51 protein-coding genes and 1 pseudogene (1 of these 52 only partly in view) are annotated in these 57,671 nt (G+C 52.5%); 36 read left to right on the top strand and 16 right to left on the bottom strand.

What is annotated here, in order from left to right; all coding sequences use genetic code 11:
* The 6 genes from SK39_RS07260 to fhuB form a co-directional block, all read left to right on the top strand.
* Positions 1 to 2,291 carry the 3' portion of a fimbria/pilus outer membrane usher protein gene (locus tag SK39_RS07260; protein WP_048216826.1) on the top strand. 193 nt of this gene lie to the left of the window's left edge, so 2,291 of the gene's 2,484 nt are visible here — the last part of the coding sequence; its start codon lies beyond the left edge, outside the window; the stop codon is at positions 2,289 to 2,291.
* A gap of 35 nt (positions 2,292 to 2,326) precedes the next feature.
* Positions 2,327 to 3,328: a fimbrial protein gene (locus SK39_RS07255; RefSeq protein ID WP_224769938.1), complete on the top strand. Its 1,002-nt coding sequence runs from the start codon at positions 2,327 to 2,329 to the stop codon at positions 3,326 to 3,328.
* A gap of 210 nt (positions 3,329 to 3,538) precedes the next feature.
* The gene (gene fhuA, locus SK39_RS07250; protein ID WP_044714923.1) at positions 3,539 to 5,788 is read left to right on the top strand and encodes a ferrichrome porin FhuA; all 2,250 of its coding nucleotides are present in this window, start codon (positions 3,539 to 3,541) and stop codon (positions 5,786 to 5,788) included.
* 46 nt (positions 5,789 to 5,834) lie between these two features.
* Positions 5,835 to 6,632: a Fe3+-hydroxamate ABC transporter ATP-binding protein FhuC gene (fhuC, locus tag SK39_RS07245; RefSeq protein WP_003845793.1), complete on the top strand. Its 798-nt coding sequence runs from the start codon at positions 5,835 to 5,837 to the stop codon at positions 6,630 to 6,632.
* Positions 6,632 to 7,522 (top strand): Fe(3+)-hydroxamate ABC transporter substrate-binding protein FhuD, encoded by an 891-nt coding sequence (gene fhuD, locus SK39_RS07240; protein WP_003837517.1) that lies wholly within the window; start codon positions 6,632 to 6,634, stop codon positions 7,520 to 7,522. The genes fhuC and fhuD overlap by 1 nt, the downstream gene beginning before the upstream one ends.
* The gene (gene fhuB, locus SK39_RS07235) at positions 7,519 to 9,501 is read left to right on the top strand and encodes a Fe(3+)-hydroxamate ABC transporter permease FhuB (protein ID WP_003018589.1); all 1,983 of its coding nucleotides are present in this window, start codon (positions 7,519 to 7,521) and stop codon (positions 9,499 to 9,501) included. Before fhuD ends, fhuB begins: the two co-directional genes overlap by 4 nt.
* A gap of 114 nt (positions 9,502 to 9,615) precedes the next feature.
* On the opposite strand, the gene hemL is transcribed toward fhuB, so the two are convergent.
* Complete coding sequence (hemL, locus tag SK39_RS07230) at positions 9,616 to 10,896, bottom strand: glutamate-1-semialdehyde 2,1-aminomutase (protein ID WP_003837523.1); 1,281 nt, start codon at positions 10,894 to 10,896, stop codon at positions 9,616 to 9,618.
* Between the two features lie 168 nt (positions 10,897 to 11,064).
* Between hemL and clcA the strand changes: the two genes are divergently transcribed.
* The 3 genes and pseudogenes from clcA (at position 11,065) to erpA (ending at position 12,912) form a co-directional block, all read left to right on the top strand.
* Complete coding sequence (gene clcA / locus SK39_RS07225) at positions 11,065 to 12,486, top strand: H(+)/Cl(-) exchange transporter ClcA (protein WP_048216825.1); 1,422 nt, start codon at positions 11,065 to 11,067, stop codon at positions 12,484 to 12,486.
* Between the two features lie 23 nt (positions 12,487 to 12,509).
* A pseudogene (gene yadW, locus SK39_RS27380) lies at positions 12,510 to 12,575 on the top strand (small protein YadW).
* On the top strand, positions 12,568 to 12,912 hold the full coding sequence (gene erpA / locus SK39_RS07220) for an iron-sulfur cluster insertion protein ErpA (protein WP_003018581.1): 345 nt from the start codon (positions 12,568 to 12,570) through the stop codon (positions 12,910 to 12,912). The pseudogene yadW and the gene erpA overlap by 8 nt, the downstream one beginning before the upstream one ends.
* Positions 12,913 to 13,031: 119 nt before the next feature.
* Here erpA and SK39_RS07215 read toward each other — a convergent pair whose 3' ends face one another.
* From SK39_RS07215 to mtnN, 3 genes are read right to left on the bottom strand one after another with little or no spacing between them, the layout of a single operon-like run.
* Entirely contained in the window at positions 13,032 to 13,655 is a 624-nt protein-coding gene (locus tag SK39_RS07215; protein WP_003018578.1) for a TRIC cation channel family protein, read from the bottom strand.
* A gap of 37 nt (positions 13,656 to 13,692) precedes the next feature.
* Positions 13,693 to 14,493 (bottom strand): vitamin B12 ABC transporter substrate-binding protein BtuF, encoded by an 801-nt coding sequence (gene btuF / locus SK39_RS07210; RefSeq protein ID WP_003018575.1) that lies wholly within the window; start codon positions 14,491 to 14,493, stop codon positions 13,693 to 13,695.
* Complete coding sequence (gene mtnN / locus SK39_RS07205; protein WP_003018572.1) at positions 14,486 to 15,184, bottom strand: 5'-methylthioadenosine/S-adenosylhomocysteine nucleosidase; 699 nt, start codon at positions 15,182 to 15,184, stop codon at positions 14,486 to 14,488. The genes btuF and mtnN overlap by 8 nt, the downstream gene beginning before the upstream one ends.
* Positions 15,185 to 15,267: 83 nt before the next feature.
* Here mtnN and dgt point away from each other — a divergent pair, with 83 nt between their 5' ends.
* From dgt to cdaR, 3 genes are all read left to right on the top strand, one after another.
* Positions 15,268 to 16,785: a dGTPase gene (dgt, locus tag SK39_RS07200; RefSeq protein ID WP_003845805.1), complete on the top strand. Its 1,518-nt coding sequence runs from the start codon at positions 15,268 to 15,270 to the stop codon at positions 16,783 to 16,785.
* 129 nt (positions 16,786 to 16,914) lie between these two features.
* Positions 16,915 to 18,348, top strand: coding sequence for a serine endoprotease DegP (gene degP / locus SK39_RS07195; RefSeq protein ID WP_003018567.1), 1,434 nt, complete (start codon positions 16,915 to 16,917; stop codon positions 18,346 to 18,348).
* Positions 18,349 to 18,495: 147 nt separating this feature from the next.
* Complete coding sequence (gene cdaR, locus SK39_RS07190; RefSeq protein ID WP_003018564.1) at positions 18,496 to 19,653, top strand: DNA-binding transcriptional regulator CdaR; 1,158 nt, start codon at positions 18,496 to 18,498, stop codon at positions 19,651 to 19,653.
* Between the two features lie 87 nt (positions 19,654 to 19,740).
* Here cdaR and SK39_RS07185 read toward each other — a convergent pair whose 3' ends face one another.
* From SK39_RS07185 to map, 4 genes are all read right to left on the bottom strand, one after another.
* Positions 19,741 to 20,127 carry a DUF3461 family protein gene (locus tag SK39_RS07185; protein ID WP_003018562.1) on the bottom strand — a complete coding sequence of 129 codons (387 nt, stop codon included), beginning with the start codon at positions 20,125 to 20,127 and terminating at the stop codon, positions 19,741 to 19,743.
* A gap of 109 nt (positions 20,128 to 20,236) precedes the next feature.
* Positions 20,237 to 21,061: a 2,3,4,5-tetrahydropyridine-2,6-dicarboxylate N-succinyltransferase gene (gene dapD, locus SK39_RS07180; protein WP_003837532.1), complete on the bottom strand. Its 825-nt coding sequence runs from the start codon at positions 21,059 to 21,061 to the stop codon at positions 20,237 to 20,239.
* 31 nt (positions 21,062 to 21,092) lie between these two features.
* Positions 21,093 to 23,765, bottom strand: coding sequence for a bifunctional uridylyltransferase/uridylyl-removing protein GlnD (glnD, locus tag SK39_RS07175; RefSeq protein WP_032937589.1), 2,673 nt, complete (start codon positions 23,763 to 23,765; stop codon positions 21,093 to 21,095).
* A gap of 113 nt (positions 23,766 to 23,878) precedes the next feature.
* Complete coding sequence (gene map / locus SK39_RS07170; RefSeq protein WP_003018555.1) at positions 23,879 to 24,673, bottom strand: type I methionyl aminopeptidase; 795 nt, start codon at positions 24,671 to 24,673, stop codon at positions 23,879 to 23,881.
* Between the two features lie 324 nt (positions 24,674 to 24,997).
* Here map and rpsB point away from each other — a divergent pair, with 324 nt between their 5' ends.
* The 20 genes from rpsB (at position 24,998) to tilS (ending at position 48,475) form a co-directional block, all read left to right on the top strand.
* Positions 24,998 to 25,723 carry a 30S ribosomal protein S2 gene (rpsB, locus tag SK39_RS07165; protein WP_003018553.1) on the top strand — a complete coding sequence of 242 codons (726 nt, stop codon included), beginning with the start codon at positions 24,998 to 25,000 and terminating at the stop codon, positions 25,721 to 25,723.
* Between the two features lie 136 nt (positions 25,724 to 25,859).
* Positions 25,860 to 26,711: a translation elongation factor Ts gene (tsf, locus tag SK39_RS07160; protein ID WP_003018551.1), complete on the top strand. Its 852-nt coding sequence runs from the start codon at positions 25,860 to 25,862 to the stop codon at positions 26,709 to 26,711.
* Between the two features lie 145 nt (positions 26,712 to 26,856).
* Entirely contained in the window at positions 26,857 to 27,582 is a 726-nt protein-coding gene (pyrH, locus tag SK39_RS07155; protein ID WP_003018549.1) for a UMP kinase, read from the top strand.
* A 139-nt stretch (positions 27,583 to 27,721) separates the two neighbouring features.
* Positions 27,722 to 28,279: a ribosome recycling factor gene (gene frr / locus SK39_RS07150; protein ID WP_003018547.1), complete on the top strand. Its 558-nt coding sequence runs from the start codon at positions 27,722 to 27,724 to the stop codon at positions 28,277 to 28,279.
* A 110-nt stretch (positions 28,280 to 28,389) separates the two neighbouring features.
* Positions 28,390 to 29,586 carry a 1-deoxy-D-xylulose-5-phosphate reductoisomerase gene (ispC, locus tag SK39_RS07145; RefSeq protein ID WP_003845810.1) on the top strand — a complete coding sequence of 399 codons (1,197 nt, stop codon included), beginning with the start codon at positions 28,390 to 28,392 and terminating at the stop codon, positions 29,584 to 29,586.
* Positions 29,587 to 29,773: 187 nt separating this feature from the next.
* On the top strand, positions 29,774 to 30,532 hold the full coding sequence (ispU, locus tag SK39_RS07140) for a (2E,6E)-farnesyl-diphosphate-specific ditrans,polycis-undecaprenyl-diphosphate synthase (RefSeq protein ID WP_003018543.1): 759 nt from the start codon (positions 29,774 to 29,776) through the stop codon (positions 30,530 to 30,532).
* A 12-nt stretch (positions 30,533 to 30,544) separates the two neighbouring features.
* The gene (cdsA, locus tag SK39_RS07135; protein ID WP_003018541.1) at positions 30,545 to 31,402 is read left to right on the top strand and encodes a phosphatidate cytidylyltransferase; all 858 of its coding nucleotides are present in this window, start codon (positions 30,545 to 30,547) and stop codon (positions 31,400 to 31,402) included.
* Positions 31,403 to 31,413: 11 nt separating this feature from the next.
* On the top strand, positions 31,414 to 32,766 hold the full coding sequence (gene rseP, locus SK39_RS07130; RefSeq protein ID WP_003837540.1) for a sigma E protease regulator RseP: 1,353 nt from the start codon (positions 31,414 to 31,416) through the stop codon (positions 32,764 to 32,766).
* Between the two features lie 29 nt (positions 32,767 to 32,795).
* On the top strand, positions 32,796 to 35,219 hold the full coding sequence (bamA, locus tag SK39_RS07125; protein ID WP_016149580.1) for an outer membrane protein assembly factor BamA: 2,424 nt from the start codon (positions 32,796 to 32,798) through the stop codon (positions 35,217 to 35,219).
* Positions 35,220 to 35,341: 122 nt separating this feature from the next.
* On the top strand, positions 35,342 to 35,827 hold the full coding sequence (gene skp / locus SK39_RS07120; protein WP_003018533.1) for a molecular chaperone Skp: 486 nt from the start codon (positions 35,342 to 35,344) through the stop codon (positions 35,825 to 35,827).
* Between the two features lie 3 nt (positions 35,828 to 35,830).
* Positions 35,831 to 36,856, top strand: a complete 1,026-nt coding sequence (lpxD, locus tag SK39_RS07115) for a UDP-3-O-(3-hydroxymyristoyl)glucosamine N-acyltransferase (protein ID WP_003018531.1) — start codon at positions 35,831 to 35,833, stop codon at positions 36,854 to 36,856.
* 103 nt (positions 36,857 to 36,959) lie between these two features.
* The gene (gene fabZ, locus SK39_RS07110) at positions 36,960 to 37,415 is read left to right on the top strand and encodes a 3-hydroxyacyl-ACP dehydratase FabZ (protein WP_003018528.1); all 456 of its coding nucleotides are present in this window, start codon (positions 36,960 to 36,962) and stop codon (positions 37,413 to 37,415) included.
* A gap of 3 nt (positions 37,416 to 37,418) precedes the next feature.
* Positions 37,419 to 38,207, top strand: a complete 789-nt coding sequence (lpxA, locus tag SK39_RS07105; RefSeq protein ID WP_003018525.1) for an acyl-ACP--UDP-N-acetylglucosamine O-acyltransferase — start codon at positions 37,419 to 37,421, stop codon at positions 38,205 to 38,207.
* The gene (gene lpxB, locus SK39_RS07100) at positions 38,207 to 39,355 is read left to right on the top strand and encodes a lipid-A-disaccharide synthase (RefSeq protein ID WP_003018522.1); all 1,149 of its coding nucleotides are present in this window, start codon (positions 38,207 to 38,209) and stop codon (positions 39,353 to 39,355) included. Before lpxA ends, lpxB begins: the two co-directional genes overlap by 1 nt.
* Positions 39,352 to 39,948 (top strand): ribonuclease HII, encoded by a 597-nt coding sequence (gene rnhB, locus SK39_RS07095; RefSeq protein WP_003018518.1) that lies wholly within the window; start codon positions 39,352 to 39,354, stop codon positions 39,946 to 39,948. Before lpxB ends, rnhB begins: the two co-directional genes overlap by 4 nt.
* Before the next feature lie 24 nt (positions 39,949 to 39,972).
* On the top strand, positions 39,973 to 43,455 hold the full coding sequence (gene dnaE / locus SK39_RS07090; protein WP_003845818.1) for a DNA polymerase III subunit alpha: 3,483 nt from the start codon (positions 39,973 to 39,975) through the stop codon (positions 43,453 to 43,455).
* Positions 43,456 to 43,467: 12 nt separating this feature from the next.
* Positions 43,468 to 44,427 (top strand): acetyl-CoA carboxylase carboxyl transferase subunit alpha, encoded by a 960-nt coding sequence (accA, locus tag SK39_RS07085; protein WP_003018513.1) that lies wholly within the window; start codon positions 43,468 to 43,470, stop codon positions 44,425 to 44,427.
* 99 nt (positions 44,428 to 44,526) lie between these two features.
* On the top strand, positions 44,527 to 46,665 hold the full coding sequence (ldcC, locus tag SK39_RS07080) for a lysine decarboxylase LdcC (protein ID WP_044714943.1): 2,139 nt from the start codon (positions 44,527 to 44,529) through the stop codon (positions 46,663 to 46,665).
* Positions 46,666 to 46,731: 66 nt separating this feature from the next.
* Positions 46,732 to 47,121 (top strand): VOC family protein, encoded by a 390-nt coding sequence (locus SK39_RS07075; protein WP_003018507.1) that lies wholly within the window; start codon positions 46,732 to 46,734, stop codon positions 47,119 to 47,121.
* Between the two features lie 61 nt (positions 47,122 to 47,182).
* Positions 47,183 to 48,475 carry a tRNA lysidine(34) synthetase TilS gene (tilS, locus tag SK39_RS07070; RefSeq protein WP_048216824.1) on the top strand — a complete coding sequence of 431 codons (1,293 nt, stop codon included), beginning with the start codon at positions 47,183 to 47,185 and terminating at the stop codon, positions 48,473 to 48,475.
* Positions 48,476 to 48,537: 62 nt separating this feature from the next.
* On the opposite strand, the gene rof is transcribed toward tilS, so the two are convergent.
* Together rof and SK39_RS07060 are read right to left on the bottom strand one after the other, a co-directional pair.
* Positions 48,538 to 48,798 carry a Rho-binding antiterminator gene (rof, locus tag SK39_RS07065; RefSeq protein WP_003018503.1) on the bottom strand — a complete coding sequence of 87 codons (261 nt, stop codon included), beginning with the start codon at positions 48,796 to 48,798 and terminating at the stop codon, positions 48,538 to 48,540.
* The gene (locus SK39_RS07060) at positions 48,785 to 48,985 is read right to left on the bottom strand and encodes a YaeP family protein (protein WP_003018499.1); all 201 of its coding nucleotides are present in this window, start codon (positions 48,983 to 48,985) and stop codon (positions 48,785 to 48,787) included. The genes rof and SK39_RS07060 overlap by 14 nt, the downstream gene beginning before the upstream one ends.
* Positions 48,986 to 49,173: 188 nt before the next feature.
* Between SK39_RS07060 and SK39_RS07055 the strand changes: the two genes are divergently transcribed.
* Genes SK39_RS07055 through nlpE form a run of 3 tightly spaced genes read left to right on the top strand, consistent with a single transcriptional unit; the run spans position 49,174 to position 50,867 of the window.
* Entirely contained in the window at positions 49,174 to 49,719 is a 546-nt protein-coding gene (locus tag SK39_RS07055) for a YaeQ family protein (RefSeq protein WP_003018497.1), read from the top strand.
* On the top strand, positions 49,716 to 50,138 hold the full coding sequence (gene arfB, locus SK39_RS07050) for an alternative ribosome rescue aminoacyl-tRNA hydrolase ArfB (RefSeq protein ID WP_003018489.1): 423 nt from the start codon (positions 49,716 to 49,718) through the stop codon (positions 50,136 to 50,138). The genes SK39_RS07055 and arfB overlap by 4 nt, the downstream gene beginning before the upstream one ends.
* Positions 50,139 to 50,168: 30 nt before the next feature.
* Complete coding sequence (gene nlpE / locus SK39_RS07045) at positions 50,169 to 50,867, top strand: envelope stress response activation lipoprotein NlpE (RefSeq protein WP_085951559.1); 699 nt, start codon at positions 50,169 to 50,171, stop codon at positions 50,865 to 50,867.
* Between the two features lie 44 nt (positions 50,868 to 50,911).
* Here nlpE and proS read toward each other — a convergent pair whose 3' ends face one another.
* From proS to metN, 6 genes are all read right to left on the bottom strand, one after another.
* Complete coding sequence (gene proS / locus SK39_RS07040; RefSeq protein WP_016149584.1) at positions 50,912 to 52,630, bottom strand: proline--tRNA ligase; 1,719 nt, start codon at positions 52,628 to 52,630, stop codon at positions 50,912 to 50,914.
* Between the two features lie 113 nt (positions 52,631 to 52,743).
* Positions 52,744 to 53,451 carry a tRNA (N6-threonylcarbamoyladenosine(37)-N6)-methyltransferase TrmO gene (gene tsaA / locus SK39_RS07035; RefSeq protein ID WP_044714949.1) on the bottom strand — a complete coding sequence of 236 codons (708 nt, stop codon included), beginning with the start codon at positions 53,449 to 53,451 and terminating at the stop codon, positions 52,744 to 52,746.
* Positions 53,448 to 53,852: an Rcs stress response system protein RcsF gene (rcsF, locus tag SK39_RS07030; RefSeq protein ID WP_003018477.1), complete on the bottom strand. Its 405-nt coding sequence runs from the start codon at positions 53,850 to 53,852 to the stop codon at positions 53,448 to 53,450. The genes tsaA and rcsF overlap by 4 nt, the downstream gene beginning before the upstream one ends.
* A 116-nt stretch (positions 53,853 to 53,968) precedes the next feature.
* The gene (gene metQ / locus SK39_RS07025) at positions 53,969 to 54,784 is read right to left on the bottom strand and encodes a methionine ABC transporter substrate-binding lipoprotein MetQ (protein WP_003018474.1); all 816 of its coding nucleotides are present in this window, start codon (positions 54,782 to 54,784) and stop codon (positions 53,969 to 53,971) included.
* A gap of 44 nt (positions 54,785 to 54,828) precedes the next feature.
* Complete coding sequence (locus SK39_RS07020; protein WP_003018471.1) at positions 54,829 to 55,482, bottom strand: methionine ABC transporter permease MetI; 654 nt, start codon at positions 55,480 to 55,482, stop codon at positions 54,829 to 54,831.
* On the bottom strand, positions 55,475 to 56,506 hold the full coding sequence (metN, locus tag SK39_RS07015; protein WP_003018468.1) for a methionine ABC transporter ATP-binding protein MetN: 1,032 nt from the start codon (positions 56,504 to 56,506) through the stop codon (positions 55,475 to 55,477). Before metN ends, SK39_RS07020 begins: the two co-directional genes overlap by 8 nt.
* A 189-nt stretch (positions 56,507 to 56,695) precedes the next feature.
* On the opposite strand from metN, the gene gmhB reads away from it, so the two are divergent.
* On the top strand, positions 56,696 to 57,262 hold the full coding sequence (gene gmhB, locus SK39_RS07010) for a D-glycero-beta-D-manno-heptose 1,7-bisphosphate 7-phosphatase (RefSeq protein ID WP_003829138.1): 567 nt from the start codon (positions 56,696 to 56,698) through the stop codon (positions 57,260 to 57,262).
* Positions 57,263 to 57,671 lie beyond the last annotated feature (409 nt).

The raw sequence follows: 57,671 nt of genomic DNA, 5'->3' as shown, positions 1-57,671 counted from the left end.
CGTCGATTGTTTGGGATCAGGATCGCATTGATAAACGAAATTTAAATTACCTCCTTTCAAAAGATAACAGCAAACTGATTCCGCAATTTACCAAAGCGGAGCTGCGCGAACTGGGCGTTAAAGTTGATACGGTTCCGGCATTAAATAATGTTAACGAAGATACGTTGCTGGGTGATATTAGCGAATATATCGCGGATGGACGCTATGACTTCAATCCAGAAACACAGGTGCTGCAATTACGTATTCCGCAGATCTACCGCGACCGCAAAATTTCGGGCGAAAGCAATCCCACTTTCTGGGATGACGGCATTCCGGCTCTGTGGACCAGTTACTATATTTCGGGATCGCACCAACAATCCGGAGGTCAAAATAATGCTTCGAACTGGGCAAGTTTGAATTCAGGGATGAATATCGGCCCCTGGCGTTTGCGTAACACCAGCAATTGGGGGAGTGATAATGGTTGGCAATCTATTAATACGACGCTTGGACGCGATGTCAAAGCATTGCGTAGCCAGCTTCAGATAGGGCAAACCTACACTAACGGCGAACTGTTCGATAGCGTGCAGATGACGGGCGTTAAGCTGGAGACAGATACCAGTATGCAGCCCAGTGGATTACAGGGCTTTGCCCCGGTCGTTCGTGGGATTGCTAATAGCGATGCCAAAGTCACCATTAAGCAAAACGGTTACACCATCTACCAGACCAACGTCTCGCCTGGCCCGTTTGAAATTCGTGATTTAACGCAGGTGACGGCAGGAGCGGATCTGGAAGTCACCGTGACGGAGGCCGACGGTACAGAGCGCAGCTTTATTCAGGCCAGCTCCTCGGTGCCGATTATGCAACGTGAAGGCGCGCTGAAGTACAGCCTGGCAGCCGGGAAATATCGCGATGTTGATAACGGTGAGGAGCCGGAATTCAGCCAGGCTACGGCAATTTATGGCTTACCTTTCGGAATTACCGCTTACGGCGGTCTGCAGGGCGCGTCGATGTATCGCGCCGGACTGGTCGGCATCGGAGCTGATTTACGCGATTTTGGTTCGCTGTCGATGGATCTGACGGCGGCGAGAACCGCGTTTGACGACGAACGCGCGGATGCGAATGGCCAGTCGTGGCGCGCGCAGTACGCAAAAGATTTTCCGTTAACCAATACCACGGTCACGCTGGCCAGCTATCGTTATTCCACCTCCGGGTTTTATACCTTTCAGGAGGCTCTCGATCAGCGTAATAACAGCTACGACGATGACAGCATCTATAGCTATCGCGATAGCTATAACCGTCGCAGCCGCCTGCAACTTAATCTTTCTCAGTCGTTACAGAGCTGGGGATCTGTATACGCCAACGCTTATCAGCAAGATTACTGGGGAATGGAAGGTCATGAACGAAGCGTGAGTCTCGGTTACAGCAGCAGTTGGCAGGGCGTTAACTGGTCGCTGAATTACAGCATGACAAAAACGCCATCAACCACTAACGATCAGCAGTTTTCTATCTCAATGAATGTCCCTCTTTCGCGTTGGCTGGCGAATGCCTGGGGAACATATACTCTGACAAGTTCAAAAAATGGTAATAGTGCACATCAGGTTGGCGTCAGTGGAACGCTACTGGAAGATAACAATTTAAATTATAACCTTCAGCAAACCTACACCGATAACGATGTCGGTTATGGTGCCTATCTCTCTTCCCGGTATCGGACATCGGTTGGCGAGTTCAGCACCAATTACAGTTATCAAAAAGACAGTAAACAGTGGGGCTATGGCGCCCAGGGTTCCGTTGTTGCGCATTCGCAGGGAATAACGCTTGGACAATCCATTCAGGATGCTTTTGCCATTGTGCACATTACCGATGGCGATAATGTAAAAATACAAAATTCCCGGGGGGTTTACACCGATTATTGGGGCAATGCCATTGTGCCAACTTTAACCAATTATCGCCGTAATACTATTACTGTGAATACTCAGGGACGTGATGATATTGATATTCAGGATGCTTCTCTGGATGTGGTTCCGACAAAAGGGGCCGTCCTGAAGGCTGACTTCACGGCGCGTTCAGGTAAGCGTGCATTACTTACCTTAAAACATGGTCAGAGCGTGGTTCCTTTTGGTGCTCTGTTAAGTATGGACGGTACGACATCGATCGTGGGTGACGACGGTGAAGTGTATGTCACTGGGCTAAAAGGAACACAGCGCATTGAGGTGCAATGGGGAAATACCGCACAGACGAAATGTACGGGCAGCGTAAGCGTGCCTGAGAACATGGGGACGGGAATTCTCTCAGCTACGGTTAATTGCCAATAATGGAAGATGGCTTATGAATACGGAAATTGTCAGATATGAGTAAAAGGAACATAAACATTTTCAGGGCTATGTTGATCATATTGATTTTAGCTGGATCTGCGGCACCTGTTTATGCCGCCACATGTACCGGAAATTACCCGGAAAATGGCGCAATGACCTTTCAGCTACCGGCAAGCATCACTGTGGAGCCTGACGTATCAGTTGGTACGGTTATTTATGAGGGAAGCATTGAGAGCGGCCAAATCGATATGGATTGCCAGGATACTGGCAACAAATACAAAGGTTACGCAGTGTTAACGGATGCCGATGCCCGCAATGGAGTGCTGGAAGGCGTTTATCAGACTAGCGTTCCAGGTATAGGTATCCGCATGGCTGAAGCGGAAGAACGAACACCTACCTTTACCTCTGAGGATATCGTCACACCCATGCATTTTTATAGCTATGGAGCAAGCGGATGGAACAGTATTCATACAAAGTACCATGCGTCAATGCAGTTGGTTGTGACGGGCGACGTCGAGGATGGTTATCTTGATACCTCCCGGCTGACAGCGCAAGAGAAGTGGGGGAATGATGTGATAGCTCAGATATTGGTATCTCCCACCAGCATTCATATCCAGACTAATACCTGTAACCTGGAGGATAAAAATATCTACGTGCCGCTGAAGACGATTAATGTCGATAACTTTGACAGTCAATTTTCAGAAGTACTCACCGATAACAGTTTCAAAATCGAGATTTCTGATTGTCGGGCAGGTACCCAAATCGATTATAAGTTCAACAGTGCTGGTTCGACAGGCGTTACGGATGGCAATATTTTGGCTATCGCCAGTGGAGACAGCTCTGCCAGCGGTGTCGGTATCCAGATTCTGGACACGAACAATAATGTGCTGAGTTTTGATCAAACCTATACCGCTGTGAGCAGCACCAGCGCTAACGAAGTGGCAGAAATTCCGCTGAAGGCACGCTATGCCAAAACCGGCAATGTCAAAGCCGGGAAAGTGGACGCCGTCGCGACTTTTGAGGTCTTTTACCGCTAACGCCTTGCGACCCGCTGCGGCGGGTTGTCTGCGCTCTAACATTCCAGCCTAATTTATTAACCCTTTCTTTTCATCTGGTTATTTCTTAACCCCTCAGTTTTAGTAGGGGCGCGTATTGCTTGCTATCTCGCCAGAGTTTCGAATATTATGCTGCCGTTATAATAATAATTCTCGTTTACGTTATCATTCACTTTCATCAGAGAAATACCAATGGCGCGTCTTAAAACTGCTCAGCCAAGTTCATCACTGCGTAAAATCGCAGTAGTGGTAGCCACAGCGGTTAGCGGCATGTCTGTCTATGCACAGGCGGCGGTTGACCCGAAAGAAGAAACCATCACCGTAACTGCAGCTCCTGCTCCGCAGGAAAGCGCATGGGGGCCTGCGGCAACCATCGCCGCACGACAGTCTGCTACGGCGACCAAAACCGACACTCCGATTCAAAAAGTTCCTCAGTCTATTTCAGTGGTCACCGCCGAAGAGATGGCGTTGCATCAGCCAAAATCGGTCAAAGAGGCGCTTAGCTACACCCCGGGCGTTGCCGTGGGTACGCGTGGTGCGTCCAATACCTATGATTACCTGATCATCCGTGGCTTCGCTGCCGATGGCCAAAGTCAGAATAACTATCTGAATGGCCTGAAGATGCAGGGTAACTTCTACAATGATGCGGTGATCGACCCTTATATGCTGGAACGCGCCGAAGTGATGCGTGGTCCGGTTTCCGTTCTGTACGGAAAGAGCAACCCAGGTGGGTTGTTGAATATGGTCAGCAAACGCCCGACCACAGAACCGTTGAAAGAAATTCAGTTCAAGATGGGCACTGACAGCCTGTTCCAGACCGGTTTTGATTTCAGCGATGCGCTGGATGATGACGGTGTATACTCTTACCGCTTAACTGGCCTGGCGCGTTCCGCGAATGCGCAGCAGCAGGGCGCAGAAGAACAACGCTATGCCATTGCGCCATCTTTCTCATGGCGTCCGGACGATAAGACAAACTTCACCTTCCTCTCCTACTTCCAGAACGAGCCGGAAACCGGTTATTACGGCTGGTTGCCGAAAGAAGGGACGGTGACTGAGTTGCCGAATGGCAAGCGTCTGCCTACCGATTTCAACGAAGGGGCGAACAACAATACCTATTCTCGTAACGAGAAGATGGTGGGCTACAGCTTCGATCACGAATTTAACGACACCTTTACCGTGCGTCAGAACCTGCGTTACGCGCAAAATAAAGTCTCGCAGAACAGCGTGTATGGCTACGGTATGTGCTCCGATCCGCTCTATACCAAGGATCCGGCTAACAGCCCTTGTGCCAGCGTTCCTCAGGCCGACTGGGATCATACGCTGACGCGTCAGTATGTTATCGATAATGAGAAATTGCAGAACTTCTCCGTCGATACTCAGCTGCAAAGCAAGTTCGCGACAGCCGACGTAGATCACACGCTGCTGACTGGCGTTGACTTTATGCGTATGCGTAATGATATCAACTCCTGGTTTGGCTATGCGGGTTCTGTTGCGCCGTCCGATATCTATAACCTCGACCGCAGCGACTTCGATTTTGGCTCACACCCAGGCCCTTCAGGTCCTTACAAAGTGCTGAACAAACAGAAGCAGACTGGCTTGTATGTTCAGGATCAGGCGCAATGGGATAAGGTGCTGGTTACTCTGGGCGGTCGTTACGACTGGGCTAAACAGGACTCTCTGAACCGTGTTTCTGGCGTAACGGATTCCCGCGATGATAAGCAATTCACCTGGCGCGGTGGGGTTAACTATCTGTTCGACAACGGCGTAACCCCGTATTTCAGCTACAGCGAGTCGTTTGAACCGGCTTCCCAGACCGGGGCAAGCGGTAATATCTTTGCGCCATCTAAAGGTAAGCAGTACGAAGCTGGCGTGAAGTACGTGCCGAACGATCGTCCAATCGTGATCACCGGTGCTGTCTATCAGTTGACCAAAACCAACAATCTGATGGCCGATCCGAACGGATCGTTCTGGTCAGTTGAAGGCGGTGAAATTCGTTCTCGCGGAGTGGAAATTGAAGCGAAAGCGGCGCTGTCTGCCAGCGTCAACGTAGTGGGTTCTTATACCTATACCGACGCGGAATACACCACCGACACCAACTACAAGGGCAATACGCCTGCGCAGGTGCCAAAACACATGGCATCATTGTGGGGCGATTACACCCTTTATGACGGCGCGCTTTCTGGGCTGACGTTGGGTACTGGCGTTCGTTATACTGGTTCCAGTTATGGCGATCCGGCAAACTCCTTTAAAGTGGGGAGCTATACGCTGGTGGATGCGTTAGTACGTTACGATCTGGCGCGCGTCGGCATGGCGGGCTCCAACGTGGCGCTGCATGTGAACAACCTGTTTGACCGTGAATACGTCGCCAGCTGCTTCAATACCTATGGCTGCTTCTGGGGCGCAGAACGTCAGGTCGTTGCAACCGCAACCTTCCGTTTCTAATTTCTATTGGGCACGCTTTGCGTGCCCGTTTTACAAGTTGGCTGCTATGCAGGAAAACAGATCCCATCCCGACACTACTTTTGCGTTGCGTAATGTCTCCTTTCGTGTGCCTGGCCGCACGCTTTTGCATCCTCTCTCATTAACTTTTCCTGTGGGTAAAGTGACCGGCCTTATCGGCCACAACGGTTCCGGAAAATCGACGTTATTGAAAATGCTGGGACGTCATCAGCCGCCGTCAGAAGGTGAAATCCTGCTCGACGAACAGCCGCTGGAGAACTGGAGCAGTAAAGCGTTTGCCCGCAAGGTCGCCTATCTGCCGCAGCAGTTGCCGCAGGCCGAAGGGATGACTGTGCGCGAACTGGTGGCGATTGGCCGCTATCCGTGGCACGGAGCGCTGGGACGTTTTGGCGTTGCCGACAGAGAGAAAGTAGAAGAGGCGATTTCGCTGGTTGGCTTAAAACCGCTGGCGCACCGTTTGGTTGATAGTCTGTCCGGCGGAGAACGCCAGCGCGCGTGGATTGCCATGCTGGTAGCGCAGGACAGCCGCTGTCTGCTGCTTGATGAACCGACTTCCGCGCTGGATATCGCTCATCAGGTTGACGTACTGGCACTGGTGCATCGCTTAAGTCAGCAGCGCGGGCTGACGGTGATTGCGGTGCTGCATGATATCAACATGGCGGCCCGCTACTGTGATTACTTAGTTGCGCTGCGCGGTGGTGAAATGATTGCACAAGGGACGCCTGCTGAACTGATGCGCAGTGAAACTCTGGAACAGATTTACGGTATCCCGATGGGCATTTTGCCGCATCCGGCCGGTGCCGCACCCGTGAGTTTTGTCTATTAATGATTGAATTACATCATATTACCCGTCGGCGGCTGCTTGCGGCGATGGCGCTGTCGCCGCTGCTGTGGCGGATGAATACGGCGCACGCTGCGGCGGTTGATACGCAGCGCATTGTGGCGCTGGAATGGCTACCGGTAGAGCTATTGCTGGCGCTGGGTATTACGCCGTATGGCATTGCCGATATCCCTAACTACAAGCTGTGGGTCAGTGAGCCCCCGTTGCCGGATTCTGTGATTGATGTCGGGCTACGTACGGAGCCCAATCTCGAACTGTTGACCGAAATGAAACCCTCGTTTTTGCTGTGGTCGGCAGGCTATGGTCCTTCCCCTGAAAAGCTGGCGCGGATTGCACCTGGCCGGGGATTTAACTTCAGTGACGGTAAAAAGCCGCTGGCCGTTGCGCGACAATCGCTGCAGGAAATGGCGCAATTGTTCAATCTGCAAGCCTCTGCTGAACGCCATCTGACCGAGTACGATCGTTTTATCGCCAGCCTGAAACCGCGCTTCATTCAACGCGGCGCGCGCCCTGTACTTCTCACTTCCCTGCTTGATTCGCGACATATGTTGGTGTTTGGCCCAAACAGCCTGTTTCAGGACGTGCTGGATGATTATGGGATCCCCAACGCCTGGCAGGGCGAGACAAACTTTTGGGGCAGCACTGCCGTGAGTATTGACCGTCTGGCTGCTTATAAGGATGTCGATGTGCTGTGTTTTGACCACGGCAACGATAAAGAGATGGCTGCGCTGATGTCTACGCCGTTGTGGCAGGCGATGCCGTTTGTCCGCAGCGGACGTTTTCAGCGTGTGCCTGCCGTCTGGTTCTATGGCGCCACGCTCTCGGCGATGCATTTTGCCCGCATTCTGGATAATGCGCTGGGAGGCAAAGCGTGAGTAAACGAATTGCGCTATTCCCGACCCTTCTTCTGGCGGTTCTGTTTGTCGCTGCCTGTTGGCTGACCTGGGTAAACTTCTCTGTTGCACTACCGCGCAGTCAGTGGCAACAGGCTATCTGGTCACCGGATATCAATGCTATTGAGCAGATGGTTTTCCACTACAGTCTGCTGCCGAGGCTGGCGATTTCGCTGTTGGTCGGTGCCGGGCTGGGGCTGGTCGGTGTCTTGTTTCAGCAGGTGCTGCGTAACCCACTGGCAGAACCCACTACGTTAGGTGTCGCAACCGGGGCGCAGTTGGGCATTACGGTTACCACGCTGTGGGCTATTCCCGGTGCGCTGACCACGCAATTTGCGGCACTGGCGGGAGCATGTGTTGTTGGGGCTCTGGTGTTTGGCGTTGCCTGGGGCAAACGTCTTTCTCCGGTGACGTTAATCCTTGCCGGGCTGGTGGTCAGCCTGTACTGCGGGGCAATTAACCAGTTGATGGTTATCTTCCATCACGATCAACTGCAAAGCATGTTTTTATGGAGCAGCGGTACGCTAACGCAGACCGACTGGAGCGGCGTACAGCGTCTGTGGCCGCAACTGCTGGGCGGTGTGATGCTGACGCTGTTGTTATTACGCCCAATGACGCTGATGGGACTGGATGACGGTGTGGCGCGTAACCTCGGTCTGGCGCTGTCGCTGGCACGTCTGGCGGCGTTATCGCTGGCCATTGTTATCAGCGCCTTACTGGTTAACGCGGTTGGGATTATCGGCTTTATTGGCCTGTTTGCACCGCTGCTGGCGAAAATGCTCGGCGCGCGTCGTCTGCTGGCGCGTCTGATGTTGGCCCCGCTGATTGGTGCGTTGATCCTCTGGCTCTCCGACCAAATCATTCTGTGGCTGACCCGCGTATGGATGGAAGTTTCCACTGGTTCGGTGACGGCGCTGATTGGCGCGCCATTGCTGCTGTGGCTGTTGCCGCGCCTTAGAAGTATGAGCGCGCCGGATATGAATGCCAGTAACCGCATCGCTGCTGAGCGCCAGAATGTACTGATGTTTGCCCTGGCGGGCGGGGCGATATTGCTGCTTACCGTTATTGTGGCGCTCGCGTTTGGCCGCGATGCTCACGGCTGGACATGGGCCAGCGGCGCGATGCTGGATGAGCTCATGCCCTGGCGCTGGCCGCGTGTTCTGGCAGCGCTGATTGCCGGGGTAATGTTAGCGGTAGCTGGCTGTATTATTCAGCGTCTGACCGGAAATCCAATGGCTAGTCCGGAAGTATTAGGAATTAGCTCCGGGGCGGCATTTGGCGTGGTGCTAATGTTATTTCTGGTCCCCGGCAATGCCTTTGGCTGGCTGCTGCCGGCCGGGAGCCTCGGTGCGGCAGCCACCTTGCTTATCATTATGATTGCCGCCGGGCGCGGGGGCTTTTCACCGCACCGCATGTTGCTGGCAGGGATGGCGCTCAGCACGGCGTTTACAATGCTGCTGATGATGCTGCAGGCCAGCGGCGATCCGCGTATGGCGGGGGTGCTAACCTGGATCTCCGGCTCAACTTATAACGCGAGTGGCGAACAGGTGCTGCGCACCGGGATTGTAATGGTCATCCTGCTGGCGATGACGCCGCTGTGCCGCCGTTGGCTGACAATTTTACCGCTTGGCGGCGATACGGCGCGGGCTGTCGGTATGGCTATTACGCCATCACGCGTGGGGTTACTGCTGCTGGCGGCAGGGCTGACGGCGACAGCCACTATGACCATTGGACCGTTGAGCTTTGTCGGGCTGATGGCGCCGCATATTGCCCGGATGATGGGTTTTCGTCGGGCGATGCCGCATATGCTGATTTCAGCGCTGGCGGGTGGCGTGTTGCTGGTTTTTGCTGACTGGTGCGGCAGGATGGTGTTGTTTCCGTATCAGATCCCGGCGGGATTACTGTCGACGTTTATTGGCGCGCCGTACTTTATCTATTTGTTGAGAAAGCAGAGCCGCTGAGGCTGATTCTTTTCATGTAGGCCGGATAAGACGCTTTGCGTCGCCATCCGGCAATAAAAAAGCCGGGTGGCGGCTTCGCCTTACCCGGCCTACGTTGCTTCTGGACGTTCTCCTTTACAGTTTCGCAAACACCCGGCGCGCGGCGTCGATGGTGTTATTGATATCTTCTTCACTGTGCGCCACGGACATAAAGCCTGCTTCGAACGCGGACGGCGCCAGATAAATTCCTTCATCCAGCATCATGTGGAAGAAACGCTTGAAGCGTTCAACGTCGCATGCCATAACATCCTGATAGCAGGTTACGGTTTCTGCATCGGTGAAGAATATCCCGAACATACCGCCTACATGATTAACTACCAGCGGAATATTCGCTTCTTCAGCAGCTTCCAGCAGACCTTCCGCCAGACGCGTCGTCAGTTCGTTCAGCGTTTCATGAATACCCGGCTGGGCGACTTCGGTCAGACAGGCATAACCTGCCGCCATCGCGATTGGGTTACCGGAAAGCGTCCCCGCCTGGTAAACCGGTCCAGTCGGCGCCAGTGCGTCCATCACATCGCGACGGCCACCAAATGCGCCAACGGGCATTCCGCCACCGATGATTTTGCCAAGACAAGTCAGATCCGGCACGACGCCGTAATAATCCTGTGCGCCGGCCAGCGCCACGCGGAAGCCAGTCATCACTTCATCGATGATCAACAGCGCGCCAAACTCATCGCATAGCGCACGCAGGCCCGGCAGGAATTCCGGCAGCGGCGGGATGCAGTTCATGTTGCCTGCGACCGGCTCAACAATGATGCAGGCGATCTCCTGCGGATATTGTTCAAATGCCGCACGTACTGAAGCGAGATCGTTATAGGTGCAGGTCAGGGTGTGTTTCGCGAAATCAGCCGGAACGCCCGGGGAGTTCGGCTGACCCAGCGTTAACGCGCCGGAACCCGCTTTGACCAGCAGACAGTCAGCATGACCGTGGTAGCAGCCTTCAAATTTGATGATCTTATCGCGACCGGTGAAACCGCGCGCCAGACGGATTGCGCTCATCGTCGCTTCCGTGCCGGAGTTCACCATGCGCACCATGTCCATGGTCGGCACGAGTTCAGTGACCAGCTCCGCCATTTTCACTTCCATTTCGGTCGGTGCGCCAAAGCTTAAACCGCGCTCCGCAGCTTCAATCACCGCATTACGGATTGCCGGGTGATTATGGCCCAGCACCATCGGTCCCCAGGAACCGACGTAGTCAACATAGGCTTTACCATCGACATCGTACAGATACGCGCCGTCGGCTTTTTCGATAAACAGCGGAGTACCACCCACGCCAGTAAAGGCGCGAACGGGGGAGTTAACGCCGCCAGGGATAAGTTCGCGTGCTGCGCTGTAGAGATTTTCAGACTTACTCATGGATGGGGTCCTGGTTCGTAGAAAAAGTAAATGCCCGCTATTCTAGTTATTCAGAGAAGGTTATGAAAGTTTTACGCATTTGAAACAATACGATTTGCAGGGGATTTTCGTGAAATGTGCGAGTAGAATGCCGATTCCGTATTTGTATTACCAATTAATGATCATCTGATGAAGACAGACACTCCCTCTTTTGAAGCACAACAAATTGTGCGTTTACGCCGCAGGGATCAAATCCGTCGACTCCTGGAACGAGACAAAACGCCGTTGGCGATCCTGTTGATGGCTGCCGTAGTGGGTACAGTGACAGGGCTTGTTGGCGTGGCATTTGAGAAAGCGGTGACCTGGGTGCAGAATCAGCGCATTGGCGCGCTGGCTCAGGTTGCGGACCATGCCATTCTGCTGTGGCCGCTGGCATTTATTCTCTCTGCGTTGCTGGCGATGGTTGGCTACTTTCTGGTGCGTAAATTTGCGCCGGAAGCCGGTGGTTCGGGGATCCCAGAGATTGAAGGCGCGCTGGAAGAGCTGCGGCCTGTGCGCTGGTGGCGCGTACTGCCGGTGAAATTTTTCGGCGGTATGGGCACGCTGGGTGCCGGTATGGTGCTCGGGCGAGAAGGACCGACCGTGCAGATCGGTGGTAACCTCGGGCGCATGGTGCTGGATATTTTCCGCATGCGTAGCGCAGAAGCGCGACATACCTTATTGGCTACCGGTGCGGCAGCGGGCCTTTCGGCGGCGTTTAACGCCCCTCTGGCGGGGATCCTGTTCATTATTGAAGAGATGCGCCCGCAGTTTCGCTATAACCTTGTCTCGATCAAAGCCGTGTTTACCGGCGTCATCATGTCGAGCATTGTGTTTCGTGTTTTCAACGGCGAGGCACCGCTTATTGAAGTTGGGAAGCTCTCCAATGCGCCGGTGAACACGCTGTGGTTGTATATGGTCCTGGGGATTATTTTTGGCTGTGTCGGGCCATTTTTCAACACTATGGTGTTGCGGACTCAGGATATGTTCCAGCGTTTCCATGGCGGCGATCTCAAAAAATGGGTGCTGATGGGCGGTGCGATCGGCGGTCTGTGCGGGATTCTTGGCTTAATTACACCTGAAGCGGCTGGAGGCGGGTTTAACCTGATACCTATCGCTGTGGCAGGGAATTTCAGCGTTGGTTTACTGCTGTTTATCTTTATTGCCCGCGTCATTACCACGCTGCTGTGCTTCTCGTCCGGCGCGCCCGGCGGGATATTTGCCCCGATGCTGGCATTAGGCACGTTGCTTGGCACCGCGTTCGGTATGGCGGCAGCGGCCTCTTTTCCGCATTATCATCTGGAGGCCGGGACCTTCGCCATCGCCGGAATGGGAGCATTGTTGGCGGCGTCGGTAAGAGCGCCGCTCACCGGTATTGTGCTGGTGCTGGAGATGACCGATAACTATCAGCTCATTTTGCCAATGATTATTACCTGTCTTGGCGCAACACTATTAGCCCAATTTATGGGCGGAAAGCCGCTATACTCGACTATCCTTGCCCGTACGCTGGCAAAACAGGAAGCGGAGCAGGCGGCTAAAAGCCAGGGTACAGCCGCTGGCGAGAATACTTGAACGAAATACCAGGGTATTAGATAATGGCCTTAACCATTGGGTTATAATTTGCCCAATTGCCAATGTCGTTTGGAGCAAAATATGAGTGATGACGTAGCGCTGCCACTGCAATTTACTGAAGCAGCAGCCAATAAAGTAAAAAGCCTGATCGCTGACGAAGATAACCCGAATCTGAAATTACGTGTGTATATCACCGGCGGTGGTTGCAGCGGTTTCCAGTACGGTTTCACCTTTGACGATCAGGTGAACGATGGTGATATGACCATTGAGAAACAAGGTGTTGGTCTGGTGGTTGACCCGATGAGCCTGCAATATCTGGTGGGCGGCGCGGTTGACTATACCGAAGGTCTGGAAGGTTCCCGCTTCGTTGTGACTAACCCGAATGCGAAAAGCACCTGCGGGTGTGGTTCTTCTTTCAGCATCTGATTGCTGTCTGTAATACCAGTGGTCTGATGGTGTAGGCCCGGTAAGCGTAGTACCACCGGGCAATGTGCCGGATAGCGGCGTAAACGCCTTATCCGGCCTACATATTCTGCATCATCATGTCAACGTCCGTTATCATCCAGCGCAAACGTCGGTAATTTCAAATGCCAGCGAATGGCGGCAAGCCGAATCAGCAGGGTGACAATCATCCCCATCATACTGGCGTTTTCCAGTGAAACATCAAAGGTATAAAACGCCGTCGCATGCACGATCCCGCCGATAATACAGGCTGTGGCGTAGATCTCGGTACGCAAAATCATCGGGACTTCACGTGCTAATACATCGCGAATGATCCCACCGCCGACGCCGGTAATCACCCCCATACAAATCGCCACCAAGGGGCCTGTTCCTGCGAGAAAGGCCTTGTTGACGCCAATACCCACGAACACCGCCAGGCCAACGGCATCCAGCACCGGAAGGATCCATTTCGGCAGGCGTCTTGGCTGCCGTACCAACAGGATCGTCAGCATGCTGGTGATCATCGCCACGACCAGATCGGTTGGATCTTTAACCCAAAAAACCGGTCCATTATCCAGCGCCATATCGCGGATCGTGCCACCGCCAACGGCGGTAACCACGCCGAGGACCAGGACGCCAAACGGATCCATACGTAATTTTCCGGCCAGTAATACACCAGAGATTGCAAATACCGCGGTGCCGACAATATCCAGCCAATAGACGAGCATTTTTAAATCCTCACAACAGACCTGGTGGGGGCAGGCGCTAATTTATCTGTGAAAGCGCATTACAGAGTTGTTTTGCGGCGAGGATAATACGCGGGCTCGCGCGTTCGAACCAGTCACTATTAAGTGTAATAACGGGTATTTTTAGCTGGTTTCCCCAGTATTGCTCAATTTTCAGAGTTTCGCCCGGACCGCCGGTTGCAACAATAGCCTGGGGGGCTCGTGCCAGGACCTGCTCACGGCTAACCTGCGGCCAGGGAACCCGACTACCGGCAAAGATGTTTTCTCCGCCGCATACCTCAAGAACTTCGTGCTGAATAGAACCTTTTCCACTGGTAAACAGAGGATTGGCACCAAACTGGAGAAACACGCGTTTTTTCGGTTTGTTGGCATACTGAGATTTAAGTAAAGCATAGTCATCAAGCATGGTTTGCGCCGCCTGTTTAGCTTGTTCAGGCTTGGGACTCCACGCAGCCAACTGGCGCAGCGCATCGGCAACCTGCTCAATGGAAACGGCGTCCACCCAGATGACCTTAATTCCCAGGGAGGTCAGTTGATTCACCTGCCGCTCAGCATTTCCCCCGCGCCAGGCGACGACCAAATCAGGTTTCAGCGCCACAATACGCTCAAGATTCATACCTTGCCATGTTGAGACCTCTTCAATATTTTTGGCTTCTGGCGGGTAGTTTGAGTAGCTGCTGACGCCAACGGGGGTAATGCCTGCGGCAAAAGCGAGTTCGGTATTGGCAGGAGAAAGCGTTACAACACGCGGTGCGGCGTAAAGGAACGCCGGGAGAGTGAAAAGCAGGGCGACCAGCGCCCTGGAGAATAATTTAGCCATGCGCCAGTTTCTGCACCAGCGTTTCAACCATCAGGCTTGACTGCTTCGCGGCAACCACCAGGAATTCGTCAAAGCTGAGATGGGACTGCTGATCGGCAACGTCAGAGATAGCGCGAACCACGACAAATGGCACCTTAAAGTTGTGGCAAACGTGCGCAATTGCGGTCGCTTCCATCTCAACGGCAATCGCCTGCGGGAAGTTATGCTTAATTTTAGCCAGCCCCACGGAACCATTAATGAATGCATCGCCGCTGACGATAAGTCCGCGAACAGCGTTCAGATTGAGTTCGGCGATGCAAGATTCTGCGGCTGCAATCAACGCAGGATCGGCTTTAAAACCAGCCGGGCAACCCGGTAGCTGACCAAATTCATAACCAAAGGCAGTGACGTCGGCGTCGTGATAGCGCGCTTCATCAGAAACTACGATATCGCCGACTTTCAGCGTAGAGGCCAGGCCGCCCGCGGAACCGGTATTAATGATGGCGTCCGGCTTGCAGCGTTCAAGCAGCAGCGTAGCGCCGAGCGCCGCAGCCACTTTACCGATACCTGATTTCAGAAGCGCAACCTCAGTACCGTTCAGTTGGCCGGTGTAAATTTCACAACCGCCGAGCGTGATGGTCTGACGGTTTTCGATTTTGTCACGCAGCAGCGTAACTTCTTCTTCCATTGCACCAATGATGCCGATTTTCATAGATTTACTCGCGATAAGCCAGATTTGAGGGCATAGTCTATCATGCGCTTAAGGGGTAGCGCATTTCTCAGGCGGGAGAGGATATGGTACAGATCGATTTCCGAAAAAAAATAAACTGGCATCGCCGTTACCGTTCGCCGCAGGGCGTGAAGACGGAGCATGAGATCCTGCGAATTTTTGAAAGCGATCGTGGACGTATTATCAATTCTCCGGCTATTCGCCGGCTGCAACAAAAAACCCAGGTCTTTCCGCTGGAGCGTAATGCAGCGGTGCGTACGCGTCTGACGCACTCGATGGAAGTGCAGCAGGTTGGGCGCTATATCGCGAAAGAGATCCTCAGCCGACTGAAAGAGCTAAAGCTGCTGGAGCAGTATGGTCTGGATGAACTGACGGGACCGTTTGAGAGTATTGTCGAAATGTCGTGCCTGATGCATGACATCGGTAATCCGCCGTTTGGTCATTTTGGCGAAGCGGCGATTAATGACTGGTTTCGCCAGCGGTTGTATCCCGCCGACGCGGAAAGTCAGCCTCTGAGTGATGACCGCTGCCAGGTGACGGCATTACGTTTGCGTGAAGGTGAAGAGTCGCTGAATGATATTCGCCGCAAGGTACGCCAGGACTTGTGTCATTTTGAAGGCAATGCGCAGGGTATTCGTCTGGTGCATACTTTGATGCGTATGAACCTTACCTGGGCGCAGGTTGGCGGTATTTTAAAATATACCCGTCCGGCATGGTGGCGCGGCAGTGCACCCGAGACGCACAACTATTTAATGAAGAAGCCTGGTTATTACCTTTCCGAGGAACCGTATATTGAGCGGTTACGTAAAGAATTATCATTAGCACCTTACAGTCGTTTTCCATTAACCTGGATTATGGAAGCTGCCGATGATATCTCATATTGCGTGGCCGACCTGGAAGATGCCGTTGAGAAAAGAATCTTTAGCGTCGAGCAACTTTACCATCATCTGCATGAAGCGTGGGGGCATCACGAAAAAGGCTCTCTGTTTAGTCAGGTTGTTGAGAACGCCTGGGAAAAATCACGTTCAAATACATTAAGCCGCAGCACCGAAGATCAGTTCTTTATGTATTTACGCGTCAATACGCTGAATAAACTGGTTCCGTATGCGGCCCAGCGGTTTATTGATAATTTGCCGCAGATTTATGAAGGCAGCTTTAATCATGCGCTGTTAGAAGATGCCAGTAGCTTCAGCCAGTTACTGGGCGTTTATAAGAATGTGGCGGTAAAACATGTGTTTAGCCATCCGGATGTTGAGCAACTGGAATTACAGGGCTATCGGGTGATCAGCGGGTTGCTGGAGATCTATCAACCGTTATTGAAAATGTCTCAGTCAGATTTTACTGAACTGGTCGACAATGAAAGAGTAAAACGTTTTCCTATCGAGTCCCGTTTATTTCAGAAGTTGTCTACCCGCCATCGTCTTGCGTATGTTGAGGCGGTTAGTAAAATATCGACGGAGTGCGCTGAGTATTCGGTTCTGGAATATTATTATCGCTGCCGGTTGATCCAGGATTATATCAGCGGGATGACAGATTTGTATGCCTGGGATGAATATCGTCGCTTGATGGCCGTAGAACAATAAATACTCATTTGTAAAGACGGCCAATAAAATTTTACTTTTTCCTGAAACTCAATTCTGGAACTTAGCGTTATAAAACGACTCTGACGTATACAGCAATTTTGCGTTACCTGTTAATCGAGAACGAAACACATGAAAAAAACCACATTAGCAATGAGTGCACTGGCTCTGAGTTTAGGTTTGGCGTTGTCCCCCCTGTCTGCAACTGCGGCTGAGACGTCGTCTTCAGCAATGACCGCCCAACAGATGCCAAGCCTGGCCCCGATGCTCGAAAAAGTGATGCCATCGGTGGTAAGTATTAACGTCGAGGGGAGCACGACGGTGAATACGCCGCGTATGCCGCGTAATTTCCAGCAGTTCTTTGGTGATAATTCACCGTTCTGCCAGGACGGATCTCCGTTCCAGAGTTCACCGTTCTGCCAGGGCGGCGCACCGGGCGCTGGTAACGGCGGCGGCCAGCAGCAGAAATTTATGGCGCTGGGTTCCGGCGTAATTATTGATGCTGCGAAAGGGTATGTCGTGACCAACAACCACGTGGTGGATAACGCTACGGTAATTAAGGTTCAGTTGAGCGATGGCCGTAAATTTGACGCGAAGATCGTGGGCAAAGATCCACGCTCCGATATCGCGCTGATCCAAATTCAGGATCCGAAAAACCTGACGGCGATTAAGCTGGCAGACTCCGACGCGCTGCGCGTGGGGGATTACACCGTAGCAATCGGTAACCCGTTTGGCCTCGGTGAGACCGTGACCTCCGGCATCGTTTCTGCTCTGGGCCGTAGCGGCCTGAATGCGGAGAACTATGAAAACTTTATTCAGACGGATGCTGCGATCAACCGGGGTAACTCCGGTGGCGCGCTGGTCAATCTGAACGGTGAGCTGATCGGCATTAACACCGCGATCCTCGCGCCGGACGGCGGTAACATCGGTATCGGTTTTGCAATCCCAAGCAACATGGTGAAAAACCTGACTTCGCAGATGGTTGAGTTTGGTCAGGTTAAACGTGGTGAGCTGGGTATTATGGGGACCGAACTGAGCTCCGAGCTGGCGAAAGCGATGAAAGTTGACGCTCAGCGTGGCGCATTCGTCAGCCAGGTAATGCCGAACTCTTCCGCAGCGAAAGCCGGTATTAAAGCCGGGGATGTGATTACCTCCCTGAACGGCAAACCTATCAGCAGCTTCGCCGCCCTGCGTGCGCAGGTGGGTACGATGCCGGTCGGCAGCAAAATCACCCTGGGTCTGCTGCGTGACGGTAAGCCGGTCACCGTGAACCTGGAATTGCAGCAGAGCAGCCAGACTCAGGTTGATTCCAGCTCTATCTTCAAAGGCATTGAAGGTGCCGATATGAGCAACAAAGGCCAGGATAAAGGTGTCGTGGTAAGCGACGTGAAACCGAATTCTCCGGCTGCACAGATCGGCCTGAAGAAAGGGGATGTGATTATAGGTGCGAATCAGCAGCCGGTGAAAAACATCGCCGAATTGCGCAAAATCCTCGACAGCAAACCCGCTGTACTGGCGCTGAACATTCAGCGTGGCGACAGCTCCATCTATCTGTTGATGCAGTAATCTCCCTCAACCCCTTCCTGTACAGGAAGGGGTTCTTTTTGTGATACCTCCCACAACTCCATATTTCTCCCTTCCGCTTTGTGCATTTGCACAATGTCGCCGCTTATTATCTTCCCTATGCTTGAGCTCTGCTCACAGGAGGGGTTTATGGCTGGCTGGCATCTTGATACCAAAATGGCGCAGGATATCGTGGCGCGAACCATGCGCATCATTGATACCAATATCAACGTAATGGATGCCCGTGGGCGGATCATTGGCAGTGGCGATCGTGAACGCATTGGTGAATTGCACGAAGGTGCGCTGTTGGTACTTTCGCAGGGCCGGGTGGTGGACATTGACGATGCAGTGGCGAGGCATTTGCACGGCGTGCGTCAGGGGATAAACCTGCCGTTGCGCCTGGAAGGCGAAATCGTTGGCGTTATCGGGCTTACCGGTGAACCGGAACATCTGCGTAAATACGGCGAGCTGGTGTGCATGACAGCCGAAATGATGCTGGAGCAGTCGCGCCTGATGCATCTGTTAGCGCAGGATAGCCGCCTGCGTGAAGAGCTGGTGATGAATCTGATTCAGGCGGAAGAGAATACCCCGGCGCTGATGGAGTGGGCGCAACGTTTAGGCATTGATTTGAACCAGCCGCGCGTGGTGGCAGTGGTAGAGGTTGATAGTGGCCAGCTTGGCGTTGACAGCGCGATGGCGGAGCTACAGCAATTGCAGAACGCGTTGACTACGCCTGAACGTAATAATCTGATTGCGATTGTTTCCCTGACCGAGATGGTGGTGCTGAAACCGGCGCTCAATCAGTTTGGTCGCTGGGACGCGGAAGATCACCGCAAGCGTGTTGAGCAGCTCATTGCTCGCATGAAAGAGAACGGACAGCTGCGTTTTCGCGTGTCGCTGGGCAACTATTTTACCGGGCCAGGCAGTATTGCCCGTTCGTATCGTACGGCGCGCACGACCATGATGGTCGGCAAGCAACGGATGCCGGAAAGCCGTAGCTATTTCTACCAGGATTTGATGCTGCCAGTTCTGCTGGACAGCCTGCGCGGCGGCTGGCAGGCCAACGAGCTGGCGCGTCCGCTGGTACGGCTGAAAGCAATGGATAACAACGGCTTACTGCGTCGAACATTAGCGGCGTGGTTTCGGCATAACGTTCAGCCGCTGGCGACCTCAAAAGCGTTATTTATCCACCGTAATACGCTGGAATATCGCCTGAACCGAATTTCAGAGCTGACCGGGCTGGATTTAGGGAATTTTGACGACCGACTGCTGCTGTATGTCGCGCTACAACTGGATGAGCAGCATTAATTCCTTGTCTGTTGGCGCTACGCTTATCAGGTAAAATGCCGGGGGGCGACTTCGCCTTACCCGGCCTACGAACACGTTCACTCGCGGTTATTTACGCGTTAGTTTTTCCAGATCGGCTTCAATTTCGCTGATCTTGTTGGTCACGACGCTTTCCAGATGACGTAAATCATCAAGGATCTTGCGTTTAAGATCGACTTCGCTGCGATCGCGCTGGCAGATCTGATCCAGTTCGTCGATCACATAGCGCAGGTTGGGACTGATCTCCTGCACTTCTTTGTAACCCTGGCCGACGCCATCGGCGACAACCGTTTTACGCTGACGGGGATATTTGAACTTCACGCTCTTGGCAAAAAACTCGCCTTTATCCTTCTGGAAATAGATTTTCAGGATATCGTTGTTGGCTTCTTGCCGCAGGCTGTAACGATCGATTTCTTCAGGATTAGTAATGCCCAGACTTTTCAGATTGTCATACATAGCGGTACCCTTAAGCTCACCATAACCATTGAATAATTAACGAAAAGCCTTGTTTATGCCACTCGCAGATGTAAAAAAAGCGGGCTAAGCCCGCTTTTTCAAATCACTGTTAGTCGATGGTGCGTAACAGTTCGTTGATTCCTACTTTGCCACGCGTTTTGGCATCGACTTTCTTCACAATCACCGCGCAGTACAGGCTGTATTTGCCATCTTTCGACGGCAGGTTGCCGGAGACAACCACAGAGCCCGCCGGAACGCGACCATAATGCACTTCGCCGGTTTCACGATCGTAAATACGGGTGCTCTGACCAATGTACACGCCCATAGAGATAACAGAGCCTTCTTCGACGATCACGCCTTCAACCACCTCAGAACGTGCGCCGATGAAGCAGTTGTCTTCGATGATGGTCGGGTTAGCCTGTAACGGCTCCAGTACGCCACCGATGCCAACGCCGCCGGACAGGTGAACGTTTTTACCAATTTGCGCGCAGGAACCCACGGTCGCCCAGGTATCAACCATCGTACCTTCATCCACATAAGCGCCGATGTTCACGTAAGACGGCATCAGCACGGTGTTACGGGCGATAAACGCACCCTGGCGTACGGCCGCTGGCGGAACCACGCGGAAACCTTCTTTCTGGAAGCGTGCTTCGTCGTAGTTGGCGAATTTCATCGGCACTTTATCGAAGTAACGACTTTCCGCACCCTCGATAACCTGATTATCGTTAATACGGAAAGAGAGCAGGACCGCCTTTTTCAGCCACTGATGCGTGACCCACTGACCCTCAATCTTTTCTGCGACGCGCAGTGCACCGGAATCCAGTAAAGCAATAACCTGATTCACCGCTTCGCGGGTTACGGTATCTACATTTGCCGGAGTAATGTCGGCACGGCGCTCGAAAGCGGACTCAATAACGTTCTGTAACTGCTGCATTGTTAAACTCTTTCCATAATAAATAAAAACATCACCCTTTATCGTTTGGATTGAGGGCCTCTGTCAACCGTTGATGCACTTCCTGCTGCAGCTCATTATTAAGGGCGCGCCGGTCGGCGGTGGCGATTATGAATAAATCTTCTACTCGCTCGCCAATGGTTGTAATTCGGGCGCCATGCAGCGAAATTCCCAGATCGGCAAAAATCTGCCCGACCCGCGCCAGCAGTCCAGGCTGGTCGAGAGCGATAAGCTCAAGGAATGATTTTCGGTCGGTGTGGGTCGGCAGGAAAGTAACCTCGGTATCGACGGTAAAGTGGCGTAATTTTGCCGGCTGACGACGTGGTTGCGGTGGCTGCCAGCTGCGCTGCGTGATCGCCTGTTCCAGTCCAAAACGGATCGCTTCGTGTCGGTCTGAAGACAGCGGGCTGCCGTCCGGTTCCAGCACGATGAACGTATCCATCGCCATCCCATCGCGGGTAGTGAAAATCTGCGCATCGTGGACGCTTAGATTGCGCCTGTCCAGTTCGGCGCAGACGGCGGCAAACAGGTAAGGGCGATCGGGGCTCCAGATAAAAATTTCCGTTCCGCCGCGCGTGGCCTGCGGGCTGAGCAGGATTAGCGGCTTACTGAGATCGTGCTGCAGCAGATGACGCGCATGCCAGGCCAGTTGATTTGGGCTGTGGCGCACGAAATAGTTGGCGCGACAGCGCGACCAGATGTGGTGCAGCGCTTCTTCATCAATGTTGTCCATACGCAGTAGCGCCAGTGCCTGAAGCTGATGATGGCGAACGCGTTCGCGCATATCTGGCGTGTTTTGCATCCCACGACGTAGTTGTTTTTCCGTCGCAAAGTACAGCTCGCGCAGCAGACTTTGCTTCCAGCTATTCCACAGCGTTTCGTTAGTAGCGCAAATATCCGCGACGGTCAGGCACACTAAAAAGCGCAGACGATGTTCCGTTTGTACTTCTTCAGCGAATTGCTTGATCACTTCCGGATCCTGAATATCACGGCGCTGAGCGGTCACCGACATCAGCAAATGCTGACGCACCAGCCAGACGATCAGCTGCGTTTCACGTGAGTTCAGACCATGCAGTTCGGCGAATTTGAGCACGTCCTGGGCGCCGAGAACCGAGTGATCGCCGCCGCGACCTTTGGCGATATCGTGGAACAGCGCGGCAATCAGAATTAGCTCCGGCTGTCGCAAGCGCGGCCACAGATCCACGCACAGCGGATGGCGCGGGCGGGTCTCTTCGTTAGCAAAACTCTCCAGCTTGAGCATCACACGGATAGTGTGCTCATCCACCGTATAGGCATGAAACAGGTCAAACTGCATTTGGCCGACAATGTGCGACCATTGCGGCATATAGGCCCACAAAACGCTGTGCCGATGCATCGGCAGCAGGCCGCGACTCACCGCGCCCGGATGGCGCAACATACTGAGAAACAGCGAACGCGCTTCCGGAATGTAGCATAGCGGCTGGGTTAAATGACGGCGGGCATGACGCAAATGGCGCAGCGTTGTGGAGTAAATCCCGCTGATCGCGCTGTTACGCACCATGATGTAAAACATCCGCAGTATCGCTTCGGGCTTACGGATAAACAGGTCGTCGTTGCGCAGATCGATCAATGTGCCGCGCAGTTGAAAGTCGTCATCAATCGGGCGCGGTTTTTCATCGGCTGGCAGGGCGAGGATCGCCTCGTCGAACAGTTGCAACAGCATATGGTTCAGTTCGCTGACCCGTCGCGTGACCCGGAAATAGTCTTTCATCATCCGCTCGATAGGCTCATTGCCTTCGCCGCCGTAGTTTAGCCGTTGCGCCACGCTGAGCTGGCGGTCAAACAGCAGGCGGTTGTCGTAACGATTAACGACCAGATGCAGGGCGAAGCGAATCCGCCACAGGATATGCAAACATTCATTCAGTTCGGCGCGTTCTGCCAGCGTCAAAAAGCCGAAGCCGACCATTTCGTCCAGCGAGGTGGCGCCAAAATGGCGACGGGCCACCCATTGCAGAGTATGGATATCGCGCAGGCCGCCGGGACTGCTTTTGATATCCGGCTCCAGGTTGTAGCTGGTGCCGTGATAACGCTGGTGGCGCTGATTTTGCTCTTCCACTTTGGCGGCGTAAAATTTATCGGACGGCCAGAAACCTTCGCTAAAAATATGCTTTTGCAGCTCAAGAAACAGCGCCACATCGCCGATAAGCAGGCGTGTTTCAATCAGGTTAGTGGCGACGGTTAAATCTGACAATCCTTCCAGCAGACACTCTTCCAGCGTACGCACGCTGTGCCCAACCTCCAGCCTCACGTCCCATAGCAGCGTTAACAGCTCACCGACTTTTTCTGCCTGCGAATCAGGTAGCTTTTTACGACTGAGGATCAGCAGATCAATATCGGAGAGCGGATGCAGTTCGCCGCGCCCGTAGCCGCCAACGGCAACCAGCGCCAGGTCGGCAATTTGACCGAAACCGGCTTCAATCCACAGGCGCTGAAGCAACTGATCAATAAATTCGGTGCGGGCCTCAATGAGCTGTTCTGCGGAAATTCCACTGTCAAACGCTTCGCCTAACCAGCTCTGGAAGGTGTCGATATGCGCTTTAATACCGGTGCAGTTGAGGTCGTGTTGTGGCCATGTCCCTGGGTTTTGTGGCTGGCCAGGCAGGGTGGGGAGGGCAGTATTTGCGTGCTGTTCAGGAAGAGTATTCATTATGCGCCACCCATTAAAAAGCCGGATGATGGCGTGAACGCCTTACCCGGCCTACTAAGTAGTACAATTTGTAGGCCTGATAAGATGCGAATGCATCGCCATCAGGCAAAACATTATTCGCCGTGTGTGATGATCGCCGGGATGGTGTCATCCTTGCGTAACGTCAGAATCTCACAGCCGTTTTCCGTCACTACAATAGTATGCTCGTACTGTGCAGACAAGCTCCGGTCTTTGGTTTTCACCGTCCAGCCGTCTTTCATGGTGCGGATGCGGTAATCACCGGCATTCAGCATCGGTTCTACGGTGAACGTCATGCCCGGCTGCAGTACCACACCGCCGTCGTCTGCATCGTAGTGCAGAACCTGCGGCTCTTCATGGAAGCCGCGACCGATACCGTGACCACAGTATTCACGAACGACAGAGAAACCTTCACCTTCCGCGTATTTCTGAATTGCAGCGCCCAGCGTGCGCAGGCGAATGCCCGGTTTCACCATCCGCAGCGCCAGATACAGGCTTTCCTGCGTGACGCGGCACAGACGCTCGCCCAGAATAGTAGGTTTGCCGACGATAAACATTTTCGAGGTGTCGCCGTGGTACTCGTCTTTAATCACAGTCACATCGATGTTGACGATATCGCCGTCTTTCAGAAGTTTGGCGTCGTCCGGGATCCCGTGGCACACCACTTCATTAATAGAGATACATACGGACTTCGGATAGCCGTGGTAACCCAGGCAGGCGGAAATGGCCTGCTGCTCATTCACGATATAGTCATTACAGATACGATCCAGTTCGCCGGTGCTGACGCCCGGTTTAACAAACGGTTCGATCATTTCCAGTACATCAGCGGCCAGGCGGCCAGCGACGCGCATTTTTTCGATTTCTTCAGGGGTCTTGATTGAGATAGCCATGAATTCTGTCCATCAGTGCCGATGATATCGGCAATAATTGTTTAAGTGCTGCCAATGGTATCAGTCCCGCATACGTGCTGCCAAATTGAGAATCATTAACAGCACACAGTGCCAACAATTATTGGTGTCTATGGCGTATTTGTGGTATAAAGCGCGCCGGACTTCCGATCCATTCGAAGACTACACACGATGGACGGGAGCGACAAATCTCACTTTGTGTAACAACACACACGTATCGGCACATATTCCGGGGTGCCCTTTGGGGTCGGTAATATGGGATGCGTGGAGGCTTAACCCCAACTTTTATATATAGAGGTTTTAATCATGGCAACTGTTTCCATGCGCGACATGCTCAAGGCTGGTGTTCACTTCGGTCACCAGACCCGTTACTGGAACCCGAAAATGAAGCCGTTCATCTTCGGTGCGCGTAACAAAGTTCACATCATCAACCTTGAGAAAACTGTACCGATGTTCAACGAAGCTCTGGCTGAACTGAACAAGATCTCTGCTCGTAAAGGTAAAATCCTTTTCGTTGGTACTAAACGCGCTGCAAGCGAAGCGGTGAAAGAAGCTGCTAACAGCTGCGACCAGTTCTTCGTGAACCATCGCTGGCTGGGCGGTATGCTGACTAACTGGAAAACCGTTCGTCAGTCCATCAAACGTCTGAAAGATCTGGAAACTCAGTCTCAGGACGGTACTTTCGAAAAGCTGACCAAGAAAGAAGCGCTGATGCGTACTCGTGAGCTTGAGAAACTGGAAAACAGCCTGGGCGGTATCAAAGACATGGGCGGTCTGCCGGACGCTCTGTTCGTAATCGATGCTGACCACGAGCACATTGCTATCAAAGAAGCAAACAACCTGGGTATCCCAGTATTTGCAATCGTTGATACCAACTCTGATCCGGACGGTGTTGACTTCGTTATCCCGGGTAACGACGACGCAATCCGTGCTGTGACCCTGTACCTGGGCGCTGTAGCTACTACCGTTCGTGAAGGCCGTTCTCAGGATCTGGCTTCCCAGGCGGAAGAAAGCTTCGTAGAAGCTGAATAATAAGGCACGCTCGTTAGAGCCCTTATAGACCAGGTAGTATCACGTTTGGTTAGGGGGCCTGTATATGGCCCCCTTTTTCACTTTTAAATCTGTGCGGTTTCATGCCGGGCAGATCAAATCTTCCGAGGATTTTAGAATGGCTGAAATTACCGCATCCCTGGTAAAAGAGCTGCGTGAGCGTACTGGCGCAGGCATGATGGATTGCAAAAAAGCACTGACTGAAGCTAATGGCGACATCGAGCTGGCAATCGAAAACATGCGTAAGTCCGGTGCAATCAAAGCGGCGAAAAAAGCAGGCAACGTTGCTGCTGACGGCGTAATCAAAACCAAAATCGACGGCAACATCGCTTTCATTCTGGAAGTTAACTGCCAGACTGACTTCGTTGCTAAAGATGCTGGTTTCCAGGCATTTGCTGACAAAGTACTGGACGCTGCCGTTGCTGGCAAAATCACTGACGTTGAAGTTCTGAAAGCACAGTTCGAAGAAGAACGTGTTGCTCTGGTTGCTAAAATCGGTGAGAACATCAACATCCGTCGCGTTGCTTCCCTGGAAGGCGAAGTTCTGGGTAACTACCAGCATGGTGCTCGTATCGGTGTTCTGGTTGCTGCAACTGGCGCTGACGAAGAACTGGTTAAACAGCTGGCAATGCACGTTGCTGCAAGCAAACCAGAATTCGTTAAGCCGGAAGACGTTTCCGCTGAAGTGGTAGAAAAAGAATACCAGGTTCAGCTGGACATCGCTATGCAGTCTGGCAAGCCGAAAGAAATCGCAGAGAAAATGGTTGAAGGCCGCATGAAGAAATTCACCGGCGAAGTTTCTCTGACCGGTCAGCCTTTCGTCATGGAACCGAGCAAATCTGTTGGTCAGCTGCTGAAAGAGCATAACGCTGACGTAACAGGCTTCATCCGCTTTGAAGTGGGTGAAGGTATCGAGAAAGTTGAGACTGACTTTGCAGCAGAAGTTGCTGCGATGTCCAAGCAGTCTTAATTTTGAAAGGAGCCGCCTGAGGGCGGCTTCTTTTTGTGTCTGGCTTGTAAATTCAGCGAACCGCTATAGTGGTCCTGCTGAAAAGCGACATACAATGTCGCTGGAATTAACTCATCTCATTCGTTGACAGTCTCAGGAAAGAAACATGGCTACCAATGCAAAACCCGTCTACAAACGTATTCTGCTTAAGTTAAGTGGCGAAGCTCTGCAAGGTTCAGAAGGCTTCGGTATTGATGCAAGCATCCTTGACCGTATGGCTCAGGAAATCAAAGAGCTGGTTGAGCTGGGTATTCAGGTTGGCGTAGTGATTGGTGGTGGTAACCTGTTCCGTGGCGCTGGTCTGGCGAAAGCAGGGATGAACCGCGTTGTGGGCGACCACATGGGCATGTTAGCCACCGTAATGAACGGTCTGGCGATGCGCGATGCGCTTCACCGCGCCTATGTGAACGCTCGCTTGATGTCCGCAATTCCTCTGAACGGCGTGTGTGATAACTACAGTTGGGCTGAAGCTATTAGCCTGCTGCGTAACAACCGCGTTGTTATTTTGTCTGCGGGTACCGGTAATCCGTTCTTCACCACCGATTCAGCAGCCTGCCTGCGTGGTATTGAAATTGAAGCGGATGTGGTACTGAAAGCCACTAAAGTCGATGGCGTATTTACTGCCGACCCGGCTAAAGATCCAACGGCGACCATGTACGAACAGTTGACCTACACTGAAGTACTGGATAAAGAGCTGAAAGTCATGGATCTGGCTGCGTTCACGCTGGCTCGTGACCACAAATTACCGATTCGTGTCTTTAACATGAACAAACCAGGTGCACTGCGCCGTGTTGTTATGGGTGAAAAAGAAGGCACGTTAATCACGGAATAATTCCCGTTGCGGCTAAATGCAGGTAATATTCCGCTTTAATGTCGCGGGATACGTCCCTCAAAATTAATCAAGACTATACTTGTCACATCTTGCGCGGCGGGTATGGTCTGACTGAAATAAGCTTTCAAGGATTCGTAACGTGATCAACGATATCAGAAAAGATGCTGAAGTACGCATGGACAAATGCGTCGAAGCGTTCAAAAACCAAATCAGCAAAATTCGCACGGGTCGTGCTTCTCCTAGCCTGCTGGATGGTATTGTCGTGGAATATTACGGCACACCGACTCCGCTGCGCCAACTGGCAAGCGTAACGGTTGAAGATTCCCGTACCCTGAAAATCAACGTGTTTGACCGTTCTATGGGGCCAGCCGTTGAGAAAGCCATCATGGCTTCCGACCTCGGTCTGAATCCAAGCTCTGCGGGTTCCGACATCCGCGTTCCGCTGCCGCCGCTGACCGAAGAACGTCGTAAAGATCTGACCAAGATCGTGCGTGGCGAAGCTGAAGGCGCGCGTGTTGCGGTACGTAATGTACGCCGCGATGCAAACGACAAAGTGAAAGCGTTGTTGAAAGAAAAAGAGATCAGCGAAGATGACGATCGCCGTTCTCAGGACGACGTACAGAAACTGACTGACGCTGCAATCAAGAAAGTTGATGCGGCGCTGGCAGAGAAAGAAGCGGAACTGATGCAGTTCTGATTCGCCTGTACGCTAAAAACGCCGCTTAGAAGGCCTGAGAAGGCTGGATGGCGGCGTTTTGCTTTTTTCTGTCTATATACCTTAAAGGGTAAAATTCTTCTGGATGTCTCATGAAGCAATTAACCATCCTGGGATCAACCGGTTCCATTGGTTGCAGTACGCTGGATGTAGTACGCCATAACCCGGAAAAATTTCGTGTTGCTGCGTTGGTGGCGGGTAAAAATGTCGCCCGCATGGTAGAGCAATGCCTGGAGTTTTCTCCTCGCTATGCGGTAATGGACGATGAAAAAAGCGCTGCGTTGGTAAAAGCAGCTCTGCTGGAGCAGGGCAGTCGCACTGAGGTCATGAGCGGTCAGCAGGCTGCCTGTGATATGGCTGCGCTGGATGATGTTGATCAGGTCATGGCTGCAATTGTCGGCGCAGCGGGCTTATTGCCAACGCTGGCGGCAATTCGTGCGAGCAAAAGTATTTTACTGGCGAACAAAGAGTCTCTGGTGACCTGCGGTCGTCTGTTTATGGACGACGTGAAACGCCACAAAGCGCAGCTTTTGCCGGTAGATAGCGAGCATAACGCGATTTTTCAGAGTTTACCGCAACCTATCCAACACAATCTGGGATACGCTGACCTTGAGCAAAACGGCGTCATGTCAGTTCTGCTTACCGGGTCTGGTGGCCCATTCCGTGAAACGCCATTGCGCGATCTGGTCTCTATGACCCCCGATCAGGCATGTCGTCATCCGAATTGGTCGATGGGACGAAAAATCTCTGTCGATTCCGCCACCATGATGAACAAAGGTCTGGAATACATTGAAGCGCGTTGGTTATTTAATGCCAGTGCAAGCCAGATGGAAGTGCTGATTCACCCACAGTCGGTTATTCATTCGATGGTCCGTTATCAGGATGGTAGTGTTCTGGCGCAGTTGGGTGAACCGGACATGCGTACACCTATTGCCCATACCATGGCATGGCCAGAACGAGTGACGTCCGGTGTTAAGCCTGTCGATTTTTGCAAACTCAGTGCGCTGACGTTTTCTGCACCTGATTACCAGCGTTATCCGTGCCTGAAACTGGCGATGGACGCGTTTGAGCAAGGGCAGGCGGCAACGACCGCACTTAATGCCGCGAATGAAATTACCGTTGCCGCGTTTCTGGCGCAGCAGATCCGATTTACCGATATTGCTGACCTGAATTTATCCGTGCTGGATAAGATGGATTTGCAGGAGCCGCAGAGCGTTGATGACGTGCTGAAGGTTGATGCCATCGCGCGGGACGTCGCCAGAAAAGAAGTGATGCGACTCTCAAGCTGATGATAATCCCTCTACGGAGAATCGTGCTATTTGTTAGCGTTGGGCTTCAGTGATATAGTCTGCGCCACCCGATCGCGGGTATTTGCTTTTTTTCGGTCGGGTAAGCCGTGGTTTGACACGGCTTTTTTGTGGATGGGCTTCAGTATTCCTGAGTACCGTAAATCCTTTCAGGGACTAATAACGCGTTATGTTGTCTGCAACTAAACCATTAAGCGAAAATTTGCCAGCACATGGTTGTCGCCATGTCGCAATTATCATGGATGGCAATGGCCGCTGGGCGAAAAAGCAAGGGAAGATTCGCGCCTTTGGGCATAAGGCCGGAGCAAAATCCGTCCGCCGGGCTGTCTCTTTTGCTGCCAATAACGGTATTGATGCGTTAACGCTGTATGCCTTTAGCAGTGAGAACTGGAACCGACCTGCGCAGGAAGTGAGCGCGTTAATGGAACTGTTTGTGTGGGCACTTGATAGTGAAGTGAAAAACCTGCACCGCCATAACGTACGTCTGCGTATTATCGGGGATATCAGTCGATTTAACTCTCGTTTGCAAGAACGGATTCGCAAATCAGAAGCGATTACTGCCCAGAATACCGGGTTGACGCTGAATATTGCAGCGAATTACGGTGGACGGTGGGATATAGTCCAGGGAGTCAGGCAACTGGCACAACAGGTGCAGGATGGTCTGCTGCGTCCAGAGCAAATCGATGAAGAGATGCTTGGGCAGCAAATTTGTATGCATGAACTGGCTCCTGTGGATTTAGTGATAAGGACTGGGGGAGAGCATCGAATTAGTAATTTTCTGTTGTGGCAAATTGCCTATGCCGAACTTTACTTTACGGATGTTCTCTGGCCCGATTTCGATGAACAAGACTTTGAAGGTGCGCTGCATGCCTTTGCTAATCGTGAGCGTCGTTTCGGCGGCACCGAGCCCGGTGATGAAAAAGCCTGATGGGGGTCGCTTTTGCTGAAGTATCGCCTGATTTCTGCTTTTGTTTTAATACCCGTTGTCATCGCGGCGCTGTTTTTGCTGCCGCCGGTGGGGTTCGCCATTGTCACGCTGGTCGTTTGTATGCTGGCCGCCTGGGAATGGGGACAGTTAAGCGGTTTTACCACGCGTACACAGCGAGTCTGGCTGGCGGTTTTGTGCGGGCTATTGCTGGCGCTAATGCTGTTCTTACTGCCGGAATACCATCGCAATATTCATCAGCCGCTGGTTGAGGTATCGCTGTGGGCGTCGCTGGGCTGGTGGGTCGTGGCGCTGTTGCTGGTATTGTTTTATCCCGGCTCTGCGTCGGTCTGGCGTAATTCCAAAACATTACGCATAATTTTCGGCGTGTTAACCATTGTTCCGTTCTTTTGGGGAATGCTGGCGCTACGTGCATGGCATTATGATGAGAATCATTATAGTGGCGCGCTATGGCTGCTGTATGTCATGATCCTCGTTTGGGGAGCGGACTCGGGTGCGTATATGTTTGGTAAGCTGTTTGGCAAACATAAGCTGGCACCGAAGGTTTCTCCTGGTAAAACCTGGCAGGGTTTTATTGGCGGACTCGCCACTGCGGCCGTAATCTCATGGGGTTATGGCATGTGGGCGAATCTTGAAGTTGCGCCTGTCACCTTGCTCATTTGCTCCATCGTTGCAGCCCTGGCCTCCGTGCTGGGTGACCTGACCGAGAGTATGTTTAAGCGTGAAGCAGGTATTAAGGACAGTGGTCACTTAATTCCAGGACACGGCGGTATTCTGGACCGTATTGATAGCCTGACGGCTGCGGTACCGGTCTTTGCCTGCCTGTTGTTACTGGTATTCAGGACGCTCTAACGGATGGTCTTATGCTGAGTATTCTCTGGAATCTGGCTGCATTCATTGTCGCACTTGGTGTGCTTATCACCGTGCATGAATTTGGTCATTTCTGGGTTGCGCGGCGCTGCGGAGTCCGCGTCGAACGCTTTTCCATTGGTTTTGGAAAAGCGCTTTGGCGGCGTACCGATAAATTAGGTACGGAATACGTTATCGCCCTGATTCCCCTCGGCGGTTACGTCAAAATGCTGGATGAGCGCGCTGAACCAGTCGCACCGGAGCTGCGCCATTACGCTTTCAACAATAAAACGGTTGGACAACGCGCAGCCATCATCGCCGCAGGTCCGATTGCAAACTTCCTTTTTGCTATTTTCGCTTACTGGCTGGTGTTTATCATCGGTGTCCCTGGCGTTCGTCCGGTTGTTGGTGAAATAACACCCAACTCGATTGCCGCGCAGGCGCAAATTCAGCCGGGTACGGAACTAAAAGCGGTTGATGGTATCGAAACCCCTGATTGGGATGCCGTGAGATTGCAACTGGTAGCCAAAATTGGCGATGAGCATACGACTCTCAGCGTAGCGCAGTTTGGCAGTAACCAGCGTCAGGACAAAACGCTGGATTTACGTCAGTGGGCATTTGAGCCAGACAAAGAGGATCCCGTCTCCAGTTTAGGGATTCGTCCGCGCGGTCCGCAGATTGAACCGGTGCTGTCAGAAGTGCAGGTTAACTCCGCTGCAAGTAAGGCAGGTTTGCAAGCAGGCGACAGGATCGTTAAAGTCAATGGTCAGCCGCTGACGCAATGGATGACGTTTGTGACGCTGGTGCGCGATAATCCGGATAAGCCGTTAGCGCTAGATATTGAAAGACAAGGAAGTTCCTTGTCTTTAACGTTAACCCCAGATTCAAAACAGGTTAACGGGAAGGCAGAAGGTTTTGCGGGCGTGGTGCCTAAAGTTATTCCTCTGCCTGATGAGTATAAGACTGTACGCCAGTATGGGCCATTCAGCGCCGTCCTCGAAGCCTCGGATAAAACGTGGCAGTTGATGAAGCTGACGGTCAGTATGCTGGGAAAATTGATTACCGGTGATGTAAAACTGAACAACCTCAGTGGGCCGATTTCTATCGCCCAGGGGGCTGGGATGTCAGCGGAATTCGGGGTTATTTATTACCTGATGTTCCTTGCGCTTATCAGCGTGAACTTAGGGATAATCAACCTGTTTCCGTTGCCCGTTCTTGACGGGGGGCATCTGCTGTTCCTGGCGATTGAAAAGCTGAAGGGCGGTCCGGTATCCGAGCGGGTTCAAGACTTTAGTTATCGCATTGGCTCTATCTTGCTGGTGTTGTTAATGGGGCTTGCACTTTTCAATGATTTCTCTCGGTTGTAAGAGAGTGTTAGGAAGAACGCATAATAACGATGGCGATGAAAAAGTTGCTCATAGCGTCGCTGCTGTTTAGCAGCGCCACCGTATACGGTGCTGAAGGGTTCGTAGTGAAGGACATTCATTTCGAAGGCCTACAGCGAGTCGCCGTTGGTGCGGCTCTCCTCAGTATGCCGGTGCGCACAGGCGACACGGTTAATGATGAAGACATCAGTAATACCATTCGTGCTCTGTTCGCCACCGGTAACTTTGAGGATGTCCGCGTCCTGCGCGATGGTGATACCCTTCTGGTTCAGGTAAAAGAGCGTCCGACGATTGCCAGCATCACTTTCTCCGGTAATAAATCGGTGAAAGATGACATGCTCAAGCAAAACCTCGAGGCGTCTGGCGTGCGTGTTGGCGAGTCTCTGGATCGCACCACGCTTGCCGATATCGAAAAAGGCCTGGAAGATTTCTACTATAGCGTCGGTAAGTACAGCGCCAGTGTGAAAGCGGTGGTGACGCCGTTGCCGCGTAACCGCGTTGACCTCAAGCTGGTCTTCCAGGAAGGTGTTTCGGCGAAGATCCAACAGATCAATATCGTCGGCAACCATGCCTTCACGACTGACGAACTTATCTCTCACTTCCAGTTGCGTGATGAAGTACCGTGGTGGAACGTGGTGGGCGATCGCAAATACCAGAAACAGAAACTGGCGGGCGACCTTGAAACCCTGCGCAGTTACTATCTGGATCGCGGTTATGCCCGCTTCAATATCGATTCCACTCAGGTCAGCCTGACGCCGGATAAAAAAGGTATCTACATCACCGTTAACATCACAGAAGGCGAGCAGTACAAGCTTTCTGGTGTTCAGGTGAGCGGTAACCTGGCCGGGCACTCCGCCGAAATTGAGACCCTGACGAAGATCGAGCCAGGTGAACTCTATAACGGCACCAAAGTGACCAAAATGGAAGATGATATCAAGAAGCTCCTGGGTCGCTATGGCTATGCCTATCCGCGCGTACAGTCGCAGCCTGAAATCAACGACGCTGACAAAACCGTTAAATTACGCGTAAACGTGGATGCGGGTAACCGTTTCTATGTGCGTAAGATTCGTTTTGAAGGTAACGACACCTCTAAAGATTCCGTTCTGCGTCGCGAAATGCGTCAGATGGAAGGTGCATGGTTGGGCAGCGATCTGGTCGACCAGGGTAAAGAGCGTCTGAACCGTCTGGGTTACTTTGAAACAGTTGATACCGATACTCAGCGTGTCCCGGGCAGCCCGGATCAGGTTGATGTAGTCTACAAGGTCAAAGAGCGTAACACCGGTAGCTTTAACTTCGGCGTCGGTTACGGTACCGAGAGCGGCGTGAGCTTCCAGGCTGGCGTTCAGCAAGATAACTGGTTAGGTACCGGTTATTCTGTCGGCATCAACGGCACCAAAAACGACTACCAGACCTATACTGAGTTGTCAGTGACTAACCCGTACTTCACCGTTGATGGTGTGAGCCTGGGTGGCCGTGTCTTCTATAACGATTTTGAAGCGAATGATGCGGATCTGTCCGACTATACCAACAAAAGTTATGGTACAGATGTCACGCTTGGCTTCCCGGTAAACGAATACAACACGTTGCGTGCTGGCCTGGGCTATGTCCATAACAAACTGTCCAACATGCAGCCGCAGGTTGCGATGGATCGTTATCTTGAGTCAATGGGCGAGACCAATACCAACAGCTTTGCCGCTGATGACTTCACCTTTAACTACGGTTGGACGTACAACAAACTGGACCGTGGGTATTTCCCAACGGACGGTACACGCGTCAACCTGAACGGTAAAGTGACCATTCCGGGTTCTGATAACGAATACTACAAAGTGTCGATGGATACCGCGACCTATGTGCCGATCGATGACGATCACAAGTGGGTGGTTTTAGGACGTACGAAGGTAGGCTATGGCGACGGCATTGGCAGCAAAGAAATGCCGTTCTATGAGAACTTCTATGCGGGTGGTTCCAGCACCGTGCGTGGCTTCCAGTCGAATACTATCGGTCCAAAAGCAGTCTACAAAAACGGTGCTTACGCCAGTGGTTCTGATAATAGTGACTACGAAGAGTGTTCCAACGCGGACGGTAAGGACTGTAAATCGGATGACGCAGTGGGCGGTAACGCCATGGCTGTCGCCAGCCTGGAGTTTATTACCCCAACGCCGTTCATTAGCGACAAGTATGCCAACTCGGTTCGTACCTCGTTCTTCTGGGATATGGGTACCGTTTGGGATACTAACTGGCAGGATAGCGCTCAAACACGTGCTATAGGTGTGCCGGACTACAGTGATCCAAGTAATATCCGTATGTCAGCGGGTATCGCTTTACAATGGATGTCCCCATTGGGGCCGTTGGTTTTCTCCTACGCCCAGCCGTTCAAGAAGTACGATGGAGACAAAGCGGAACAGTTCCAGTTTAACATTGGTAAAACCTGGTAATTGTTCTTCGCAAAGGAATGTAGTGGTAGTGTAGCGATGACTTTAGGCGATCTTGCATGGGATCGCCTGGCCACGCAAAGAACTGCACCTTCGGGTGCAAATGGGATGGTAAGGAGTTAATTGTGAAAAAGTGGTTATTAGCTGCAGGTCTCGGTTTAGCGATGGCAACGTCCGCACAAGCGGCTGACAAAATTGCAATCGTCAACATGGGTAGCCTGTTCCAACAGGTTGCACAGAAGACAGGTGTTTCTGCTACGCTGGAAAACGAGTTCAAAGGCCGTGCCAGCGAACTGCAGCGTATGGAATCCGATCTGCAATCTAAGATGCAGCGTCTGCAATCAATGAAAGCAGGTAGCGATCGTACCAAGCTGGAAAAAGACGTTATGGCTCAGCGCCAGACTTTCTCTCAGAAAGCTCAGGCTTTTGAGCAGGATCGTGCGCGTCGCTCCAACGAAGAACGTGGCAAACTGGTTACTCGTATCCAGACTGCTGTGAAATCTGTTGCCAGCAGCCAGAGCATTGATCTGGTCGTTGACGCAAACACCGTTGCATACAACAGCAGCGATGTAAAAGACATCACCGCTGACGTACTGAAACAGGTTAAATAAGTAATGCCTTCAATTCGACTGGCTGATTTAGCAGAGCAGTTGGATGCAGAATTACACGGTGATGGCGATATCGTCATCACCGGCGTAGCGTCCATGCAATCTGCGCAAACTGGCAATATCACGTTCATGGTGAATCCTAAGTACCGTGAACACTTAGGCGTATGCCAGGCTTCTGCCGTAGTAATGACGCAGGACGATCTTCCTTTTGCTAAAAGTGCCGCGTTGGTAGTGAAGAATCCCTACCTGACCTATGCACGTATGGCGCAAATTTTAGATACCACGCCTCAGCCTGCACAGAACATTGCACCGAGTGCAGTGATCGATGCAACGGCGAAGCTGGGTAATAATGTCTCTGTGGGCGCAAATGCGGTCATTGAGTCTGGCGTAGAACTGGGTGATAACGTCGTTATCGGCGCAGGCTGCTTCGTCGGAAAAAATACTAAAATCGGTGCAGGTTCACGCTTGTGGGCGAATGTGACGATTTACCACGACATTCAGATCGGTGAGAATTGCCTGATCCAGTCAAGCACTGTCGTTGGATCTGATGGATTTGGTTACGCGAACGATCGCGGTAACTGGGTAAAGATCCCGCAGCTTGGTCGCGTGATTATCGGCGATCGCGTCGAGATCGGCGCTTGTACCACCATTGACCGTGGTGCTCTGGACGATACTGTGATCGGTAATGGTGTTATCATTGATAACCAGTGCCAGATTGCGCATAACGTTGTGATTGGCGACAATACGGCAGTAGCCGGTGGCGTCATTATGGCGGGTAGCCTGAAGATTGGCCGTTACTGCATGATTGGCGGCGCCAGCGTGATCAATGGGCATATGGAAATATGCGACAAAGTCACGGTGACTGGCATGGGTATGGTGATGCGTCCTATCACCGAACCTGGCGTCTATTCCTCAGGCATTCCGCTACAACCCAATAAGGTATGGCGTAAAACAGCTGCACTGGTGATGAATATTGATGATATGAGCAAGCGCCTCAAAGCGATTGAGCGCAAGGTTAATCAACAAGACTAAAGCACCGTTTTTGCATGTCTGACTTTTCGGCCTGTCCCATTCATACGATTGCGACAGGCCGTGTTATTATTGCCTTTTAGTATATTTTGACAGGAAGAGTATTTTGACTACTAACACTCATACTCTGCATATTGAAGAGATTTTAGAACTTCTGCCGCACCGTTTTCCGTTTCTGCTGGTTGATCGCGTGCTGGATTTTGAAGAAGGTCGTTTTCTGCGCGCAGTGAAAAATGTATCCGTTAACGAGCCTTTCTTTCAGGGCCACTTCCCGGGTAAACCTATTTTCCCTGGCGTATTGATTCTGGAAGCGATGGCACAGGCTACCGGTATCCTTGCGTTTAAAAGCGTAGGAAAACTGGAACCAGGCGAACTGTATTATTTCGCGGGTATTGACGAAGCACGCTTTAAGCGTCCTGTCGTGCCTGGCGATCAGATGATCATGGAAGTGACTTTCGAGAAAACGCGCCGTGGCCTGACCCGTTTTAAAGGGGTTGCGCTGGTCGACGGTAAAGTTGTGTGCGAAGCAACGATGATGTGTGCCCGTAGCCGGGAGGCCTGATACGTGATTGATAAATCCGCCTTTATTCACCCGACCGCCATTGTAGAAGAGGGCGCCAGCATTGGTGCCAATGCTCACATTGGCCCATTTTGTATTGTTGGACCCCATGTTGAAATTGGTGAGGGTACCGTACTGAAGTCTCACGTTGTCGTGAATGGCCATACAAAAATTGGTCGCGATAACGAGATCTATCAGTTTGCCTCCATCGGTGAAGTTAACCAGGATCTTAAATATGCTGGCGAACCGACCCGTGTGGAAATTGGCGATCGCAACCGCATCCGCGAAAGCGTCACCATTCATCGTGGCACAGTGCAGGGCGGTGGAGTGACGAAGGTGGGCAGCGATAACTTACTGATGATTAATGCGCACGTCGCGCATGATTGTACGGTAGGAAACCGCTGTATTCTGGCGAATAACGCCACGCTTGCCGGACATGTTTCGCTGGATGATTTTGTTATCATCGGCGGCATGACTGCGGTGCATCAGTTCTGCATCATCGGTGCTCATGTGATGGTTGGTGGCTGTTCTGGTGTAGCCCAGGACGTGCCTCCGTACGTTATCGCCCAGGGCAACCACGCGACGCCGTTTGGCGTCAATATCGAAGGTCTGAAGCGTCGTGGATTCACCCGCGAAGCGATTACCGCGATTCGTAACGCCTACAAAGCGTTGTACCGTAGTGGTAAAACGCTGGAAGAAGTGAAACCAGAAATCGCGGAACTGGCGAAACAGTACCCCGAAGTTCAGGCTTTCAGCGACTTCTTTGAGCGCTCAACGCGTGGCCTGATTCGTTAATGACTGAACAGCGTCCTTTAACGATTGCCCTCGTCGCCGGAGAAACCTCCGGCGATATTCTTGGTGCAGGGTTAATCCGTGCACTCAAGGCTCGCGTTCCCAATGCGCGTTTTGTTGGTGTGGCGGGTCCGCTGATGCAGGCCGAAGGCTGTGAAGCCTGGTACGAAATGGAAGAGCTGGCGGTCATGGGCATTGTTGAAGTGCTCGGACGTCTGCGCCGTTTACTGCATATTCGTGCCGACCTCACTCGCCGATTCACCGACTTAAAGCCGGATGTTTTCGTTGGCATTGATGCACCTGATTTCAACATTACCCTCGAAGGGAACTTGAAAAAACAGGGCATTAAAACCATTCATTATGTCAGTCCGTCCGTCTGGGCGTGGCGACAGAAACGCGTTTTCAAAATAGGCAGATCCACCAACATGGTGCTGGCCTTTCTGCCTTTCGAAAAAGCGTTTTATGACAAATTTAACGTCCCGTGCCGCTTTATAGGTCATACCATGGCGGATGCCATGCCGTTGGACCCGGATAAAAACGCGGCACGTGATATTCTGGGCATTCCTCATGACGCTCACTGCCTGGCGCTACTGCCAGGAAGCCGTGGTGCAGAAGTGGAGATGCTCAGCGCCGATTTTCTGAAAACGGCGCAGCTATTACGCCAGCATTATCCGGATCTCGAAGTGGTGGTGCCGTTGGTGAATGCCAAACGTCGCGAGCAGTTTGAACGCATTAAAGCGGAAGTTGCACCGGAGCTTTCCGTACATCTGCTCAATGGTATGGGACGTGAAGCAATGGTGGCCAGCGACGCCGCACTGCTGGCTTCAGGTACCGCCGCGCTGGAATGTATGCTGGCAAAATGCCCGATGGTGGTTGGCTACCGTATGAAACCCTTCACCTTCTGGCTGGCGAAGCGTCTGGTGAAGACTGATTACGTTTCGCTACCTAACCTGTTGGCGGGAAGAGAACTGGTTAAAGAGCTGTTGCAGGAAGAGTGTGAACCGCAGGCGCTGTCGCAAGCGCTGTTGCCGTTGCTGGCGAAGGGTAAAACCAGCCATGCGATGCACGACACATTCCGTGAACTGCACCAGCAGATCCGTTGCAATGCTGATGAGCAGGCAGCGGATGCGGTCCTGGAGTTAGCGCAATGATTGAATTTGTGTATCCGCATACGCATTTAGTGGCGGGTGTGGATGAAGTCGGACGCGGCCCTTTGGTCGGCGCGGTCGTCACTGCTGCCGTCATTCTGGATCCGGCTCGCCCTATTATCGGTCTTAACGACTCAAAAAAACTGTCAGAAAAACGTCGCCTGGCGCTGTTTGATGAAATTAAAGAAAAGGCGTTAAGCTGGAGCCTGGGTCGGGCAGAACCGCATGAAATCGACGAACTGAACATTTTGCATGCTACCATGCTGGCCATGCAGCGTGCAGTTGCGGGTCTGCATATTGCGCCTGAATACGTGCTGATTGACGGCAATCGTTGCCCGGCATTACCGGTACCGTCGATGGCGGTGGTCAAAGGTGATAGCCGCGTGGCGGAGATTAGCGCCGCATCGATTCTGGCAAAAGTGACCCGTGACGCTGAAATGGCGGCGCTGGATACGGTTTTTCCACAGTATGGTTTTGCACAGCACAAAGGTTATCCAACCGCATTTCATCTGGAAAAATTGGCACTGCATGGTGCGACTGAGCACCATCGCCGCAGCTTTGGCCCCGTCAAACGCGCACTGGGACTCTCGTCCTGATTCTTGTGTCGAAGGAATCTGAAGATGTCTGAACCACGTTTCGTCCACCTACGGGTGCACAGCGACTACTCCATGATCGATGGGCTGGCGAAAACCGGACCGCTGGTAAAAAAGGCGGCCGCGTTAGGCATGCCTGCGCTGGCGATCACCGATTTTACCAACCTGTGTGGTCTGGTGAAGTTTTACGGAGCGGGCCATGGCGCGGGTATCAAGCCGATAGTTGGCGCAGATTTTCATGTCCGCAGTGAGCTGTTGGGCGATGAACTCACGCAGCTTACCGTGCTGGCCGCAAATAATACCGGCTATCAGAACCTGACGTTGTTGATTTCGAAAGCCTATCAGCGCGGCTATGGCGCAGAAGGACCGGTTATCGACCGGGACTGGCTGATCGAACTAAAAGAAGGTTTGATTTTGCTCTCCGGCGGTCGCATGGGCGATGTCGGACGAAGTCTGCTGCGCGGCAATAACGCACTGGTTGACGAGTGCGTGGCGTTTTACGAAGAACATTTTCCCAATTGCTATTTCCTCGAACTGATTCGCACCGGCAGGCAAGATGAAGAAAATTATCTGCACGCAGCCGTAGCACTGGCCGAAACGCGTGGTCTACCGGTGGTGGCGACTAACGATGTCCGCTTCCTTGAAACCGGAGATTTCGATGCGCATGAAATCCGCGTAGCGATCCACGACGGCTTTACCCTTGATGATCCGAAACGCCCGCGTAACTATTCGCCGCAGCAGTACATGCGCAGCGAAGATGAGATGTGCGAGCTGTTCTCCGATATTCCGGAAGCACTGCAAAACACCGTCGAGATAGCTAAACGCTGCAACGTGACGGTGCGTCTGGGCGAGTATTTCCTGCCGCAGTTCCCGACCGGCGATATGACCACCGAAGATTTCCTTGTGGCGAAATCACGCGAAGGGCTGGAAGAACGTCTCGAATTTTTGTTCCCTGACCCTGAAGTTCGTGCGCAGAAGCGCCCACCTTACGATGAACGTCTGGAAGTTGAACTTAAAGTTATCAACCAGATGGGATTCCCGGGCTACTTCCTGATCGTTATGGAATTTATCCAGTGGTCGAAAGATAACGGCGTACCAGTAGGCCCGGGACGTGGTTCCGGTGCTGGCTCACTTGTTGCCTATGCGCTGAAAATTACCGATCTCGACCCGCTGGAATTTGACCTGCTGTTCGAACGTTTCCTTAACCCGGAACGTGTCTCAATGCCCGACTTCGACGTTGACTTCTGTATGGAGAAACGCGACCAGGTCATCGAGCACGTGGCGGAAATGTACGGTCGTGATGCGGTTTCGCAGATTATTACCTTCGGTACGATGGCAGCAAAAGCGGTTATCCGCGACGTGGGCCGCGTACTGGGGCATCCGTACGGCTTCGTTGACCGTATTTCGAAGCTGGTGCCGCCCGATCCGGGCATGACGCTGGCAAAAGCCTTTGAAGCCGAACCCCAACTGCCGGAAATTTATGAGGCAGATGAAGAGGTTAAAGCGCTGATCGATATGGCGCGTAAGCTGGAAGGCGTCACGCGTAACGCCGGTAAGCACGCCGGTGGTGTGGTTATCGCACCGACCAAAATTACTGATTTTGCTCCGCTGTACTGCGATGAACAGGGGCTGCACCCGGTTACTCAGTTTGATAAGAACGATGTGGAATATGCCGGTCTTGTGAAGTTCGACTTCCTCGGCCTGCGTACGCTCACCATCATCAACTGGGCGCTGGAAATGATCAACGCGCGCCGTGAAAAGAACGGTGAGCCACCGCTGGATATTGCGGCTATCCCGCTGGATGACAAGAAAAGCTTCGATATGCTGCAACGCTCGGAGACCACGGCGGTATTCCAGCTTGAATCCCGCGGCATGAAAGACCTGATCAAACGTCTGCAGCCTGACTGCTTCGAAGATATGATCGCACTGGTGGCTCTGTTCCGCCCTGGCCCGCTACAGTCGGGGATGGTAGATAACTTTATCGACCGTAAGCATGGTCGCGAAGAGATTTCCTATCCGGATGTACAATGGCAGCATGAGTGTCTGAAACCGGTACTGGAGCCGACCTACGGCATTATCCTGTATCAGGAACAGGTTATGCAGATTGCCCAGGAGTTGTCCGGGTACACCCTTGGCGGCGCGGATATGCTGCGTCGTGCGATGGGTAAGAAAAAGCCGGAAGAAATGGCCAAGCAGCGCGGCACCTTTGAAGAAGGGGCGAAAAAGCGCGGCGTAGACGGCGAACTGGCGATGAAAATCTTTGACCTGGTGGAGAAATTCGCCGGTTACGGATTTAACAAATCGCACTCCGCTGCCTATGCGCTGGTTTCTTACCAGACTCTGTGGCTGAAGGCGCATTATCCTGCCGAGTTTATGGCGGCGGTAATGACCGCCGATATGGATAACACCGAGAAAGTCGTCGGACTGGTGGATGAATGCTGGCGCATGGGGCTCAAAATCCTGCCGCCGGATATCAACTCCGGGCTTTACCATTTTCACGTGAATGATGATGGCGAGATTGTTTATGGCATCGGCGCGATAAAAGGCGTGGGTGAAGGGCCAATTGAAGCTATTATTGAGGCGCGTAACGAAGGCGGCTACTTCCGTGAGCTGTTTGATCTCTGCGCGCGCACGGATATCAAAAAACTTAACCGCCGGGTGCTGGAAAAGCTAATCATGTCCGGGGCGTTTGATCGCCTTGGCCCGCATCGTGCAGCGTTGATGAATTCGCTCAACGACGCACTAAAAGCCGCCGATCAGCATGCAAAAGCCGAAGCTATTGGTCAGGCCGATATGTTTGGCGTGCTGGCGGAAGAACCGGAGCAAATTGAACAATCCTATGCCAGCTGCCAACCGTGGCCGGAGCAGGTGGTATTAGACGGTGAGCGTGAAACGTTGGGGCTTTATCTGACGGGACACCCCATTAACCAGTATTTAAAAGAAATTGAGCGCTATGTCGGAGGCTACAGGCTGAAAGACATGCATCCGACAGAACGTGGTAAAGTCACCACGGCTGCGGGGCTCGTCATTGCTGCGCGGGTAATGGTCACCAAGCGCGGCAATCGTATCGGCATCTGTACACTGGATGACCGTTCCGGACGTCTGGAGGTTATGTTGTTTACCGATGCTCTGGATAAATACCAGCAATTGCTGGAAAAAGACCGCATACTTATCGTCAGCGGACAGGTCAGCTTTGATGACTTCAGTGGCGGGCTTAAAATGATGGCCCGTGAAGTCATGGATATTGACGAAGCCCGGGAAAAATATGCTCGCGGGCTTGCTATCTCGCTGACGGACAGGCAAATTGATGACCAGCTTTTAAACCGACTCCGTCAGTCTCTGGAACCCCACCGCTCGGGGACAATTCCAGTACATCTCTACTATCAGAGGGCGGATGCACGTGCGCGGTTGCGTTTTGGCGCGACGTGGCGTGTCTCTCCGAGCGATCGTTTGCTAAACGATCTCCGTGGCCTTATTGGTTCGGAGCAGGTGGAACTGGAGTTTGACTAATACAGGAATACTATGAGTCTGAATTTCCTTGATTTTGAACAGCCGATTGCAGAGCTGGAAGCAAAAATCGATTCTTTGACTGCGGTTAGCCGTCAGGATGAGAAACTGGATATTAACATCGATGAAGAAGTGCATCGTCTGCGTGAAAAAAGCGTAGAACTGACGCGTAAAATCTTCGCCGATCTTGGCGCATGGCAGGTAGCCCAACTGGCGCGCCATCCACAGCGTCCGTACACCCTGGATTATGTCCGCCTGGCGTTTGATGAATTTGATGAGCTGGCGGGCGATCGAGCCTATGCGGATGATAAAGCTATTGTCGGCGGTATCGCGCGTCTGGATGGCCGTCCGGTGATGATCATTGGTCATCAGAAAGGCCGTGAGACCAAAGAAAAGATTCGCCGTAATTTCGGCATGCCAGCGCCGGAAGGCTATCGCAAAGCGCTGCGCCTGATGGAAATGGCCGAGCGCTTCAACATGCCGATCATTACCTTCATCGACACCCCAGGGGCTTACCCGGGCGTGGGCGCGGAAGAACGTGGTCAGTCAGAAGCGATTGCGCGCAACCTGCGTGAAATGTCGCGTCTGAGCGTACCGGTAATCTGCACCGTTATCGGTGAAGGTGGTTCCGGCGGCGCGCTGGCGATCGGCGTAGGCGATAAAGTGAATATGCTGCAATACAGCACCTATTCCGTTATCTCCCCGGAAGGTTGTGCTTCCATTCTGTGGAAAAGCGCCGACAAAGCGCCGCTGGCCGCAGAAGCAATGGGAATTATCGCGCCGCGTCTGAAAGAGCTGAAGCTGATTGACTCTATCATCCCGGAACCGCTGGGCGGCGCGCACCGCAACCCTGAAGTAATGGCTGCGTCCCTGAAGGCACAGCTGCTGGCCGATCTCGCCGATCTCGACGTGTTAAGCAAAGATGATCTGAAAAACCGTCGTTACCAGCGTCTGATGAGCTACGGTTACGCGTAAACTGCATTAATTCTGAAAAGGGCCACAATGCTGTGGCCCTTTTTTTTACCTGTGGTTTGGCCAGGCTATGATTAACTAAGGTTTTTCCAGGAGGAACGCATGAATATCATTGCCATCATGGGACCGCATGGCGTCTTTTATAAAGATGAGCCCATCAAGGAACTTGAAAGTGCGCTGCAGCAGCAGGGGTTTCAGATTATCTGGCCGCAGAATAGCGTCGACCTGCTGAAGTTTATCGAACATAACCCGCGAATTTGCGGCGTCATTTTTGACTGGGATGAATACAGTCTGGAACTGTGCAGCGACATCAACCAGCTCAACGAATATCTCCCGCTCTACGCCTTTATTAATACCCATTCGACGATGGATGTCAGTGCGCACGACCTGCGCATGGCGCTGTGGTTTTTTGAGTATGCGCTGGGTCAGTCTGAAGACATTGCCACCCGCATCCGCCAGTACACCAGCGAATACCTCGATAACATCACGCCTCCTTTTACCAAAGCGCTGTTTACCTATGTGAAGGAAGGGAAGTATACCTTCTGCACGCCTGGGCACATGGCGGGAACGGCGTACCAGAAAAGTCCGGTCGGCTGCCTGTTCTATGATTTCTTTGGCGGCAATACGCTGAAAGCCGACGTGTCCATTTCCGTAACCGAACTGGGCTCATTGCTTGATCATACCGGTCCGCACCTGGAAGCGGAGGAGTATATCGCGCGTACTTTTGGTGCCGAGCAGAGCTATATGGTGACCAACGGCACCTCGACATCGAACAAGATTGTCGGTATGTATGCTGCACCTGCAGGCAGTACGCTCCTGATTGACCGCAACTGCCATAAGTCACTGGCGCATTTGCTGATGATGAGTGATGTGGTGCCAATCTGGCTGAAGCCTACGCGTAACGCGCTGGGGATCCTCGGCGGTATACCCCGTCGGGAATTTACCCACGCAAGCATTGAACGCAAAGTTGAGGAAACCAATCAGGCGCAATGGCCGGTCCACGCGGTGATCACCAACTCCACCTATGATGGCCTGTTGTATAACACCAACTGGATCAAACAAACGCTGGATGTGCCCTCCATCCATTTTGATTCAGCCTGGGTGCCGTATACCCATTTTCATCCGATCTATCAGGGGAAAAGCGGGATGAGCGGCGAACGGGTACCGGGAAAGGTGATTTTTGAAACCCAGTCCACCCACAAGATGCTGGCGGCGTTGTCACAGGCTTCGCTGATCCACATTAAGGGCGACTATGATGAAGACACGTTCAACGAAGCCTTTATGATGCACACCTCTACGTCTCCGAGCTATCCGATAGTGGCGTCGATAGAAACGGCGGCGGCAATGCTGCGTGGCAATTCAGGCAAGCGGTTAATCAATCGTTCGGTGGAACGGGCGCTGCATTTCCGTAAAGAAGTGCAACGTCTGCGTGAAGAGTCGGATGGTTGGTTCTTTGATATCTGGCAGCCGGAAAAGGTAGATGAAGCAGAGTGCTGGCCGGTAGCGCCAGGTGAAGACTGGCACGGATTTGTTGATGCTGATGCCGACCACATGTTCCTTGACCCGGTGAAGGTCACGATTTTGACGCCGGGAATGGATGAACAGGGAAATATGAGCGAAGAGGGGATCCCCGCGGCGCTGGTGGCGAAATTCCTTGATGAACGCGGTGTCGTAGTCGAGAAGACGGGACCGTATAACCTGTTGTTCCTGTTCAGCATTGGTATTGATAAAACCCGGGCGATGGGGCTGCTACGTGGCCTGACGGAATTTAAGCGCTCGTACGATCTGAATTTACGTGTGAAAAATATGCTGCCGGATCTATATGCTGAAGATCCCGATTTCTATCGCAATATGCGTATTCAGGATCTGGCGCAGGGGATCCATCAGTTGATCCGCCAGCATGATCTCTCCGGGTTGATGCTGCGGGCATTTGATACCTTGCCGGAAATGAAAATGACGCCGCACCAGGCCTGGCAGCGGCAGATCAAAGGTGAGGTCGAAACGGTAGCACTTGATCAACTGGTGGGGCGCGTTTCTGCCAATATGATCCTGCCTTATCCTCCCGGTGTGCCGCTTTTGATGCCCGGGGAAATGATCACTGCCAAAAGCCGGGCTGTCCTCGATTTTCTTCTGATGCTGTGCTCGGTAGGGCAGCGCTACCCTGGATTTGAAACCGATATCCATGGCGCTAAACTGGGCGAGGATGGCCTGTATCGCGTGAGAGTCTTAAAAATGGCATAACGACTTGCCTGACCCCAAGACGTTCGAGTAACGTTCTGACAGAAAAATGAAAGAGGCGATGACGCTATGCTGGGATTAAAACAGGTTCACCATATTGCCATTATTGCGACAGACTACGCGGCGAGTAAGGCATTTTACTGCGATGTGCTTGGCTTTACACTGATGAGCGAAGCCTATCGGGAAGAGAGAGACTCGTGGAAAGGCGATCTGGCATTGAACGGCCAGTATGTGATTGAGCTTTTTTCTTTCCCGTTTCCACCTTGCCGTCCGAGCCGACCGGAAGCCTGTGGTTTGCGTCATCTGGCGTTCAGCGTAGATGACGTGGAAAAGGCGATAATTCATCTGGAAAGCCATGATGTGAAATGCGAGCCGGTACGAATCGATCCGTTTACCGGCAAACGTTTTACGTTTTTTAACGATCCGGACGGATTACCCCTCGAACTGTACGAGCTGTAAGGCTTGTCATTGTGGTGTTAGCCCGGTAACGTGCCGGGCAATGCCATTGTAAGTAACCATCATGACGACACTCACGCTGAACACTTCGCTGCTGAATTCTCAATCGATTCTGGTCGCCTTTAGCGGCGGGCTGGATTCCACCGTATTGCTGCATCAGTTGGTGCAGTGGCGAGAGCTGCATCCTGATGTTGCTTTACGCGCAATCCACATTCATCACGGATTAAGCCCACACGCAGACAGTTGGGTACAGCACTGTGAGTCGGTATGCGCGCAGTGGCAGGTGTCGCTGGTGGTTGAGCGGGTACACCTTGAGGATGATGGTCTGGGCATCGAAGCCCAGGCGCGACGCGCGCGCTATCAGGCGTTTGCGCAGACCTTACTACCGGGCGAGGTGCTGATGACAGCACAGCATCTCGATGACCAGTGTGAAACCTTTCTGCTGGCGCTTAAACGCGGCAGTGGTCCTGCCGGACTTTCCGCCATGGGGGAAAGCTCTCCGTTTGCCGGAACCCAGCTGATTCGACCGCTGCTGGCGCAAACGCGAGAGGCGCTTGAAGCATGGGCACGGCAGCATGAATTATGCTGGATTGAAGATGAAAGCAATCAGGATGATACCTACGATCGCAATTTCCTCAGATTGCGCGTTACCCCATTGCTCCAACAGCGCTGGCCGCACTTCGCGCAAGCCGTTGCCCGCAGCGCTGCGCTGTGCGCTGAGCAGGAGAGTTTACTGGATGAACTGCTGGCCAGCGATTTAGCCGATTGCATCACATCCCGTGGAACACTGTTACTGACGCCATTAATGATGATGAGTGGCGTGCGTCGTGCCGCGCTGCTTCGTCGCTGGCTGGCGGGGTTAAATGCGCCGATGCCTTCCCGTGATGGGCTGGAACGTATCTGGCAGGAAGTGGCGCTGGCGCGGGAAGACGCGTCACCAAGTTTTCGCCTCGGGGAGTACGAGGTCCGTCGTTATCAGTCACAGCTGTGGTGGGTGAAGTCAGTCGATGGGCAAAGCGAAACTGTTATCCCGTGGTTAGAGTGGAAAACACCGTTGACGCTGCCTGCCGGATTGGGTTCGGTTCAGTTAATCTCTGCGGGTGATTTGCGCTTGCCACAAGCGGACGAAGTCGTCAGTATCCGTTTTAAAGCGCCAGGGTTATTGCATATTGTCGGGCGTAACGGCGGACGGAAATTAAAGAAAATCTGGCAGGAGCAGGGGATCCCGCCCTGGCGACGAGATACCACACCGCTGCTGTTTTACGGCGAAACGTTGATTTCGGCTGCGGGTGTTTTCGTGACGCGTGAGGGGACGGCAGAAGGTGAAGAAGGCGTAAGTCTGGTATGGCATGCCTGATGGCGCTGCGCTTATCAGGCCTACGTTTCACATGGAAAGTAGGCCGGATAAGGCGAAAAAAGTTAAGATTCGCTGACCACCACGGTACCGATCTGCGGGTGGCTGAAGCTGGCAATTTTGTCGAGACGAAGCTCCCGGGTTTCACCTGCGACATCTGCGACCAGATACTCCACGTTTTTGCGTGAAACCAGGTCGTTCGCTTTCGCCTGCAAAACTTCGCCATCTTTTAGCGCCAGCGTCAGTAACAAATGGTGCTGGCAGGCGAGTTCAAGATTGTCGTAATCATCGCAGTTGATGGGTTGATACGTTTCATTCATTGACATAATCGCTCACCAGTAAGTTCGCGGCAGCATACGCCGCTTTTTCCCTGACCGACTCTGGAAGGGCGCTGTCTGCCGCCACTTCATTAAGCACCTTCAATACGCAACCCAGCGCATCCGGGATATACCCTAAGTCTCCGCTGGCGATTTCCGCGTACCGCTTGCGTATTAACTCACAATATTTTTCCACATGCCCTCCTGTCAGCACTCTGACTTAACCGTGGATGCAAGTCTAAGCCTACGAAGATAAACTCTGTTTAGCAAGGTGACTATACCATACTCATTCAAGCAATATCAGCGCCTTGATAGTGGAGCAGTTAGCAGCCTTTTGCCGCAGTTTTCGCTACAATGTGCGCCTGATTCGAAAGGAGTTCTCTCATGGCGCTTAAAGCGACAATTTATAAAGCCGTCGTCAACGTAGCGGATCTTGACCGCAACCAGTTCCTTGACGCGGCCTTGACGCTGGCGCGTCACCCCTCTGAAACCCAGGAGCGCATGATGTTGCGCCTGCTGGCCTGGATCAAATATGCCGATGAACGGCTGCAGTTCACGCGTGGTCTGAGTGCGGAAGACGAGCCTGAAGCATGGCTGCGTAACGACCATCTGGGTATCGATCTCTGGATTGAGCTGGGTCTGCCGGATGAGCGCCGTATTAAAAAAGCCTGTACCCAATCTGGAGAGGTTGCCCTGTTTGCTTACAACAGCCGTGCGGCTCAGATCTGGTGGCAGCAAAATCAGAACAAGTGCGCGCAGTTTAAAAATCTGACCGTGTGGTATCTGGATGATGAGCAACTGGCGCAACTGAGTGATTTCGCAGGTCGTACAATGGCGCTGCAGGCAACTATCCAGGACGGTGCTATCTGGCTGTCTGACTCTCAGAACAATCTGGAAATTCATCTGACCGCGTGGCAGCCGCGTTCATGATTGTTATCTCCCGAAACGTCTCTATCCCTGATAATGAGCTGGAAATCACGGCGATTCGGGCGCAGGGCGCGGGCGGTCAGCACGTTAACAAGACCTCGACGGCTATCCATTTGCGCTTTGACATTCGGGCCTCTGGCCTGCCAGAGTATTACAAGGAACGTTTGCTTGCCGCCAGCCATCATCTGATTAGCGGTGATGGCGTTATTATCATTAAGGCGCAGGAATACCGTAGCCAGGAACTTAATCGGGAAGCGGCAATCTCCCGGCTGGTAGCGGTGATAAAAGAATTAACCGCAGTGCAAAAAAGCCGACAGGCAACTCGCCCTACACGCGCCTCGAAAGAGCGCAGGTTGTCATCGAAGGCGCAAAAATCCACAGTGAAAGCACTGCGTGGGAGAGTTCGTCGAACGCAAGACTGACGAGCGGGAATAAAAATTTATAAGGAATTGATAGTGAAAACAGCAATATTGTCCGTAGTCGCTGCATGCACGCTTTTTTCCTTGATCGGCTGTAATAACCGTACTGAAGTTGAAGTACTACAGCCGACGCGGGCGGCAGAATTAAAACCGATGCAGCAAAGCTGGCGTGGCATCTTACCTTGTGCGGACTGTGAAGGGATTGAAACCTCTCTGTTTCTGGAAAAAGACGGTACATGGGTGATGAACGAACGTTATCAGGGCGTGCGGGATGAACCGTCTTCGTTTGCCTCTTATGGCACATGGGCGCGCACTGCCGACAAGCTGGTGCTGACCGACAGCAAAGGTGAAAAGTCGTACTACCGGGCTAAAGGCGAGGCGCTGGAAATGCTCGATCGTGAAGGTAACCCGATTGAGTCACAGTTTAACTACACGCTCCAGCCAGTTTCCGCCAGCTTACCGGTGACGCCAATGCCGATGCGAGGCATGTATTTCTATATGGCTGACGCGGCAATCTTTACCGACTGCGCAACGGGTAAACGGATGCCGGTGGCGAATAATGCTCAGCTTGAACGTGACTATTTAGCTGCGCGTGCGGAAAACGGACAGTCCGTATTGCTGACGCTTGAGGCGCATTTCACGCTGGAGTCAAACCCGGATACGGGTGAGAAAGTGAAAACGTTGATGGCGGATAAAGACGCGAAATTTATCCCCGGTAAAGCGTGTAATTAATCGATAGAAAAAAGGCCCTGATAATCAGGGCCTTTTTGTTGGTATTAGCCTTTAATGGCTTTGACCAGGAAGTCGACGATGTCGCCGGTTTTAATCAGCTCTTTCTCGCCGTTACGACGGTATTTGTATTCGATATCGTCGTTGTCGAGGTTACGGTCGCCCAGCACGATAGTGTGCGGAATACCGATCAGTTCCATATCGGCAAACATCACGCCCGGACGCTCTTTACGGTCGTCCATCAGCACTTCAATGCCCTGAGCGCGCAGCTCAGCGTACAGTTTTTCAGCCAGTTCCTGCACGCGGTAGGACTTGTGCATGTTCATCGGCAAAATCGCGACCTGGAACGGGGCAATGGCGTCTGGCCATACGATGCCGCGATCGTCATAGTTCTGTTCGATAGCAGCAGCAACCACGCGAGTGACCCCGATACCGTAGCAACCCATGGTCAGGATCTGGTTACGACCATCTTCGCCCTGTACGGCGGCTTTCATCGCTTCAGAGTACTTGGTACCCAACTGGAAGATGTGGCCGACTTCGATACCGCGTTTGATCATCAGCGTACCTTTGCCGTCCGGGCTCGGGTCGCCGGCGACCACGTTACGGATATCTGCAACTTCCGGGGTAACTACGTCGCGATCCCAGTTGATACCGAAATAGTGTTTACCGTCGATGTTGGCACCGGCAGCGAAATCGCTCATTACTGCGACGGTACGGTCGATAACCACCGGAATCGGCATATTCACCGGACCGAGCGAGCCTGGACCTGCTTTTACCAACGCACGAATTTCTTCTTCGGTGGCAAAGGTCAGCGGGCTGGCAACCTGCGGCAGTTTTTCCGCTTTGACTTCGTTCAGCTCGTGATCGCCACGAACCAGCAGGGCGACCAGCGGGTAGCTGCTGCCTTCAACCGCTTTCACCAGCAGGGTTTTCACGGTTTTTTCGATAGGCAGGTTGAACTGCTCAACCAGTTCTGCGATGGTTTTGGCGTTCGGAGTATCAACCAGCGTCATTTCCTGAGTTGCTGCTGCGCGCGGCTCTTTCGGCGCAACGGCTTCGGCGAATTCGATGTTCGCCGCATAATCGGAGGAGTCGGAGAAGATCACATCGTCTTCGCCGCTCTGTGCCAGCACCTGGAATTCGTGAGAGGCGCTGCCGCCAATAGAACCGGTATCCGCTTGTACTGCACGGAAATCCAGCCCCATACGGCTGAAAATTTTGCTGTACGCAGCGTACATCGCATCGTAGGTTTCCTGCAGGGATTCCTGAGAGGTGTGGAAAGAGTAGGCATCTTTCATCAGGAATTCGCGGGAACGCATCACGCCGAAGCGCGGACGGACTTCGTCACGGAATTTGGTCTGGATCTGATAGAAGTTCAGCGGCAGTTGTTTGTAAGAGCTCAGCTCGTTACGGATCAGGTCGGTGATCACTTCTTCATGCGTTGGGCCGAGGACGAACGAACGATCGCCACGGTCAGCAATACGCAGCAGTTCCGGGCCGTATTGTTCCCAACGGCCACTCTCTTCCCACAGTTCAGAAGGCTGAACGACCGGCATCAACACCTCGATCGCACCGGCGTTGTTCATCTCTTCACGCACGATATTTTCGACTTTTTTCAGGACGCGCACGCCGGTCGGCAGCCAGGTATATAACCCGGAGGCCAGCTTGCGGATCATCCCGGCGCGCAGCATCAGCTGGTGGCTGATGACTTCGGCGTCGGCAGGTGTCTCCTTCAGAGTGGAGAGCAGATATTGGCTAGTACGCATGTTGTTACGGTTCCAGTTGAACGATCGAACAGGCTCAAAACGAGCCTGGCACAAAACAAAAGTGGTTTAGTTTACCAGCGAGAAAGGGATGTCAAAAGAGTACGCGACGCAAATTAGCGGGCCTCCAGAGCAAAGACCTCAAATCCTGACGGTGTGACGCGCCAGCGGACGTTAAAGTCCAGCAGCCAGACGGCGTAGGTTTTGCCTTCTTCCTCATTTTTACGGTAGGCAGGACGCGGATCCTGCGCCAGCACTTCGGTAATAAACTGACGAAGACGCGGGTAACGTTGTTCGAGCTTCAGTAGCTGCTCCGCGAGATCTTCACTGAACGTCACCTCGACGCTGGCCTGAGGTGCGTCCTGGGCATAGCTGGCACGAGCATCAGGCAGCGATTCGGCAAACGGCAGATACGGCTTAATATCCACTACTGGCGTTCCGTCAACAAGGTCCAGTCCACCGAGTTCGAGGATTACGTGCTCTTTATGGCAGCGGATGCCCCGCAGCTCAACCAACGACATGCCAACAGGGTTAGGACGAAACGTTGAACGTGTGGCAAAGACACCCATTCTGGCGTTGCCACCAAGACGGGGAGGGCGCACGGTCGGACGCCATCCACCTTCCATTGTCTGGTGAAAAACAAAAATCACCCACAAATGACTGAAGGCTTCCAGGCCGCGAATAGCATCGGCCTGGTTATAAGGTGCGAGCAAATGCAGTTCACCGCAGGCGCTTTTCACCAGACCTGGCTGGCGTGGAACGGCGAACTTTTCTTTATATGGTGAGCGGATAACGCCTATTTGCTCGAACTGAAAATGGCTCATTTCGCCGAAATGTTCAGTGCAGAACCGATGCAAACCGCCTGACGATAGCAACCCGGCGTTCCACTGGTCACTTCGCAACTGTGCAGCAATACCGCATTAGCTTTCATTTTTGATGCATTAATCTGCATGCGTTTGCGCGCGGTTGGAATGCTCGGAGGGGAATCCTGGTTGGATGCCTGGCAGGATTCACCGCTAACTTCGCCAAGATCGCGGAACGGCTTGCCTACTAAATCTTCAGCGTTAGTAATGATTCTTACCGGCGTCGCGCGCGGTGCTTTCGGTTTTTCCGGCTCCGCTTTCGGCGGGGTTGCGGTGCTTTGAACGGGTTCAACAGGGGATCTGCTTAACATAGAACAGCCGCTCAGCAAGAGTGCTACTAAACAGATCGGTAAAGCACGCATAATATTTCCTCAATGAATGATCTAAACGTCAGATATTGAATCAGGTGCTTGCATAAATGACAAGACGGGCAAGCGCCCGTCCTGATGATATTACATATTCTGTAAACAGCCTAAAATTACCAGCCCTTAACAGCACCGCCGTTGAAGACTTTGTTTGCTGCTTCGTACACTTCATCAGACTGGTATGCCTGAACGAATTTCTTCACGTTCTCAGCATCTTTGTTGTCTTCACGAGTCACGATCAGGTTTACGTACGGAGAATCTTTATCTTCAACAAAGATACCGTCTTTTGCCGGGGTCAGGCCGATCTGGCTGGCGTAGGTGGTGTTGATGACCGCCAGTGCGATTTGAGCATCGTCCAGAGAACGCGGCAGCTGCGGCGCTTCCAGTTCAACCAGCTTCAGGTTTTTCGGGTTTTCAATCACGTCCAGCGCGGTCGGCAGCAGGCCAACACCGTCTTTCAGCTTGATTAAGCCCACTTTTTGCAGCAGCAGCAAGGAACGGCCAAGGTTAGTCGGGTCGTTTGGAATCGCGACCTGTGAACCGTCCTGCAGCTCATCCAGTGATTTGATTTTTTTGGAATACCCCGCAATCGGGTAAACAAAAGTATTGCCTACAGCAACCAGCTTGTAACCGCGATCTTTGATCTGCTGATCCAGGTACGGTTTGTGCTGGAAGGCGTTAGCATCGATATCGCCTTTGCTCAGCGCTTCGTTAGGCAGAACGTAATCGTTAAACGTGACCAGCTCAACGTCCAGACCGTATTTTTCTTTAGCTACTTTCTGCGCGACTTCTGCAACCTGCTGCTCTGCGCCAACAATAACGCCCACTTTGATGTGATTAGGATCTTTTTCATCCTGACCGCAACCCACAAGTGCCAGAGAACCGATCAGGGCTCCAACTGCCGCAAAGGTTTTGAATTTGAACGCCATGCTTATTTCCTTTTCTTAATGAGTTTTTAGTGTTGTGTGCAACGTTATTTGTGCGTGACAGCCCGGACGATGCGATCGCCGGATAACTGAATTAAATAAACCAGAACGACGAGCAATACCAGTACTGTATTCATTACTGTAGCGTTGTAACCAATATAGCCGTACTGATAACCAATCTGTCCAAGACCACCGGCACCGACGGCACCGCCCATCGCGGAGTAACCAACCAGCGTGATAAGGGTGATGGTGGCCGCATTGACCAGTCCTGGCAGCGCTTCTGGTAGTAATACCTTACGTACAATTTGCAGCGGCGTGGCGCCCATCGCACGAGAGGCTTCTATTAGCCCGGTCGGGATTTCGAGCAGCGCGTTTTCCACCATACGGGCGATAAACGGCGCGGCGCCGACGGTCAGCGGGACGATAGCGGCCTGCAGTCCGATAGAGGTGCCTACGATCATGCGGGTGAACGGAATCATCCACACCAATAAGATGATGAACGGGATGGAACGGAAAATGTTCACCAGCGCAGAGAGCGTACGGTAGAGCTTCGCGTTCTCAATGATTTGCCCCGGACGCGTTACGTACAGCAACACGCCAACCGGCAGACCGATCACAAAACCAAAAAAACCGGACACAAAGGTCATTGCCAGCGTTTCCCATACGCCGCGAACCAGCAGCCACATCATCGGCTCAGACATAACCCAGTACCTCTACTTTTACATGGTGTTCCTGCAACCAGTTGATGGCTGCTTGTGTATCTTCCTGTGTGCCGTGCATTTCAGTCAGCATGATGCCGAATTTCACACCGCCGGCGTAATCCATCTGCGCGCTAATAATGTTGTTATTAACGTTAAAGCGACGGGCCGTCTCAGAAAGTAGCGGCGCATCGACCGAATGACCGGTGAATTCCATACGCAACATCGGCACACTGTCTGCTTCTGGCTCGGCTTTTAACCGTTCCAGATAATCTTCCGGGATATCCAGGTGCAGCGTGGACTGGATAAATTTCTGTGCCAGCGGCGTTTTCGGGTGTGAGAACACTTCGCTGACGGTGTCTTGCTCAATCAGTTCACCATTACTGATGACTGCCACGCAGTCACAAATACGTTTTACAACGTCCATCTCGTGGGTAATCAGCAGAATGGTGAGTCCCAGACGACGGTTAATGTCTTTCAATAATTCAAGAATCGAGCGGGTCGTTGCCGGATCGAGTGCGCTGGTGGCTTCATCGCACAGCAACACTTTGGGATTGCTTGCCAGCGCACGGGCGATCGCCACACGCTGTTTTTGTCCACCGGAAAGATTGGCCGGGTAGCTATCGTGCTTGTCACCAAGACCAACCAAATCCAACAGTTCTGTTACACGGCGTTTGATCTCTTCTTTTGGCGTGTTATCCAGTTCCAGCGGCAGCGCGACGTTGCCAAACACGGTGCGGGAAGAGAGCAGGTTAAAGTGTTGGAAAATCATGCCGATTTGACGGCGAGCTTTGGTCAGTTCTGACTCAGAAAGCGTCGTGAGTTCCTGACCGCCGACCTGAACGCTGCCTTCGGTTGGGCGTTCAAGTAAGTTAACGCAGCGGATGAGCGTACTTTTACCGGCACCGGAGGCGCCAATAACGCCATAAATCTGCCCGGCAGGAACATGCAGGCTGACGTTATTTAACGCCTGAATGGTGCGAGTCCCCTGCTGGAACACTTTGGTGATATTCGAAAGTTTAATCATTGGTTATTTATTATCGTAATTAAGTTAGCCGTGGCATTTTCGTCTGTCAGGTACGGTCGAAGCCGTCAACAAGATGGATGTTAAGGCATCCAGACGTCTAAATCAATCAGGCTTTGCGCGATGAGCACTTTCTTGCCCGCTGAAACATGCGATACTAGAGCCACATGCCTTATTCAGGAGCTATAAAAGGTGGCAAAGTCTGTACCCGCAATTTTTCTCGACCGTGACGGTACCATTAATGTGGACCACGGTTATGTACATGAGATCGACGAGTTTGAGTTTATCGACGGCGTTATTGATGCCATGCGTGAACTTAAAAAGATGGGTTACGCGCTCATTATTGTGACGAACCAGTCTGGTATCGCGCGTGGTAAATTTACTGAGGCGCAGTTTGAAACGTTGACCGAATGGATGGACTGGTCGCTGGCCGATCGCGATGTTGAGCTGGATGGCATCTACTACTGCCCGCATCACCCACAGGGCACCGTGGAAGAGTATCGTCAGGTCTGCGACTGTCGTAAACCGCATCCTGGCATGTTTATCTCCGCCCGAGACTTCTTGCACATCGATATGGCCGCTTCTTATATGGTAGGCGACAAAATTGAAGATATGCAGGCGGCGGCAGCTGCAAATGTTGGCACGAAGGTATTGGTGCGCACAGGCAAACCCGTCACGCCGGAAGCAGAAAATGCGGCAGATTTAGTCATAAATAGTCTGGCAGACCTGCCAATGGCGATAAAAAAGCAGCAAAAGTAAGCGTTGTGGGTAAAAGGTGAGCGGTTGAAACAAAAATGCATTTTTCCGCTTGTCTTCCTGAGTCGACTCCCTATAATGCGCCTCCATCGACACGGCGGATGTGAATCACTTCACACAAACAGCCGGCTCGGTTGAAGAGAAAAACCTGAAAATGAGGGTTGACTCTGAAAGAGGAAAGCGTAATATACGCCACCTCGCGACAGAGCGCTAAAGCGCGTCGCAACTGCTCTTTAACAATTTATCAGACAATCTGTGTGGGCACTCGAAGATACGGATTCTTAACGTCGCAAGACGAAAAATGAATACCAAGTCTCTGAGTGAACATACGTAATTCATTACGAAGTTTAATTCACGAGCATCAAACTTAAATTGAAGAGTTTGATCATGGCTCAGATTGAACGCTGGCGGC

This window comes from Citrobacter sp. BIDMC107, assembly GCF_001037575.1.
Lineage (GTDB): Bacteria > Pseudomonadota > Gammaproteobacteria > Enterobacterales > Enterobacteriaceae > Citrobacter > Citrobacter freundii.
Note: the sequence above shows the minus strand (reverse complement) of the source record. Positions and strands in the feature narration are given on the sequence as shown.

Coding starts and splice junctions, on each gene's coding strand:
- dapD (WP_003837532.1), bottom strand. CDS start 21,061: ATGCAGCAGTTACAGAACGTTATTGAGTCCGCTTTCGAGCGCCGTGCC.
- glnD (WP_032937589.1), bottom strand. CDS start 23,765: ATGAATACTCTTCCTGAACAGCACGCAAATACTGCCCTCCCCACCCTG.
- SK39_RS07075 (WP_003018507.1), top strand. CDS start 46,732: ATGCTGGGATTAAAACAGGTTCACCATATTGCCATTATTGCGACAGAC.
- rnhB (WP_003018518.1), top strand. CDS start 39,352: ATGATTGAATTTGTGTATCCGCATACGCATTTAGTGGCGGGTGTGGAT.
- lpxB (WP_003018522.1), top strand. CDS start 38,207: ATGACTGAACAGCGTCCTTTAACGATTGCCCTCGTCGCCGGAGAAACC.
- degP (WP_003018567.1), top strand. CDS start 16,915: ATGAAAAAAACCACATTAGCAATGAGTGCACTGGCTCTGAGTTTAGGT.
- hemL (WP_003837523.1), bottom strand. CDS start 10,896: ATGAGTAAGTCTGAAAATCTCTACAGCGCAGCACGCGAACTTATCCCT.
- SK39_RS07185 (WP_003018562.1), bottom strand. CDS start 20,127: ATGTATGACAATCTGAAAAGTCTGGGCATTACTAATCCTGAAGAAATC.
- metN (WP_003018468.1), bottom strand. CDS start 56,506: ATGATTAAACTTTCGAATATCACCAAAGTGTTCCAGCAGGGGACTCGC.
- tsf (WP_003018551.1), top strand. CDS start 25,860: ATGGCTGAAATTACCGCATCCCTGGTAAAAGAGCTGCGTGAGCGTACT.
- SK39_RS07215 (WP_003018578.1), bottom strand. CDS start 13,655: ATGCTCGTCTATTGGCTGGATATTGTCGGCACCGCGGTATTTGCAATC.
- tilS (WP_048216824.1), top strand. CDS start 47,183: ATGACGACACTCACGCTGAACACTTCGCTGCTGAATTCTCAATCGATT.
- ldcC (WP_044714943.1), top strand. CDS start 44,527: ATGAATATCATTGCCATCATGGGACCGCATGGCGTCTTTTATAAAGAT.
- clcA (WP_048216825.1), top strand. CDS start 11,065: ATGAAGACAGACACTCCCTCTTTTGAAGCACAACAAATTGTGCGTTTA.
- ispC (WP_003845810.1), top strand. CDS start 28,390: ATGAAGCAATTAACCATCCTGGGATCAACCGGTTCCATTGGTTGCAGT.
- mtnN (WP_003018572.1), bottom strand. CDS start 15,184: ATGAAAATCGGCATCATTGGTGCAATGGAAGAAGAAGTTACGCTGCTG.
- rof (WP_003018503.1), bottom strand. CDS start 48,798: ATGTCAATGAATGAAACGTATCAACCCATCAACTGCGATGATTACGAC.
- SK39_RS07020 (WP_003018471.1), bottom strand. CDS start 55,482: ATGTCTGAGCCGATGATGTGGCTGCTGGTTCGCGGCGTATGGGAAACG.
- pyrH (WP_003018549.1), top strand. CDS start 26,857: ATGGCTACCAATGCAAAACCCGTCTACAAACGTATTCTGCTTAAGTTA.
- rseP (WP_003837540.1), top strand. CDS start 31,414: ATGCTGAGTATTCTCTGGAATCTGGCTGCATTCATTGTCGCACTTGGT.
- dnaE (WP_003845818.1), top strand. CDS start 39,973: ATGTCTGAACCACGTTTCGTCCACCTACGGGTGCACAGCGACTACTCC.
- metQ (WP_003018474.1), bottom strand. CDS start 54,784: ATGGCGTTCAAATTCAAAACCTTTGCGGCAGTTGGAGCCCTGATCGGT.
- btuF (WP_003018575.1), bottom strand. CDS start 14,493: ATGGCTAAATTATTCTCCAGGGCGCTGGTCGCCCTGCTTTTCACTCTC.
- rpsB (WP_003018553.1), top strand. CDS start 24,998: ATGGCAACTGTTTCCATGCGCGACATGCTCAAGGCTGGTGTTCACTTC.
- rcsF (WP_003018477.1), bottom strand. CDS start 53,852: ATGCGTGCTTTACCGATCTGTTTAGTAGCACTCTTGCTGAGCGGCTGT.
- lpxD (WP_003018531.1), top strand. CDS start 35,831: ATGCCTTCAATTCGACTGGCTGATTTAGCAGAGCAGTTGGATGCAGAA.
- proS (WP_016149584.1), bottom strand. CDS start 52,630: ATGCGTACTAGCCAATATCTGCTCTCCACTCTGAAGGAGACACCTGCC.
- ispU (WP_003018543.1), top strand. CDS start 29,774: ATGTTGTCTGCAACTAAACCATTAAGCGAAAATTTGCCAGCACATGGT.
- map (WP_003018555.1), bottom strand. CDS start 24,673: ATGGCTATCTCAATCAAGACCCCTGAAGAAATCGAAAAAATGCGCGTC.
- bamA (WP_016149580.1), top strand. CDS start 32,796: ATGGCGATGAAAAAGTTGCTCATAGCGTCGCTGCTGTTTAGCAGCGCC.
- fhuC (WP_003845793.1), top strand. CDS start 5,835: ATGCAGGAAAACAGATCCCATCCCGACACTACTTTTGCGTTGCGTAAT.
- fhuD (WP_003837517.1), top strand. CDS start 6,632: ATGATTGAATTACATCATATTACCCGTCGGCGGCTGCTTGCGGCGATG.
- SK39_RS07255 (WP_224769938.1), top strand. CDS start 2,327: ATGAGTAAAAGGAACATAAACATTTTCAGGGCTATGTTGATCATATTG.
- dgt (WP_003845805.1), top strand. CDS start 15,268: ATGGTACAGATCGATTTCCGAAAAAAAATAAACTGGCATCGCCGTTAC.
- arfB (WP_003018489.1), top strand. CDS start 49,716: ATGATTGTTATCTCCCGAAACGTCTCTATCCCTGATAATGAGCTGGAA.
- cdaR (WP_003018564.1), top strand. CDS start 18,496: ATGGCTGGCTGGCATCTTGATACCAAAATGGCGCAGGATATCGTGGCG.
- fhuA (WP_044714923.1), top strand. CDS start 3,539: ATGGCGCGTCTTAAAACTGCTCAGCCAAGTTCATCACTGCGTAAAATC.
- accA (WP_003018513.1), top strand. CDS start 43,468: ATGAGTCTGAATTTCCTTGATTTTGAACAGCCGATTGCAGAGCTGGAA.
- tsaA (WP_044714949.1), bottom strand. CDS start 53,451: ATGAGCCATTTTCAGTTCGAGCAAATAGGCGTTATCCGCTCACCATAT.
- SK39_RS07055 (WP_003018497.1), top strand. CDS start 49,174: ATGGCGCTTAAAGCGACAATTTATAAAGCCGTCGTCAACGTAGCGGAT.
- erpA (WP_003018581.1), top strand. CDS start 12,568: ATGAGTGATGACGTAGCGCTGCCACTGCAATTTACTGAAGCAGCAGCC.